The 57,026-nt window shown below is 69.9% G+C and carries 47 protein-coding genes and 2 pseudogenes (1 of these 49 running past the window's edge); 35 read left to right on the top strand and 14 right to left on the bottom strand.

From position 1 onward, the window contains the following. Positions 1 to 583: 583 nt before the first annotated feature. Positions 584 to 1,330, top strand: coding sequence for a LuxR C-terminal-related transcriptional regulator (locus tag ACLJK8_RS11740; RefSeq protein WP_413150454.1), 747 nt, complete (start codon positions 584 to 586; stop codon positions 1,328 to 1,330). 98 nt (positions 1,331 to 1,428) lie between these two features. Here ACLJK8_RS11740 and ACLJK8_RS11745 read toward each other — a convergent pair whose 3' ends face one another. Further along, positions 1,429 to 2,166 carry a GntR family transcriptional regulator gene (locus ACLJK8_RS11745; protein ID WP_413150455.1) on the bottom strand — a complete coding sequence of 246 codons (738 nt, stop codon included), beginning with the start codon at positions 2,164 to 2,166 and terminating at the stop codon, positions 1,429 to 1,431. Positions 2,167 to 2,293: 127 nt separating this feature from the next. On the opposite strand from ACLJK8_RS11745, the gene ACLJK8_RS11750 reads away from it, so the two are divergent. Together ACLJK8_RS11750 and ACLJK8_RS11755 are read left to right on the top strand one after the other, a co-directional pair. After that, positions 2,294 to 3,685, top strand: coding sequence for an adenylosuccinate lyase family protein (locus ACLJK8_RS11750; protein ID WP_413150456.1), 1,392 nt, complete (start codon positions 2,294 to 2,296; stop codon positions 3,683 to 3,685). After that, on the top strand, positions 3,685 to 5,244 hold the full coding sequence (locus ACLJK8_RS11755; RefSeq protein WP_413150457.1) for an SLC13 family permease: 1,560 nt from the start codon (positions 3,685 to 3,687) through the stop codon (positions 5,242 to 5,244). The genes ACLJK8_RS11750 and ACLJK8_RS11755 overlap by 1 nt, the downstream gene beginning before the upstream one ends. 174 nt (positions 5,245 to 5,418) lie before the next feature. Here ACLJK8_RS11755 and ACLJK8_RS11760 read toward each other — a convergent pair whose 3' ends face one another. After that, the gene (locus ACLJK8_RS11760) at positions 5,419 to 6,969 is read right to left on the bottom strand and encodes a PLP-dependent aminotransferase family protein (protein ID WP_413150458.1); all 1,551 of its coding nucleotides are present in this window, start codon (positions 6,967 to 6,969) and stop codon (positions 5,419 to 5,421) included. Positions 6,970 to 7,240: 271 nt separating this feature from the next. Here ACLJK8_RS11760 and ACLJK8_RS11765 point away from each other — a divergent pair, with 271 nt between their 5' ends. The 23 genes from ACLJK8_RS11765 (at position 7,241) to ACLJK8_RS11875 (ending at position 30,953) form a co-directional block, all read left to right on the top strand. After that, the gene (locus tag ACLJK8_RS11765) at positions 7,241 to 8,377 is read left to right on the top strand and encodes a sugar phosphate isomerase/epimerase family protein (protein ID WP_413150459.1); all 1,137 of its coding nucleotides are present in this window, start codon (positions 7,241 to 7,243) and stop codon (positions 8,375 to 8,377) included. A 26-nt stretch (positions 8,378 to 8,403) separates the two neighbouring features. Then, on the top strand, positions 8,404 to 9,687 hold the full coding sequence (locus ACLJK8_RS11770) for an MFS transporter (RefSeq protein WP_413150460.1): 1,284 nt from the start codon (positions 8,404 to 8,406) through the stop codon (positions 9,685 to 9,687). 201 nt (positions 9,688 to 9,888) lie between these two features. Further along, positions 9,889 to 12,675 carry a LuxR C-terminal-related transcriptional regulator gene (locus tag ACLJK8_RS11775; protein WP_413150461.1) on the top strand — a complete coding sequence of 929 codons (2,787 nt, stop codon included), beginning with the start codon at positions 9,889 to 9,891 and terminating at the stop codon, positions 12,673 to 12,675. A 140-nt stretch (positions 12,676 to 12,815) separates the two neighbouring features. Further along, a complete protein-coding gene (locus tag ACLJK8_RS11780) occupies positions 12,816 to 13,733 on the top strand; it encodes a TauD/TfdA dioxygenase family protein (RefSeq protein WP_413150462.1) in 918 nt (305 codons plus the stop codon). Positions 13,734 to 13,812: 79 nt separating this feature from the next. Next, complete coding sequence (locus ACLJK8_RS11785) at positions 13,813 to 14,874, top strand: 3-keto-5-aminohexanoate cleavage protein (RefSeq protein ID WP_413150463.1); 1,062 nt, start codon at positions 13,813 to 13,815, stop codon at positions 14,872 to 14,874. A 7-nt stretch (positions 14,875 to 14,881) separates the two neighbouring features. After that, positions 14,882 to 15,454, top strand: a complete 573-nt coding sequence (locus ACLJK8_RS11790; protein ID WP_413150464.1) for an RBBP9/YdeN family alpha/beta hydrolase — start codon at positions 14,882 to 14,884, stop codon at positions 15,452 to 15,454. Between the two features lie 26 nt (positions 15,455 to 15,480). Further along, positions 15,481 to 16,452, top strand: a complete 972-nt coding sequence (locus tag ACLJK8_RS11795) for a quinone oxidoreductase family protein (protein ID WP_413150465.1) — start codon at positions 15,481 to 15,483, stop codon at positions 16,450 to 16,452. Between the two features lie 17 nt (positions 16,453 to 16,469). Next, a complete protein-coding gene (locus tag ACLJK8_RS11800; RefSeq protein WP_413150467.1) occupies positions 16,470 to 17,402 on the top strand; it encodes an AMP-binding protein in 933 nt (310 codons plus the stop codon). A 94-nt stretch (positions 17,403 to 17,496) separates the two neighbouring features. After that, positions 17,497 to 17,628 (top strand): hypothetical protein, encoded by a 132-nt coding sequence (locus ACLJK8_RS11805; RefSeq protein WP_413150468.1) that lies wholly within the window; start codon positions 17,497 to 17,499, stop codon positions 17,626 to 17,628. Next, positions 17,625 to 17,876, top strand: a complete 252-nt coding sequence (locus ACLJK8_RS11810) for a bacterioferritin-associated ferredoxin (RefSeq protein ID WP_413150469.1) — start codon at positions 17,625 to 17,627, stop codon at positions 17,874 to 17,876. The genes ACLJK8_RS11805 and ACLJK8_RS11810 overlap by 4 nt, the downstream gene beginning before the upstream one ends. Positions 17,877 to 18,216: 340 nt before the next feature. Next, positions 18,217 to 18,408, top strand: coding sequence for a hypothetical protein (locus ACLJK8_RS11815; protein ID WP_413150470.1), 192 nt, complete (start codon positions 18,217 to 18,219; stop codon positions 18,406 to 18,408). 127 nt (positions 18,409 to 18,535) lie between these two features. Then, positions 18,536 to 19,942, top strand: a complete 1,407-nt coding sequence (locus ACLJK8_RS11820; RefSeq protein WP_413150471.1) for an MFS transporter — start codon at positions 18,536 to 18,538, stop codon at positions 19,940 to 19,942. A gap of 276 nt (positions 19,943 to 20,218) precedes the next feature. Next, positions 20,219 to 21,313: a YeiH family protein gene (locus ACLJK8_RS11825; protein WP_413150472.1), complete on the top strand. Its 1,095-nt coding sequence runs from the start codon at positions 20,219 to 20,221 to the stop codon at positions 21,311 to 21,313. A 30-nt stretch (positions 21,314 to 21,343) separates the two neighbouring features. Beyond that, entirely contained in the window at positions 21,344 to 22,504 is a 1,161-nt protein-coding gene (locus ACLJK8_RS11830; protein ID WP_413150473.1) for an OmpP1/FadL family transporter, read from the top strand. Between the two features lie 32 nt (positions 22,505 to 22,536). Continuing rightward, the gene (locus ACLJK8_RS11835; protein ID WP_413150474.1) at positions 22,537 to 22,758 is read left to right on the top strand and encodes a phasin family protein; all 222 of its coding nucleotides are present in this window, start codon (positions 22,537 to 22,539) and stop codon (positions 22,756 to 22,758) included. Positions 22,759 to 22,879: 121 nt separating this feature from the next. Beyond that, positions 22,880 to 24,538, top strand: coding sequence for an AMP-binding protein (locus ACLJK8_RS11840; RefSeq protein ID WP_413150475.1), 1,659 nt, complete (start codon positions 22,880 to 22,882; stop codon positions 24,536 to 24,538). Between the two features lie 121 nt (positions 24,539 to 24,659). Continuing rightward, entirely contained in the window at positions 24,660 to 25,046 is a 387-nt protein-coding gene (locus ACLJK8_RS11845) for an alpha/beta fold hydrolase (RefSeq protein ID WP_413150476.1), read from the top strand. Further along, positions 25,043 to 26,836, top strand: coding sequence for an acyl-CoA dehydrogenase (locus ACLJK8_RS11850; RefSeq protein WP_413150477.1), 1,794 nt, complete (start codon positions 25,043 to 25,045; stop codon positions 26,834 to 26,836). The genes ACLJK8_RS11845 and ACLJK8_RS11850 overlap by 4 nt, the downstream gene beginning before the upstream one ends. 12 nt (positions 26,837 to 26,848) lie before the next feature. Then, positions 26,849 to 27,193 (top strand): type II toxin-antitoxin system ParD family antitoxin, encoded by a 345-nt coding sequence (locus ACLJK8_RS11855; protein ID WP_413150478.1) that lies wholly within the window; start codon positions 26,849 to 26,851, stop codon positions 27,191 to 27,193. Beyond that, on the top strand, positions 27,193 to 27,318 hold the full coding sequence (locus ACLJK8_RS11860; RefSeq protein ID WP_413150479.1) for a type II toxin-antitoxin system RelE/ParE family toxin: 126 nt from the start codon (positions 27,193 to 27,195) through the stop codon (positions 27,316 to 27,318). Before ACLJK8_RS11855 ends, ACLJK8_RS11860 begins: the two co-directional genes overlap by 1 nt. Before the next feature lie 120 nt (positions 27,319 to 27,438). Continuing rightward, positions 27,439 to 28,641, top strand: coding sequence for an AAA family ATPase (locus ACLJK8_RS11865; RefSeq protein ID WP_413150480.1), 1,203 nt, complete (start codon positions 27,439 to 27,441; stop codon positions 28,639 to 28,641). Positions 28,642 to 28,665: 24 nt separating this feature from the next. After that, the gene (locus tag ACLJK8_RS11870) at positions 28,666 to 29,691 is read left to right on the top strand and encodes a ParB/RepB/Spo0J family partition protein (RefSeq protein ID WP_413150481.1); all 1,026 of its coding nucleotides are present in this window, start codon (positions 28,666 to 28,668) and stop codon (positions 29,689 to 29,691) included. 155 nt (positions 29,692 to 29,846) lie between these two features. Further along, entirely contained in the window at positions 29,847 to 30,953 is a 1,107-nt protein-coding gene (locus ACLJK8_RS11875; RefSeq protein WP_413150482.1) for a replication initiator protein A, read from the top strand. A 426-nt stretch (positions 30,954 to 31,379) separates the two neighbouring features. Here ACLJK8_RS11875 and ACLJK8_RS11880 read toward each other — a convergent pair whose 3' ends face one another. Both ACLJK8_RS11880 and ACLJK8_RS11885 read right to left on the bottom strand, forming a co-directional pair. Beyond that, positions 31,380 to 32,897: a hypothetical protein gene (locus ACLJK8_RS11880; RefSeq protein ID WP_413150483.1), complete on the bottom strand. Its 1,518-nt coding sequence runs from the start codon at positions 32,895 to 32,897 to the stop codon at positions 31,380 to 31,382. Positions 32,898 to 33,081: 184 nt separating this feature from the next. Beyond that, a complete protein-coding gene (locus ACLJK8_RS11885) occupies positions 33,082 to 34,164 on the bottom strand; it encodes a glycosyltransferase family 8 protein (protein WP_413150484.1) in 1,083 nt (360 codons plus the stop codon). A 267-nt stretch (positions 34,165 to 34,431) separates the two neighbouring features. Between ACLJK8_RS11885 and ACLJK8_RS11890 the strand changes: the two genes are divergently transcribed. Beyond that, the gene (locus ACLJK8_RS11890; protein ID WP_413150485.1) at positions 34,432 to 35,460 is read left to right on the top strand and encodes a hypothetical protein; all 1,029 of its coding nucleotides are present in this window, start codon (positions 34,432 to 34,434) and stop codon (positions 35,458 to 35,460) included. Here the strand turns inward: ACLJK8_RS11890 and ACLJK8_RS11895 are convergent. After that, positions 35,432 to 36,676, bottom strand: coding sequence for a glycosyltransferase family 4 protein (locus tag ACLJK8_RS11895; protein ID WP_413150486.1), 1,245 nt, complete (start codon positions 36,674 to 36,676; stop codon positions 35,432 to 35,434). The genes ACLJK8_RS11890 and ACLJK8_RS11895 overlap by 29 nt on opposite strands. 328 nt (positions 36,677 to 37,004) lie before the next feature. Here ACLJK8_RS11895 and ACLJK8_RS11900 point away from each other — a divergent pair, with 328 nt between their 5' ends. The 4 genes from ACLJK8_RS11900 to ACLJK8_RS11915 all read left to right on the top strand — a co-directional run bounded on the left by ACLJK8_RS11900 (position 37,005) and on the right by ACLJK8_RS11915 (position 42,553). Then, entirely contained in the window at positions 37,005 to 37,952 is a 948-nt protein-coding gene (locus tag ACLJK8_RS11900; protein WP_413150487.1) for a glycosyltransferase family 2 protein, read from the top strand. Continuing rightward, positions 37,936 to 39,351, top strand: coding sequence for a polysaccharide biosynthesis/export family protein (locus tag ACLJK8_RS11905; RefSeq protein WP_413150488.1), 1,416 nt, complete (start codon positions 37,936 to 37,938; stop codon positions 39,349 to 39,351). Before ACLJK8_RS11900 ends, ACLJK8_RS11905 begins: the two co-directional genes overlap by 17 nt. Before the next feature lie 352 nt (positions 39,352 to 39,703). After that, the gene (locus ACLJK8_RS11910) at positions 39,704 to 41,617 is read left to right on the top strand and encodes a GumC family protein (RefSeq protein WP_413150489.1); all 1,914 of its coding nucleotides are present in this window, start codon (positions 39,704 to 39,706) and stop codon (positions 41,615 to 41,617) included. A gap of 228 nt (positions 41,618 to 41,845) precedes the next feature. Beyond that, complete coding sequence (locus ACLJK8_RS11915; RefSeq protein ID WP_413150490.1) at positions 41,846 to 42,553, top strand: sugar transferase; 708 nt, start codon at positions 41,846 to 41,848, stop codon at positions 42,551 to 42,553. A gap of 98 nt (positions 42,554 to 42,651) precedes the next feature. Here the strand turns inward: ACLJK8_RS11915 and ACLJK8_RS11920 are convergent, their stop codons facing one another. From ACLJK8_RS11920 to ACLJK8_RS11950, 7 genes are all read right to left on the bottom strand, one after another. Beyond that, a complete protein-coding gene (locus ACLJK8_RS11920; protein ID WP_413150491.1) occupies positions 42,652 to 44,304 on the bottom strand; it encodes a hypothetical protein in 1,653 nt (550 codons plus the stop codon). 89 nt (positions 44,305 to 44,393) lie between these two features. Next, the gene (locus ACLJK8_RS11925) at positions 44,394 to 45,536 is read right to left on the bottom strand and encodes a glycosyltransferase family 2 protein (RefSeq protein WP_413150492.1); all 1,143 of its coding nucleotides are present in this window, start codon (positions 45,534 to 45,536) and stop codon (positions 44,394 to 44,396) included. After that, positions 45,533 to 46,795 (bottom strand): DegT/DnrJ/EryC1/StrS family aminotransferase, encoded by a 1,263-nt coding sequence (locus tag ACLJK8_RS11930; RefSeq protein ID WP_413150493.1) that lies wholly within the window; start codon positions 46,793 to 46,795, stop codon positions 45,533 to 45,535. The genes ACLJK8_RS11925 and ACLJK8_RS11930 overlap by 4 nt, the downstream gene beginning before the upstream one ends. Next, positions 46,795 to 47,808 carry an NAD-dependent epimerase/dehydratase family protein gene (locus tag ACLJK8_RS11935; RefSeq protein WP_413150494.1) on the bottom strand — a complete coding sequence of 338 codons (1,014 nt, stop codon included), beginning with the start codon at positions 47,806 to 47,808 and terminating at the stop codon, positions 46,795 to 46,797. Before ACLJK8_RS11935 ends, ACLJK8_RS11930 begins: the two co-directional genes overlap by 1 nt. After that, positions 47,805 to 48,968 (bottom strand): DegT/DnrJ/EryC1/StrS family aminotransferase, encoded by a 1,164-nt coding sequence (locus ACLJK8_RS11940; protein ID WP_413150495.1) that lies wholly within the window; start codon positions 48,966 to 48,968, stop codon positions 47,805 to 47,807. Before ACLJK8_RS11940 ends, ACLJK8_RS11935 begins: the two co-directional genes overlap by 4 nt. Further along, positions 48,965 to 49,999 carry a Gfo/Idh/MocA family protein gene (locus ACLJK8_RS11945; protein WP_413150496.1) on the bottom strand — a complete coding sequence of 345 codons (1,035 nt, stop codon included), beginning with the start codon at positions 49,997 to 49,999 and terminating at the stop codon, positions 48,965 to 48,967. Before ACLJK8_RS11945 ends, ACLJK8_RS11940 begins: the two co-directional genes overlap by 4 nt. After that, on the bottom strand, positions 49,996 to 50,550 hold the full coding sequence (locus ACLJK8_RS11950) for an acyltransferase (RefSeq protein ID WP_413150497.1): 555 nt from the start codon (positions 50,548 to 50,550) through the stop codon (positions 49,996 to 49,998). Before ACLJK8_RS11950 ends, ACLJK8_RS11945 begins: the two co-directional genes overlap by 4 nt. A 353-nt stretch (positions 50,551 to 50,903) precedes the next feature. On the opposite strand from ACLJK8_RS11950, the gene ACLJK8_RS11955 reads away from it, so the two are divergent. The 3 genes from ACLJK8_RS11955 (at position 50,904) to ACLJK8_RS11965 (ending at position 54,534) form a co-directional block, all read left to right on the top strand. Then, on the top strand, positions 50,904 to 52,346 hold the full coding sequence (locus ACLJK8_RS11955) for a lipopolysaccharide biosynthesis protein (RefSeq protein WP_413150498.1): 1,443 nt from the start codon (positions 50,904 to 50,906) through the stop codon (positions 52,344 to 52,346). 165 nt (positions 52,347 to 52,511) lie between these two features. Next, positions 52,512 to 53,285 carry a class I SAM-dependent methyltransferase gene (locus ACLJK8_RS11960; protein WP_413150499.1) on the top strand — a complete coding sequence of 258 codons (774 nt, stop codon included), beginning with the start codon at positions 52,512 to 52,514 and terminating at the stop codon, positions 53,283 to 53,285. Between the two features lie 52 nt (positions 53,286 to 53,337). Further along, on the top strand, positions 53,338 to 54,534 hold the full coding sequence (locus tag ACLJK8_RS11965; RefSeq protein ID WP_413150500.1) for an acyltransferase family protein: 1,197 nt from the start codon (positions 53,338 to 53,340) through the stop codon (positions 54,532 to 54,534). Between the two features lie 97 nt (positions 54,535 to 54,631). On the opposite strand, the pseudogene ACLJK8_RS11970 reads toward ACLJK8_RS11965, so the two are convergent. Then, positions 54,632 to 54,805 (bottom strand): annotated as a pseudogene (locus tag ACLJK8_RS11970) (IS630 family transposase); the annotation flags it as partial. 631 nt (positions 54,806 to 55,436) lie between these two features. Here ACLJK8_RS11970 and ACLJK8_RS11975 point away from each other — a divergent pair. Then, on the top strand, positions 55,437 to 55,931 hold the full coding sequence (locus ACLJK8_RS11975) for a DNA mobilization endonuclease VirD1/MobC family subunit (RefSeq protein ID WP_413150501.1): 495 nt from the start codon (positions 55,437 to 55,439) through the stop codon (positions 55,929 to 55,931). A gap of 224 nt (positions 55,932 to 56,155) precedes the next feature. Here the strand turns inward: ACLJK8_RS11975 and ACLJK8_RS11980 are convergent. Continuing rightward, positions 56,156 to 57,026, bottom strand: a pseudogene (locus ACLJK8_RS11980) (IS5 family transposase) (its annotated part continues 118 nt past the right edge of the window); the annotation flags it as partial.

The following is a 57,026-nucleotide window of genomic DNA, read 5'->3' on the forward strand; positions in this document are numbered from 1 at the left end:
CTGTCCCTCCTGCGTTCAATGCAGAAGGGAAATAGGTGGCCGGATTTTACTCCGCCCGCGGCCGGACTATCCCGCCGCTACCGTGGCCGGTTTTTGCACCGCCGCTCTCATCGCGGTCAAGCTCCGGCCGGAACATCTCGAAATCGATGACCCGGCCAAAGCCTCGAGGGGGTCGCCGATGTCGCTCAGCCGGTCATCCGCCGGCTCATACCAATCCCCCGCGCCCCGTGGGATCAGGGAATCACGAAGCGTCCGAACCGGCGAGGTACATCGCGGGGGCCCCAGACATCACGCTCCGCGACCCGGTACGGACCGTGGGCGAGGCCTGCTCGGTCGCCGATGATACGGCAGGCAAAGTACAACTGATACGATTACATGATCAGAACTGTCAATTCCGTACTATACATAAGAACAATCGTATTACGAATATAAGTCAACTCCAAATTGATAATTCAATATATTTACCGTACACTATCATATTATGGTTGAAAAGTTGGTACTCATGGTTATTCTCGCGTGCACACATGTAAATTGAAGGAGCGGGCGCATTTCTGGCCCGCTGGGGATGGGGTGGAGCATAGTCATGGGAGATTCGATGAAAATGCGCGGCGCGCATCCAATTCATATGATTAATGATCTTAAGAATGATGACATCTATACCAGTAGCGCGCTTTCATTTTCAATCATAGACAGCAGAAGGCTGGAAAGGGAATGCTTTATCCGGGCGATCAAGTCCGTGCATCAAGGCATAACGGTCGACGCCTACGGCTCGGCAAGTGAATGGCGCGACAACACGGATCGCGCACCTTCCCGCGGCATCCTGTTCAGCGTCGGCGGCTCCTGCGCCAACCAGCCCGCCGTCCAGACGGCCTTGCGCGAGCTCGTTGCGGAGGCGGGCACCACGCCGGTCATCGTTCTCTCCGAATCCGAGGATCTGCGCGACATGATCGCGGCGATCGACAACGGCGCGCGCGGCTATGTGCCGACCAGCGTCGGGATCGATGCCATCATCGATGCCGCGCATCTGACACTGGCGGGCGGGATCTTCCTCCCGGTGTCGAGCCTGTCGGCGCTGCGGAGCACGATCCCGGCGAGCGAGACGCGTCCCACCGGGATCGAGGATCATTTCACCTCGCGCCAGGCGGCGGTCGCGAACGCGTTGCGTCAGGGAAAGGCGAACAAGACCATCGCCTATGAACTGAACATGTGCGAGAGCACCGTGAAGGTTCATATCCGGACAATCATGAAGAAGCTGCGGGCGAGCAACCGGACCGAAGCCGCCTTCAAGCTGAATCCCCTGTTTCCAGAGGATCGGCCCACCGACCGTTAGCAGGCCGGCGAGGACCCCCCGCCCCCATCGGCATGCTCGACTGGCTTGCCGAAACATGATCCGCGCGTCGGACGGCGGGGGGTGCTCCAATTCGCGGATCAGTTCCGCCGGTTCAGCACCGTCGAATACGAGAACCGGTCACCGGGGTGCAGGCTCACCGAGACTTCCGCCAGTGAGCCGGCGCCGAGGTAGTACTGTCTCCGCAGTTCGAGCGCCGGGCCGCCCGCCTCGGCGCGCAGCGTCGCGGCCCGGGCGGGCGGCAGGGAGACCGCCTGGATCCGCTGGCGGATCTCCTGGATCCGGCGCCCGGACAGATCCTCGATCAGCTCGCTGAGGAGACCGGTCGCCTGTTCGAACCGGTCCCGGACCCCGGCTGCGAAACTCGCCTCGATATAGACATCGGTCCAGCAGACCGGCGGGTCCGCCGGGCGGTCCCGCCACAGGCGCAGGCTCGAGATCCTGAGCCAGCGGCTGCCGGGGCGCACGCCGAGCAGCCGCGCCATGGCGTCATCGGCCACCTCGTCGCGGATCTCCATCGTCTGGCGGATCGTCGCCTCGCCGAATTGCTGCACCTCCTCGATCCCGCCCACGGCCTGGAAGAACCCCGGCTGTTCGCGCGGCGGGACGGCCGATTCGACGCGGGTGCCCACGCTTTTCCGGCGCGAGACGAGGCCGGTGTTCCGCAGCTCCTGCATCGCGGCGCGGATCGTCGAGCGGCTGACCGAGAACTGTTCCGCGAGTTCCATCTCGGTGGGGAGCAGGCTGCCGACCGGGTAGCGGCCGCTGGAAATCGCTTCGGTCAGGTCCCGGGCGACCTGGGCGTAACGGGTGTGCATCGGCTCTCTCGCATGGGGCTTCTCGGCACGGACGCTAGCGCGACTTTGTCCGAACATAAAGGGCTTGATCGAATCGATAAGTTCGTACATTAACTATGTACGAACAAAACATCGAGGAGATGCCCCCATGGCCAGCACCGTTTTCGACTCCCTGCTCTTCCGCGACATGTTCGGCACCGCCGAGATGCGCGAGGTCTTTTCCGAAGCTGGCCTCGTCGGCCGCTACCTCGAAGCCGAGGCGGCGCTGGCGCGCGCGCAGGCCCGCATGGGCGTCATCCCCGAGGCCGCCGCGAAGGCCATCGACGACGCCGCGCGCGCGATCGAGATCGACTACGACCTGCTGCGCCACGAGACCGAGATCGTCGGCTACCCGATCCTGCCGCTGGTGCATCAGCTCTCGAAGGCGGCGGGTGACGCCGGGCGCTACGTGCACTGGGGCGCGACCACCCAGGACATCATGGACACGGCGAACGCGCTGCAGCTCCGCGCGGCGCTCGACATCGTCCGGCGCGAGCTGACCGAGCTGCGCGGCATCATGGCCGATCTCGCCATCCGCCACCGCGACACGCCGATGGCCGGGCGCACCCATCTGCAGCAGGCGCTGCCGGTCACCTTCGGCTACAAGGTCGCGGTCTGGCTCTCCTCCATCGACCGCCATATCGAGCGGCTCGATCAGGCGCTGCCCCGCGTGCTCGTCGGCGAGTTCTCCGGCGCGGCGGGAACCCTCGCCTCGGTCGGGCCGGACGGGCTCGGGATGCAGCGGCTCTTCTGCGAGGAGCTCGGCCTCGGCCAGCCCGCGATCACCTGGCACGTCGCCCGCGACGGCGTCGCCGAGGCGGTCACGCTGCTCGGCCTCGTCACCGGCACGCTCGGCAAGATCGCGACCGATGTGATGATGATGGCCGCGACGGAGTTCGGCGAGCTCTCCGAGCCCTTCGTGCCGGGCCGCGGCGCGTCCTCGACGATGCCGCAGAAGCGCAACCCGATCTCGTCGGAACTGATGCTCGCCGCCGCCAAATCGGTGCGCCAGCATGTCGCCGCCATGCTCGACGGCATGATCCACGACTTCGAGCGGGCGACCGGCCCGTGGCATCTCGAATGGATCTCGCTTCCCGAGAGCTTCCTCCTGACCGCCGCGTCGCTCGCCAATGCGAAGTTCATGCTCGCGGGCCTGGTGGTTCATGAGGACCGCATGCGCCGGAACCTCGATCTCACCGGCGGGCTGATCGTCGCCGAGGCGGTGATGATGGCGGCGGCACCGAAGCTCGGCCGCCAGCACGCGCATGACGTGGTCTATGGCGCCTGCCGGACGGCGATCGAGGGCGGCGGCCAGCTCGCCGACATTCTCGCCGGCATCCCGGAAGTGGTCGAGGCGCTCGGCGGCGTGGAGGAAATCCGCGCGAAATGCGATCCGGCGAATTATCTCGGCCTCTGCGGCGAGATGGTCGACCGGGTGGTCGGCACGTCCGGGCAGGCCGAAACCGGGCCCCGGCTGGTCCGCGCCGGAGGTGACCTCTGATGACCTGCGCCGTCACCCATACCGAACACGCGGGCGATCCCGCCGGCGGCGACCGTTTCGACCGGGCCCGGCAGACCGTCGGCATCGTTCTGGGGCCGCTCCTGCTCGTGGCACTTCTCCTGATCCCGATGGATCTCGACTGGCACCAGCAGTCGCTGCTGGCGCTGATGGTCTTCGTCTTCGTGATGTGGATCACCGAGGCGCTGCCGATCCCGGTCACCTCGCTGCTGGTGCTGGGGCTCGCGGTGGTCCTGCAGGTGCCGTCCCTCGAACCCGGCTCGGGGGAGAGCGCGTCCGGCTTCATCTACGGCGCCTTCTCCTCCTCGACGCTGTTCCTCGTGATCGGCGGCTTCATCCTCGCCCAGGCGATGATGGTGCACGGGCTGGACCGCCGCTTCGCCCTCGCGGTTCTGTCGATCCCGGGCGTGGCGCGCTCCACCGCGACCGTCGCCATCGCCTTCGGCCTCGTCGCGGCGCTGGTCTCGGCCTTCGTCTCGAACTCGGCCGCCGCGGCGATGCTGCTGCCGCTCGGCCTCGGCATCGTCGCCGCCATCGGCCCCGAGATCACCGCCGTGACCGGCGAACACGCCAGCCGCAGCCGCTTCGCCTGCGTCACCATGCTGATGATCGCCTATGGCGCCAGCGTCGGCGGCCTGCTGACCCCGATCGGCAGCACCGCCAACGTGATCGGCCTCGGCTTCCTGAAGGAACAGGTCGGCGTCGAGATGGGGTTCTTCGAATGGACCGCCCGTACCGCGCCGCTGTCGATCACGCTCTTCATCGCCATGTGCGTGGTGCTTCTGGTCATGAACCGTCCGGAAGTCGGCCGTCTCCGCGGCGCGACGGACTATGTCCGCGACGCCCGCGCCAGCCTCGGGCCGCTCAGCCGGGGCGAGATCAACACGCTCGCGGCCTTCCTGCTCGCGGTCGTGCTCTGGGTCGGACCGAGCCTCGCCGGCGACGGCGCGGCGCCCGGCACGGCGCTCCACGCCTTCCAGACGCTCGACATCGGCACGGCGGCGCTGATCGGCGCGTCGGTCCTCTTCTTCCTGCCCATCGACTGGCAGGAGCGCCGGTTCACGCTGAACTGGAAGGAGGGCTCGGACATCGACTGGGGCACGGTGCTCCTCGTCGGCGCGGGTCTCGTCCTCGGCACGCTGATGTCCAACACCGGCCTCGCCGAGATCATCGGGACCAATATCGTCGACCTGCTGGGCTTCACCAGCGTGGTGCCTGTCGTCATCGCCTCGGTCGCCATCGCGATCTTCATCTCGGAGGCGACCTCCAACACCGCCGCCGTCGGCGTGGTGGTGCCGGTGGTGATCCCGATCGCCGTCGCCGCGGGGATCGACCCCACCCTGCCCTCGGTCGCCGCCGTCTTCGGCGCCTCCTGCGGCTTCATGATGCCGGTCTCGACCCCGCCCAATGCCATCGTCTACGGCTCGGGCATGGTGCCGATCTTCCGGATGTTCCGCACCGGCATCGTCTTCGACGTCATCGCCGTCGCCGTGATCTCCGCCGGCGTGCTCGCCATCGCCGCGATCAACCCCCTGACCTGAGTGTCCTCGGCCCCCGGGTGCCTCGCCCGGGGGAGGTCGCTGGTCGGATGCGCCCCCACCGCCACGATCCGAACCCGAACCCTGGATCGCCCGGGGTTCGGGTTCGGATCATTCTGTCATACTGGCGGGCCGGGTGGAGTCGCGGAGCAAGCAGGCCTCGCCGCGCGGCGGGGTTCATGTCGCCGGCCGGCGGTCCTCGGGCGCCGCGGGCGTCTCGGAGATCGCGATGCCCAGCCGCCGCAGGCCCGGGGCGAGCTGGTGCTCCGCGACGCCGGTGAAGCCCATGAGCAGCCCCGGCCGGAACCGCGGGTTCACCGAATAGTCGCTCAGCGGATAGCAGTGGACACCGGCCGCGACGGCGCGGCGCGAGACCGCGCGGTCGTCGGTCCCATCGGGCAGCCAGGCCACGACATTCATGCCGCTGTCGGGTTTCTCGACATGGTAGAGCCCGGCGGACAGATCCCCCGCGACGGCGAGGAAGCGCTCCCGCCGCCCGGCATAGAGTTCGCGCATCCGGCGCAGGTGGGTGGCGAAGTGACCCTCCGCGATGAACTCGGCGAGCGCCATCTGCGGCGCGACCGGCATCCCGCGGAAGATGAGCGCCATGGCATTGCGGAACATCCCGACCAGGGCCGGAGGCAGGACGAGATAGCCGATGCGCAGCGCCGGGAACAGCGCCTTGCTGAAGGTGCCCACGTAGATCGTCCTGCCGGCGGCGTCGATGCCGCGCATCGAGGGCAGGGGCCGCCCCGTGTAGCGGAACTCGCTGTCGTAGTCGTCCTCGATGATCCAGGCGTCGCTGGCGCGCGCCCAGTCCAGCAGGCGCTGGCGGCGGGAGGCCGACAGGGCGCGGCCGAGCGGGTGCTGGCGCGATGGCATCACGAAGGCCAGGCGCGGGTCGCCGGACGCCGCCACCGCCGCCTCGAAATCCATCCCCTCCGCGTCGACGGGGACATGGATCAGCCGGCGACCCAGCGACTGGAACAGGTGGCGGGCGATGAACGGGCCCGGGTCCTCGAACAGCAGGCCGTCGCCCGGGTCGGTCAGCAGCTGCGCGGCGATCATGAAGGCGGCATGCGCCCCCGGGGTGATGACGATCTGCTCCGGGTCGCAGGCGTCGCTCCGATGCAGGGCGAGATAGCTGGCGATCGCCCGCCGCAGGGGCTCGTAGCCGGCGGGATCGGGATAGCCCATGTTGCCGCGATACGCGCGGCGCGTCTGCCGGTTCACGCAGTTCTGCCAGAGCGCGAAGGGGAAGTGATCATAGGCGGGCGTGTTCGGCAGGAAGACCCGGTCTTCGCGGACATCGATATCCGCGTCGAGCGTCAGGAGCCGCGCGCCGATGCCCGACGATCGCGGCGGCTGGCCGTCCCCGCCCGGATCGTCCCCGCCCTGGTCATTCCCGCCCTGGTCATTCCCGCCCTGCTCGGCCGGCATGGGTGGCAGGTGGGGCGGGGGCGTTTCCGTCACGAAGGTTCCCGCGCCGCGCCGCGCCTCGAGGAACCCGTCGGCACCGAGCCGTTCCAGCACCGCCACCACGGTCGGGCGCGACACGCCGAGCTCGGCGGCGAGCGCGCGGCTCGACGGCAGCCGCGTCCCGCCGGGCAGCTGGCCCGCGCGGATCACATCCCGCAACTGCTCCTCGAGCTGGTGCGAAACCGGGATCGGACTTTCGCGATCCAGCCGAAGTCGCGTCAGGAGCGCGCCCGACCGTCGCCTTGCCATGCCGCCGCCATCCCCGTCCTTGTCGCGCCCCCGTCCCTGTCGCGCCCCGTTCCCTGTCGCGCCACCATCCCTGCCACGCCATCGGCATCCTACACGCGGGGCGCAGCGATTGTCACACCGGACCCGATCAGGTGCCCGATCAGGTGCTGGTCGGCGGAGGCCCGCCCGGAAGTGGTCGCCGCGTTCCGCGATAGTGGCCAGATCGGCGAAGGCCGTCCTCGGGTAAACGTCTGGCACAAGGATCGCCCGCCCTTCTTCCAGGAGTGACAGGATGCATGCCGCCCAAGCCCGCTTCGCCGAACTGCTGCGCCGAAACGCCGAGCACGAAGCGCCGCCCCCGCCCCTGACCCCCGCGCTCGCCGCCCGCCTCATCGAGCGGATCGATGCCATGCGTCTCTTCGCCCATGGCTATCCGATGCTGACCAACCTGACCCATCTGCGGGTCAGACCGGCGGATCTGCTCGATTACGCCTACCGCCACGAGCTGCGCGGCCTTTGCCTGCACGTGCTCGACGGCGAGGAGAACAGCCTGTCGCGGATGACCGCGGCCGAGCTGCGCGCCTTCGGCGAGAAAGCCGCGGCGCTCGGGCTCGACCTTCACCTCGAGATCAGCAGCACGCGCCGCGACGATGTCGACCGGGCCGTCGAGATCGCCCGCGCCGTCGGCTGCCGCGATATCCGCGTCTATTCACGCTACGAGGGGATGCTGTCCACGGTCATGGCGGTGATCGAGGCCGATCTCCGCTACCTCGGCGAACTCGCCGACACCCACGACCTGAATTTCGATTTCGAGCAGCACGAGGAACTGAAGAGCTTCGAGATCGCCCAGCTGCTGCGCCGGGTCGGCAATCCGCGGCTGAACGCGCTGTTCGACTTCGGCAACATGATCAACGCGGGAGAGAAGCCGCTGCCGGCGCTGCGGGCCCTCGCCCCCTACATCCGCCAGGTGCATCTCAAGGGCGTTCGCATCGTCCCGGAGAAGAACGGCGACGGCCATTACGGGGTGCTCCAGGGCAGCCCCGAGGACGATCTGCCGGATGCGCGGATGCTCTTCGAACTGCTGATGCTCGGCCAGTCGGAGCCCCAGGTGATCGCCTTCGCGCTGGAGCAGGAGAACCACTATGTCGCGCCGGCCTTCCGGCGGTCGGACGAGCCCGAGGACCCGTTCATCCCCTATCGCGACATGAGCGAGACGCATCTGCCGCCGGGCTATTCGCTCAAACGGATGATCGCCGACGAGCACCGCTGGGCGGAGAACCAGCTCCGCCATGTTCGCGGCCTGATCGGAGAGATGCGCGCGCTCGCCGCCCTCGTGCTGAGCGCGGCCAATCTCGCAACCGGCGATCCCGCGACCGGCGATTTCGCAACGGGCGACCTCGGCCGCGCGCCCCGGCGCCTGACGGCCTGATACGCAAGATCCACGGAGGAAACGTCATGACAACCCAGGCCAAGGCCAAATGGCTCAGGTTTCTCGTCCTCGTCCTCGGCGGCGGGACCATCTACAAGCTCGCGAACCTGAAGGATGCGTTCTACGTGCCCATGCAGGAGAACATGGGGCTGAGCCATACCGAGATCGGCACGCTGCTCAGCGTCAATGCCATCGTGGCGACCGTCCTCTTCGTCGCGGGCGGCTTTCTCGCCGACCGCTACGAGCCGCGCCGGCTGATCCCGGTCGGGCTGATCGGCGCCGGCCTCCTCGGGCTCTACATGGCGACATTTCCCGGGTTCGGTGCGATGCTGATCGTGTTCGGTCTTCTCGCGATCTGCGCCGACTGCCTTTTCTTCCCCTCCCTGCTCAAGGCCATCCGGAACCTCGGCGACGATGACGAGCAGGGCCGGATGTTCGGTTTCCTCGAAGGCGGGCGCGGGGTCGTAGATACCCTGATCGCCTTCGCGGCGCTCGGCGTGTTTCTCGTCATGGGCTCGGGCGCCGACGGGCTGAAATCGGCGATCCTGTTCTACTCGGCGATCAACATCGGCGCCGGCCTGCTCACATGGTTCCTGCTGAGCGACGCGGAGCCCCGGGCCGATGGCGGCAAGGAGCCGGTCGGCCTGGCGGGCCTGATGGAAGCGGCGCGGGTCCCCGGCATCTGGCTGGTCAGCCTGAACGTCTTCATGGTCTATATCGTCTACTGCGGCCTGACCTATTTCATCCCCTATCTGAAGGACATGTACGAGCTTCCGGTCGCGCTCGTCGGCGCCTACGGGATCATCAACCAGTATTTCCTGAAGGTCCTGGGCGGCCCGGCCGGAGGCTACATGTCGGACAAGACCTTCCGGAGCCCGAGCCGCTACCTCAAATGGGCGTTCCTCGCGCTGTTGCCGGTGATGGGCGTGATCGTCGCGCTCCCCACGGGCCCGGGCTTCATCTACCCGGCGATGGCCGCCACCCTCTCCTTCGCCTTCATCGTCTTCACGATGCGCGGCGTCTTCTGGGCCCCGATGAGCGAGGTCGGGATTCCGTCGCGCATCACCGGGTCCGCCTTCGGGATCGGCTGCCTGATCGGCTATGCGCCGGGCATGTTCGCCTACATGATCTACGGCGCGATCCTCGATCGCTTCCCGGGCGAACAGGGCTACACCTATGTGTTCGGCCTGATGAGCGCGCTGGCGGTGATCGGCTTCGTGGTCGCGAGCCTGCTGCGTCGGACGATAAGCGGCGGGGCGGCCCTCGCCGGAGCGTCCGAAGCCGCGACCGAAGCCACGTCGGGGGCCTGATCACGCCGGGCGCTTCGGGCGCCCGAGGGGAGCTCCCTGCCGGCGGCGGCTACCCCGCCGCCGGCCCCCGTTCTCGAGCCCGTTTTCGAGCCTGTTTCCGAGCCCGTTTCCATCCCGGTGGACCGGGCTACCCGATTCCGCTACTCAAATCGCATGGGTGGCGCGATGCCCGGACGCAACTGCACAAGCGGTACCATGGAGATGCGAGAGCACGCCGCGATCAGGTCGGCTTCGGGCGAGGTGGCCTCGGGCGGAACAGCTTCGGGCGGGGCGGCCCCGGGCGACGTGACGGAGGCCGGGCTCGTTCTCAAGGCGACGCCGCCCCGGCTCCAGCGCGACCAGCTCTCCCGGCCGCGGCTCCTGCTCGGGGATATCCGGCTCCGCGACGTGCCGGCGGTCTTCGTCCAGGCTCCGGGGGGCTACGGCAAGACCTCGCTGCTTGCCCAGTGGCGCCGCGAATGCCTCGGCGCCGGCTCGGTCGTGCTCTGGCTGACGGCGGGGCGGGGCGACGATCCGCGCCGGCTGCTCCGGAGCCTGGTCGCCGGTTTCGCCACCGCCGCCTGCCGGCCGGGTTTCGGCGAATCCCTGTTCGCGGCGCCGCCGCCCGATCCGCTGGAGGGCCTGACCGAATGGCTGGCGGAGGTCGCCCGCTCGGCGCTCGACACGGTGCTCGTCCTCGACGAGGCGGAGCAGCTGCCGGCCGAGTCGTTCGAGGCGGTGACCTACCTGCTGCGCAACCTGCCGCCCAACCTGCGGGTGCTGATCGGCACCCGCGGCGAAATGCCGGACGGCCTCGACGATCTCGTCGCCTATGGCCAGTGCGCGATGATCGGCGCCACCGACCTGCGCTTCACCCTCGACGAGACCATCGCGCTCATCCGGCAGCGGTTCGGGGCGGAGTTCGACGCGGGGCTCGCCGTCCGGCTGCACGAGCACGCGGACGGCTGGCCGCTCGGACTTCAGCTCGTCCTCTCGGTGATGGCGGGCGACCGTGAGCCGCGGACGGCGGCCGAGGCGCTGCTCCGGGAAACCGGGCAGCTTCGGAACCGCCTCGTCGGCATGATGCTCGCCAATCTCGATCCGGCGGATCTGGCGTTCCTGACCCGGCTCTCGGTCGTCGACGACTTCACGCCGGCACTGGCGGCCGCGATCGCCGAGGCGCCGGACGCCGCCGAGCGGCTGGGTCGCCTCGCCGCCACCACGCCGGTGCTGGTCGCCGTCGAGCAGGGCGACTGGTCGCGGCTGCACGCGCTGGCGCGCGAGGCGCTGCGCGAGCGGTTCGGCCGGCTCGGGGAGGACGAGCGGGTCGCGGCGCATATCCGCGCCGCCGATTGGCTGGAGGCGAACGGCATGGGCGCGGCGGCGGCGCGGCAGGCGCTGGCCGCCGGCCGGCGCGACCGGGCCTTCGAACTGGCGGAGCGGAGCCTCTACGATTCACTGATGGCGAAGGGCCGGGTCGACGATGTGCGGGACTGGCTCCGGATCATTCCGGATGCCGAATCCGATGCCCGGCCGCGGCTCCTGCTCGCCGCCGCCTGGTCGCTTGCGATCGGCGAACATCACGAGGCGGCGGAGCGGCTGGTGGCGCGGGTGCTGGCGCGCGACAACACCGACGACGAGCTGCGCTGCGAATGCGCGCTGGTCCGCGCCGGCGCGGCGGTCTTCGCCGACGATCCCGACCGGTTCGCGGCGCTGCATGACCCCTGGGCCACCGACCCGCCGCTGACCGATCGCTGGCTCCGGAAGATCCATGCCAACCGCTCGGCCTTCCGCGCGCTCATCGATGGCGAGCCGGCGATGGCGCGGCTGCGGCTGCAGCGGGCGCCGGCGGGAGATGACGGCCCGGGTCATGACGGATCTGGTCATGACGAATCCGGCGAGGCGGGCGAGGAGGCGGCGGCGCTCTACCTGACGCGGTGGGGTGAGTTCATCAACGGGCTCAGCTATCTCTGGGAGGGCCAGGTGCTGCTCGCCGAACGCATCCTGCGGCCGGCGCTCCTGCGGGCGGATGCCGATCTCGGCCGGCGCAACCGGTTCTCCTGCATGCTCGCGGCGCTCCTCGCGGCGGCGCTCTGGGCGCGGGGCCAGCCGCGCGAGGCGGAACTCGCGCTTGCCAACCGGCTCGACGTGCTCGAGCGGAGCGGGCTGCCCGAGGCGGTACTGCTCGCCTTCCGGACGCTCGCCCGGATCGCGGCGGATGAGAGCGAGGCGCGGGCGCTCGACCTGCTCGAAGGGCTCCACGCCGTCGGCGAGCAGCGCGCCATGCCGCGCCTGAAGGTGGTAAGCCTCGCCGAGCAGGTCTGGCTTCATGCGCGGGCCTACCGGGCGGAAACCTGCCGCGACCTGCTCGCGCGCATCGACGCGCTGCTCGCCGCCGAGGGCGCGGGCCGCGGGCCGCTCTGGTGGAAGGGCATCTCGGTCTATCGCGACATGGCCGAGGGCCACGCGGCGGTCGCCGCGCGCGACTGGAAGGCGGCGCGGGCGCCGTTCGAACGTGCCAACGCGGCGGCGCGGCGGGGCAAGCGGCAGCGGCTCTACATCGAGACGCTCGGGTTCCGGGCGCTGGCGCTGCATCTCGGCGGCGAGGATGGCGGCGAACTGGCGCGCGAGGCGGTCGAGCTCGCCCGGGTCTACGGGCTGACGCGGGCGTTCGAGGCCGCGCATCCGCTGCTCGGCGAGCGGATCGAGCGGATCGCCGCGCGGGCCGGGGAAGCCGCTCCGCCGCCGGCCAGACCGGCGAAACCCGCGGCGCCGGCGCCGGCGGAGACGGACCTGGTCGCCCGCTCCTCGGCGCTGACGCCGAAGGAGCGCGAGGTGCTCGAACTTCTCGCGCGCAACCTGTCGAACAAGGAAATCGGCCTGACGATGAACATCCACGAGGATACCGTCAAATGGCATGTGAAGAACCTGTTCGCGAAGCTCAGCGCCGGCAACCGCAAGCAGGTCGTCTCGCGGGCGCGGCTCATGGGAATCCTCGCCCCGGCCTGACGCCGCCTCCGGGGAAGGGCCACCCCCCTCCACAGGTGGGGGGAATCGGCGGGCGGCCCGGGCTATCTATCCCGCATGAAGCCGGCCGATGGGGGCGACACGGAACGCCCCGGGACCGGATCCAGAGGAGGAACCAGAGAATGACCGCAGTGGTTGAAGCCGCCACCAGGCCGGGCGCCCCCGCCAGCATCTCGGCGCGGCTCACCGCGATCCGGGTCGAGCCGCTCACCGGCGCGATCGGCGCCGAGATCCTGAACATCGACCTCGGCGAGGCGGCTCGCGACGCCGACACGATCGCCGAGATCCGCGCCCTGCTCCTGAGGCACAAGGTGCTGTTCTTCCGCGACCAGGACATCAGCCGCGCCGATCATGTCGCCTTCGCGCGCAATTTCGGCGAGCTGGAAGATCATCCGGTGGCGGGCAGCGACCCGGAGCATCCGGGCCTCGTGCGGATCTACAAGTCGCCCGACTCGCCCAATGATCGCTACGAGAACGCCTGGCACACCGATGCGACCTGGCGCGAGCGCCCGCCCTTCGGCTGCGTGCTGCGCTGCGTCGAATGCCCCGAGGTCGGCGGCGACACGATGTGGGTCAACATGGCCGCCGCCTACGAGCGGCTGCCGGAGGAGATCAAGGCGCGGATCGCGGGGCTTCGGGCGCGTCACAGCATCGAGGCGAGCTTCGGGGCGGCGATGCCGGCCGAGAAGCGGCTCGCGCTCAAGGCGCAGTTCCCGGACGCCGAGCACCCGGTGGTGCGGACGCATCCCGAAACCGGTGAGAAGGTGCTCTTCGTCAATGCCTTCACCACCCATTTCACCAATTTCCACACCGCCGAGAACGTGCGTTTCGGCCAGGACTATTCCCCGGGCGCCAGCCAGCTCCTGAACTACCTGATCTCCCAGGCCTTCGTGCCGGAGTTTCAGGTCCGCTGGCGCTGGAAGCCGAACAGCGTGGCCTTCTGGGACAACCGCTCCACGCAGCACTACGCGGTGATGGATTACGCGCCCTGCCACCGGAAGATGGAACGCGCGGGCATCGTCGGCGACCTGCCCTACTGACCTGATGACCGGCCGGTAGCCCCGGCCGTCACCCCTCCCGAAATCCCGAATCGAAATCCCGAACCGAAAGGACTGAACCATGAACTTCATGGATGGATCGCTCTTTCCCGAAAACCAGGAAAAGCTCGTCATCACCGCCGCCCCCTACGGCCCCGAATGGATGCCGGCGGACTTCCCCGAGGATATTCCCGTCACCATGGACGAGCATGTCCAGAAGGCGGTCGACTGCTACAACGCCGGCGCGACGGTGCTGCACCTGCATGTCCGCGAGCTCGACGGCAAGGGCTCCAAGCGGCTCTCGATGTACAACGAGCTTCTCGCCCGGCTGCGCGTCGCGGTGCCCGACATGATCCTGCAGGTCGGCGGCTCGATCTCCTTCGCCCCCGAGGGCGAGGGCGCGGATGCGAAATGGCTCTCCGATGACACCCGCCACATGCTCGCCGAGCTGACGCCCGCGCCGGATCAGGTGACGATCGCGATCAACACCAACCAGATGAACATCGTCGAGCAGATGAACGACGCCGACATCGCCGGCACCTCGATCGCCGATCCGATGCTCTATGAAGCCTATCGCGAGATGACGGTTCCCGCCGGCCCGGAATGGGTCGAGGAGCACATCCGCCGGCTGTCGGAAAAGGGAATCCAGACGCATTTCCAGCTCGCCAACATCACCCAGCTCGAAACCGTCGAGCGGATGATGCGCCGGAATGCCTGCAACGTGCCCCTGATCCTGACCTGGGTCGCGATCGGCGGCGGTTTCGATGCCCCGAACATCTACAACCTCGCGAACTTCGTCCGGGCGGTGCCGGATGGCGCGGTGCTGACGCTTGAATCGTCGATGCTGAACGTGCTGCCGGTCAACATGATGGCGATCGCCATGGGCCTTCACGTCCGTGTCGGCATCGAGGACAACATCTGGAACCAGAGCCGCACGGCGAAATTCGGCACCGTCGAGCAGATCGAGCAGATCACGCGGATCTCCCGCGAATTCGGCCGCGAGATCGCGACCGGCAAGGAAGCCCGCCGCATCTACCGGATCGGCGAATTCTACGGCTCGGCCGACGAGACGCTCGCCCGCAACGGCTTCGCGCCGAACCGGCTTCCCGGCCAGCGCGGCGTCTGGCAGCACGCGGCGGAGTGAACCAGCGATGTCCGGGGCAACCGTCCTGATCGTCCCGGGCCTGCGCGACCATGTGGCCGAGCACTGGCAGACGGTGCTCGCCACGCGGCTCACCCGGGTCCGAACCGTGCCGCCGATGGGCCGGGAGGACCTCGACCGCGCGAAGCGCTGCGACGCGATCGAGCGCGCGGCCCGGGCGGTCGAAGGGCCGCTCGTCGTCGTCGCGCACAGCGGCGGGGTCGTGATGCTCGCACATTGGGCGCGCACGACCCGCCGGCCGGTGCTGGGCGCGCTGCTCGCGACCCCGCCGGATTTCGAGCGGCCGATGCCGGAAGGCTATCCGACCATGGCCGCGCTCGAGGCCGGCGGCTGGCTGCCGGTCCCACGCGAAAGCCTGCCGTTCCCGAGCATCGTCGCCGCCAGCCAGGACGATCCGCTCGGCGCCTTCGGCCGCGTCGCGGAACTCGCGCGCGGCTGGGGCTCCCGTCTCGTCGACCTCGGCGCGGTCGGCCATCTCAACCCGGCCTCGGGCTTCGGCGAATGGCCGATGGCCGAGCGCCTGATCTCGGAACTCGAAACCGGAGCCCGGGCGGTCGCCTGACCGTCCGGGCCGAAGGGGAGGAAACCATGTCCCACGCCATTCGCATCCAGGAGACCGGCGGCCCGGAAGTCCTCCGGCTCGTGCCGGTCGAGGTCGGCGAGCCCGGACCCGGGGAGGCGCGCGTGCGCCACACCTATGTCGCGGTCAACTTCATCGACGTCTATTTCCGGACCGGCCGCTATCCGATGCCGCTGCCGGGCGGGCTCGGCTCCGATGCCGTGGGCGTCGTCGAGGCGGTCGGCCCCGGGGTCACCGACATCCGCCCGGGCGACCGCGTCGGCTATCTGCTCGGGCCGCAGGGCGCCTATTCCGATGTCCGGGTGATGCCGGCCGACGTGCTGATCCCGATCCCGGATGGCGTCCGGGATTCGACCGCGGCGACGCTGATGATGAAGGGCATGACCGCGCAGTACCTGTTCCGGCAGGTCTATCCGCTCCAGGGCGGCGAGACGATCCTCTACCATGCCGCCGCCGGCGGCGTCGGGCTCATCGCCTGCCAGCTCGCGCGCGCGCTCGGCGTCACCATGATCGGCACGGTCTCGACCGACGAGAAGGCCGAGGTCGCGCGGGCGAACGGCTGCGCGCATGTCATCGTCACCTCGCGCGAGGATATCGCGGCCCGTGTCCGCGAGATCACCGATGGAAAGGGCGTGCCGGTCGTCTACGACTCGGTCGGCAAGGACACGCTGATGGCCTCGCTCGACAGCCTCCAGCCGCGCGGAGTCCTCGTCAGCAACGGCACCTCGTCGGGGCCGGTCGTCGTCGACACGACGCTTCTCGCGATGAAGGGGTCGATCTGGCTGACGCGGCCCGCGATGATCCACTACGCGACGCCGCGCGCGCATATGCTCGACATGGCGCGCGAGGTCTTCGGCTGGGTGCTCGCCGGCCAGATCGAGAGCGAGCCGAGCCAGAGCTTCGCGCTCGCCGACGCCGCCGAGGCGCATCGCGCCCTCGAATCGCGCCGCACGGTCGGGGCGACGGTCCTCAGGCCCTGAACCCCCGGGAGGGCACCATGAACGGTTCCGTCCTCCGCCGGTCTCCCGTCGCCAGGCTCGTCGAGACGGCGGCCCGCGCCGGCGGCGAGATCGTGTCGTACCGGGTCGAGGGCGATCTCCACCGCCTGACCCGGGCCGAACTGGCGGCGCGGGCGCGCCGGCTCGCGGGCGCGCTCGCGGGCGCCGGGCTCGTGGCCGGCGATCACATCGCGACCCTGGCCTGGACCGGCCACCGCCACCTCGAGATCGCCTTCGCCGCCGGCGGTTCCGGCGTGATCGCGCAGGCGCTCGATCCCGGGCTTCATCCCGATGCGATCGTCCGCGCGGCGCTCGGGTCCGGCGCCCGCATGGTGTTCTTCGACCTGACCTTCATGCCGCTGATCGAGGAGATCGCGCCCCGGCTGCCGGCGGCGACCAGCTTCGTCGCGCTGACAGACCGCGCGGGCATGCCGATCCCGCCGGCCGAGGCGAGGCTCGTCTGCTACGAGGATCTCCTCGCCGGCGCTCCGGACACCTTCGACTGGCCGATGCTCGATGACGGGACCCCCGGCGCCCTCTCCGCGGAGGGACGGGACGGCCGGCTTTCGCCGCCGCCCGACATCGGCACCACCGACGACGACGCCACCGAACGGCAACTCGAACTCGACGGGGCGGAGATCGTCCTGTCGGCGATGCCGATGGCGCGGGCCGGCGGGTGGGGTGTTCTCGTCGCCGCCTGGCAGGCCGGCGCCACGCTGGTCTTCGCCGGACCGTGGCTCGACGGCGGTTCGCTTCGCGCGCTCGCCGAGAGCGAAGGCGCCACGGTCGTCGCGGCCCCGCCGCGCCTCTGGCGGGGCCTGCGCGCCCGGATCGAGCGCGATGGGGCGGTCCTCCCGCGCCTCCGCCGCGCCATCCTCGGCACCGCGGAGATCATCGCGATCCACCCGGAGCGCGATCCGCGCGCCGCCTAGATCACCCCCCTCCGCGGGTGGGGGGCGGGGCGGCCCGGCCGCCGATAGCATCGGATCAAGGACTGCGAGAAGCCACCCGATGGGAGAGACCGCCATGAACCCGCGCCTGAATCCGGACCTGAATCCGGACCTGAATCCGCGCATGAACTTGGACCGCGCCCGCGCCGCCTTTCCCCCATCCGCCGGCACGCGGGCGGGAACCGCTGGCCGGGAGGCGCGGCCATGATCATCTGCTCCTGTACCGGCGTGACCGACCGCGACATCCATGAGACGATCGCCTGGATGCGCGCCTCCGACGCGCATACGCTGATCACCCCGGGCAAGGTCTACCGCGCGCTCGGCAAGGCGCCGCGCTGCGGCGGATGCATCCGGCTCTTCGTCGAGCGCATGCGGTCCGACGAAGGGCTGGGCGTACCGGGCGACCTCCGCGCGCCCGCGCCGCGATGCGCCACGGCTGAGTCCCGGGCCGGCTGAACCTCGGGCCGGCTGAGTCCCGAGTCTCGGACGCTGGCTGAGCCCCGCGCCAATCCAACCCGGGGCTCCGCGCCCTCCTCCCGCCCATGATCCCGCCCATTATCCGGCCGATGATCCCGGCCGATGATCTCTCTGGCGCTGATCCCTCTGGCGCTGCGTGCCCGCGGGGGACCACGCCCGCGGGGCGCGCGACCGGCGGTTCCGCAGCATCGCGAGCGAGCGCGCGCCCGTCCGCCGCGCGCCAGCCACGCCCCCCTCCACGGGTGGGGGGACCGGATCGGGAGGTGGCGGATACGCTCGGATCATCGACGCCAAGAAGCGCCAGGATGGAGGAAACACGATGAACCCGCGGCCCCAACCCGTCACGATCGCACCCATCGCGATCGCACCCGTCACGATGGCACCCGTTCCGCCCTGCGCCCGCCTCGCGGCGATCTGCGCGGCGATCGATGGCCGGGAGGTCACCTGCCCCGCCACGGCCCGGCGCACCTGCGCGACCCTCGCCGCGCTGCGGTCTGAAATCGCGGCCTGAAATCGCAGCCTGAACTGGGCGGCCTGAACTGGGCGGGCCTCCCGGACCCGCCAACGAGACGGACCATCGCCGGAGCCCCGGCGGACATGACGCCTGCCTTTCTCGAAATCCCGTAGGAACCCAACAGATGAAAAGAACGAACCCGGCCGTTTCGACGGCCGCGGGAGCCGGATGGGCGTGGTACGCCGTCGGCATCCTGCTGCTCGCCTATATCTTCTCGATCATGGACCGGCAGATCCTGACCCTGCTGGTCGGGCCGATCCAGGCGTCGCTCGGTGTCAACGACACCCAGATCGGCCTGTTGCACGGCTTCACCTTCGCCGCCTTCTACGCGGTCATGGGACTGCCGATCGCCCGGATGATCGACCGCGGCAATCGCCCGGCGATCATCGCGACCGGGATCGCGCTCTGGAGCCTCGCCACCGCCGCGAGCGGGCTCGCCACCGACTTCTGGCATCTTGTCGCCGCGCGGACCGGCGTCGCCGTCGGCGAGGCGGTGCTGATCCCCGGCGCGGTCTCGCTCCTCGCCGACCTGTTCGCGCCCGAGCGGCGCGGCCGCGCCATGGGCATTCTCGGGACCGGCGGCCCGGTCGGCGCGGGTCTCGGCCTGCTCGCCGGCGGCCTCCTGCTCGGCCTCTTCACGGTGGCGCCCCCGGTCGTGCCGCTCCTCGGCGCGCTCGAACCCTGGCAGGCCACCTTCATCGCGGTCGGGCTACCGGGCGTCGCGATCGGGCTTCTGATGCTCATCGTGCCAGAGCCGCGCCGGGCGGGGGCCGCGCGCGGCGCGCAGGCGCCGGGCGTGCCGCTCTCGGCCACCATCGACTTCCTGAAGGGCAATGCGCGCACCTTCACCGCCGTGATGCTCGGCACCGGATCGCTCTTTCTCGCGGTCTACGGCTGGACCGGCTGGGCGCCGACCTATTTCGTGCGCGAGCTCGGCTGGACCTATCCGCAAGTCGGCAAGCTTCTCGGCGTCATCCTGACCGTCGCGGGCCCGGTCGGCGCGCTCGGCGGCGCCTGGCTCGCGGACCGCGGGCGCAAGCGCGGGGTGGCGACCGCCAATCTGCGGGTCGGCATGCTGAGCTGCGTCGGCATGGCGGTCGCGAGCACCGGCATGGTTCACGGCGGCGGAGAGGCGGCCTCGGTGGTGTTCCTCGCCCTCGGCGCGGTCTTCTCCTTCACCGTGATCGGCGTCGGAACCGTGATCATCCAGGAGACCGCCCCCGCGCCGATGCGCGGCCAGATCGCCGCGCTCTACACGGCGGTGCTCAACATCGTCGGCGCCGGCCTCGGCCCGGTCGCGGTCGGGGTGCTGACCGACTACGTGATCGGCGACGCCTCCGCCATCGGGACCGCGATCGTCGCGACCTGCGTGACCGCGAGCCTCGCCGGGCTGCTCCTCTTCCGCCTCGGCTTCGCGAGCTACGCCGCGACGCGCGCCGCGGCGGAGAACTGGCGCGCGCCGGCGCCCGTGCCCGTGCCGAACGAACCGGCGGCCTCGGCCGTCCCGGGGGCCGTCGCCGCCGCCCACTGACCGGCCGCTCCGCGCGATACGCGCCAGGCCTGACCTCCGAGCCCGCCTCCTAGGTTCGCTCCCTGGCCCGCCCCCAAGTCCGGGGGCGGGCTTTCGCTTTGCCTGTCGTGACGCACCGCCCCCCCGGCCAGAGGATGCGGGCCACAGAGACGCGGGCCAGGGGGCGCGGAACCAGGAGACGCGGGCCATACCCCCTCCACGGGTGGGGGGACCGGGAGGCGCCGCCGCCGCTATCCCTCCGGCCAAGCGCGACAGGCGCACCTGGAGGAGATCGCAATGCCCCCGTCGACCATCTACCCCACCCCCGGACACACCACCCTGGCCCCCGCCGCGACCCGGCCCGAGACGATCCGGCCCGCGGCGATCGAACACGGCTCCCGCCTCCGCGCCGGCCTCGAGCGCGCGACGGCGATCTGCGCCAATTCCTACCGGGGGGTGCTGCTCGCGCTCGCAGTGGCGGCCGCCGCCCGCTTCGTCTCCGACCATTACGGCGCGCCGGTGATGCTCTTCGCGCTGCTCTTCGGCATCGCCTTCAACTTCCTTGCCACCGACGACCGCTGCGCGCCCGGGATCGACTTCGCCTCGAAGACGCTGCTCAGGACCGGGGTGGCGCTGCTCGGCTTCCGGCTCAGCCTGACCGAGATCACCTCGCTCGGCGGCGACACGGTGCTCGCGACCGCGGGCCTTCTCGTCGCCACGATCGGCTTCGGCGTCGTCGCGGCGCCGATCCTCGGCCGGCGCTGGCGCTTCGGGCTCCTGACCGGGGGCGCGGTCGCGATCTGCGGCGCCTCGGCGGCGCTGGCGATCGCGGCGGTGCTGCCGAGGCGGGGCGATCTCGAGAAGGACACGCTCTTCACCGTCATGGCGGTCACCGCGCTCTCGACCGTGGCGATGATCACCTATCCGATCGTGACCCGGCTGCTCGGCTTCGACGACACCGAGACCGGCTTCCTGATCGGGGCGACCATCCACGACGTCGCCCAGGTCGTCGGCGTCGGCTATTCGGTGAGCGAGACCGCCGGCGGCGTCGCCACGCTCGTCAAGCTCGAACGCGTCGCCATGCTGCCGCTCGTGCTTCTCGCGATCACGCTCCTCGGCGGCGGCGCGGGCAAGGGCGCGGGCCTGCCGACCTTCCTGATCGGTTTCGTCGCCTGCGTGATCCTGAACAGCACCGGCGCCGTCCCCGAAGCCGCGCGGATCGCCGCCACCAACGCGTCGCAGTGGCTCCTGACCGTCGCCATCGCCGCCCTCGGCGTCCGCACCTCGATCAAGTCGATGCTCGACCTCGGCCCGCGCCATTTCGCCCTCGTCGTGGCGGAGACCCTGTTCCTGCTCGGCGCCGCGATCCTCGTGGTCCGCTTCGTTCTCTGACCCTCACCCATGCCTCAGGAAGCGAACCCCGTGAAATTCCCCCTCCTCGCCCTGCCCCCGGCCGCTCTGGCTCTGACCGCCCTGCCTCTGGCTGTTCTGGCCCCGGCTGTTCTGGCCCTGGCCGCCCCCTCGGCCGCCCTGGCCGGCGGTCTCGAAAAATCCGGCCAGCCGGTGACGCTGCTCTTCGAGAAGGGCGATGTCGTCAATCTCGAACTCGCCTACGGCATGCCGACCGTCACCGGCACCGACTCCCTCGGCAACGGGAGCGACGATTCCGCCGAGGATTTCCTGCGCTACGGCGGCGGCGTGAAGATGGATTTCAACGAGAAATGGTCCGCCGCGCTGATCATCGACGAGCCCTATGGCGCCGATCTCGCCTATGCGCCGAGCGATTTCGCCTTCGGCGGCGCCTTCGCCGATTTCCATTCGATCGCGGCGACCGGCCTCCTGCGCTACCGGATCAACGGGAATTTCAGCCTGCACGGCGGCCTGCGCCTCGCCCGTTTCGGCGGCGACGCGGCGACCGAGGGCGCCGCCTACGGGCCGCTGTCGGGCTATTCCTTCGAGGGGGACGACGACTGGGGCCTGGGCCTCGTGGTCGGGGCCGCCTACGAGATCCCGGAGAAGGCGCTGCGGATCGCCCTGACCTTCTCCTCGGCGATCGACTTCGAGCTCGACTCGCGCGAGACCTTCCCCGACGCCGCCGGCGGCCGGACCGTCGCGGGCACGACGCCGATCTCCATGCCCCGGTCGATCAATCTCGACTTCCAGACCGGGATCGCCCCGAGGACGCTCCTCTTCGGTTCGATGCGCTGGACGAACTACGAGGGCTGGGAGGTGCGCGCCCCCGGGCTTGCCGAGAACTTCGACGCGATCCTCGCCTCGAAGGACTACAACATCTGGAATTACAAGCTCGGCATCGGCCATCAGTTCAACGCGCACTGGGCCGGCGCCGCGCATGTGGTCTACGAGCCCGCCATCGGCAAGACGCTTGGCCCCCTCAACCCGACCGACGGCGCCTTCGGCCTCGGCGCGGGCGCGAGCTACACCACCGATTCCGGCGTCAGGATCAGCGGCGGTGTCGAGTACCGCCGGCTCGGCAGCTCGGACATCCAGGGCCCTCTGGCAAGCGCCGATTTCCGGGACAACGACGCGCTCGGCATCGGCCTCTCGATCACCGCGCCGTTCTGAGCGCCCCTCCCCCCCGAAACGATGAGACCGACATGACCACGCAAGACGAGACGAAATCGACCATGCCCGGCGCGACCAGGGCCGCCGCCCGCGCGAAGAACCTGCGCGCGCTCGCGGAGCTTCAGGCGGGTTTCGCACAGCACCGCGTCGAGATGTCGGCGACCTACGCCAGGGAACTCGCCGATCTCGCCCGCGCGGGGTCGGAGCGGACGATCGCCCCGATCGCCGACCTCCTGAGGAAGCCGGCCTCCTGAGAAACACGACCGCCGGCTGATCGCGCCGGCCCGGAAAACAAATGCGAACAAACAAATCGGAACAAACACATGCGAACGGCGGCGAGGGCCGCGTGAACCGCGAAAGGGTGGAAAAGTGAACATGTCCCCGACCAGTCCCCAGGGCAGGCCCGTGCCGCGGGAGATCGACGCCGATGCCTGTCCCTCGGTCGTCGCGCTCTTCGACGCGGCCGTCGCCCGCTTCGGCGACAAGCCCGCCTTCGAGTGTTTCGGCCAGACGATGAGCTACCGCGAGATCGACGCCGCCGCGACCGCGGTCGCCGCCTGGCTGCGGACCCGGCTCGGGGTGAGGACCGGCGACCGCGTGGCGCTGATGTGCCCGAACATCCTCGCCTTTCCGATCGCCATGCTCGGCATCATCCGGGCCGGGGCGGCGCAGGTGAACGTCAACCCGCTCTACACGCCGCGCGAACTGGCGCACCAGCTGAACGACGCCGGCGTCGAGACGATCCTCATCTTCGGAGGCTCCACCCCGACGCTCGCCGAGATTATCGGCGAGACGCCGGTCCGGACGGTGATCACCATCGATCCCGGCGACGGGATGCCCGGTGGCGCGCTCGACGGTGGGGCGCTTCCCACGCCGCCGGTCGATCCCCGGCTCGAAGGCGCGGTCCGCTTCGCCGATGTGCTCGCGGAAGGCGCCGGGCTCGCCTTCGAGCCGGTCGCGCTCACCGGCGACGACATCCTGTTCTTCCAGTACACCGGCGGCACCACCGGCCTCTCGAAGGGCGCGCTGCTCAGCCACCGGAACCTCGTCGCCAATACCGCGCAGTTCAAGGCCTTCCTGCCCGAGGCGACCGAGCCCGGCGCCGAGGTGCTCGTGCTCGCCCTGCCGCTCTACCACATCTTCGGGCTGATGATGATGCTCGCCTATGCCTCCATCGGCGCCCGGGCGGTTCTGATCCCGAACCCGCGCGACATGGACGCCTTCATCGACGCGATCCGGGACGCGCGGATCTCGGTGCTGCCGGCGGTCAACACGCTCTTCCAGGGGCTCACCATGCACCCGCGGTTCGAGGAGATCGACCTCTCGAACTACAAGATCGCCATCGGCGGCGGGGCGGCGGTGATCCCGGCGACCTCGGAACGGTGGAAGGCGCTGACCGGCCACCACATCAAGGAAGGCTACGGCCTGTCCGAGACCTCGCCGATCCTCTGCCTGAACCCGATCGCCCCGCACCCTTCATCGGGGGAGGCCTTCTCCGGCACCTGCGGCCTGCCGCTGCCATCGACCGAGATCCGGCTGCTCGACGACGAGGGCCGCGAGGTGCCCGAGGGCGAGGCCGGCGAGATCTGCGCCCGCGGGCCGCAGGTGATGTGGGGCTACTGGAACAACGAGCCCGCCAACGCCGCCGCCTTCACCGACGACGGTTTCTTCCGCACGGGCGACGTCGGCGTCTTCACGCCCGAGGGCTACGTCAGGATCGTCGACCGCAAGAAGGACATCATCCTCGTCTCGGGCTTCAACGTCTATCCGAACGAGGTCGAGGCCGCCGTCTCTGCCTGCGCCGGCGTCGCCGAATGCGCCTGCGTCGGCGTCCCCGACGAAAGGAGCGGCGAGGCGGTCCGCGTCTACGCCGTCAAGGCTCCGGGCGCGAGCGTCGGCGAGGCGGAGGTCATCGCGCACTGCCGGGGCGCGCTCGCCGGCTACAAGGTGCCGAGGCGGATCGTCTTCCTCGACGCGCTGCCGAAGTCGAATGTCGGCAAGATCCTGCGGCGCGAACTGCGCGCGCCGGCCTGAGGAGGAGGGAGAGATGCCCGTGCCCGCGGGCTACAGCGCCGCGACGCGCCGAGGGCGCCGGCAAGCCGGCGGTTGTGGGCGAATTGCTCGCTCTCGTCGTCGCATGACCGGGGAGAAGACCATGTCCACGCAACGCATGGAGACCGCGGCGGATCTGGCCGGTTCGGCGGTCGGGCTCACCGCCGCCGCCCTGGCGCGGCCGGTCGAGACCTGGGCGGCGTCGGTCACGATCGGCCGCGAGGTGCTCGCGAGCCTGACCGACGGCGCGGCCAGCGCCGCGGTCAAGGGCGACAAGCGGTTCCGCGGCCCGGTCTGGAGCTCGAACCCGGCAGGCCGGGTCATCGCGAGCCGCCTGCCGCGGGCCCGGCTCGAACTGGTCCCCCGCGGCCATCTCTTCGTCCTGACCGATCCCGCCGGCACGGCCGCGCGGATCGAGGAGTTCATCCACGACCGCGCGCGCCCGGCGCCGCGCGCCCCTTCCCCCCATTCCCCGAGGCACAGCCAATGACCAGCTACACCGCCCCCATCGACGACATCGCCTTCCTGCTCGGCCGGGTCTTCGACTTCGACGCCCAGATGGCCGGGCTCCCCGGCTGCGAGGAGGTGAATACCGAACTCGCGGTCAGCGTTCTCGAAGAGGCCGGCAAGTTCGCGAGCGAGGTGCTCGAACCCCTGAACCGCCCCGGCGACGAGGAGGGCTGCCGCCTCGTCGACGGCGCGGTCGTCACGCCGAAGGGCATGGCGGGGGCCTACCGCGCCTTCGCCGAAGCGGGCTGGACAACCCTCTCCGGCGACCCCGAACACGGCGGTCAGGGCCTGCCGCGCGTCCTCCAGCTGCTGCTCGACGAATTCCTCTGCTCGGCGAATCTCTCCTTCAGCCTGTTCCCGGGCCTCAGCCGCGGCGCCGTCGAGGCGATCGAGCGCCACGCCAGCCCCGAACTGAAGGCGATCTACCTGCCGAGGATGATCTCGGGCGAATGGACCGGCGCCATGGCGCTGACCGAGGCATCCGCCGGCACCGACCTCGGCCTTCTCACGACCCGCGCGGTCCCGAACGGCGACGGCGGCTATGCCATCACCGGCACCAAGATCTTCATCTCCTCCGGCGACCACGATTTCGGCGGCAATGTCGTCCACCTCGTTCTCGCCCGGCTGCCCGACGCGCCGAAGGGGGTGAAGGGCATCAGCCTGTTTCTCTGCCCGAAGTTCCTGCCCGATGCCGACGCCGATGCCGACGCCGGTGCCAGCGGTGGCCTCGGCGCGCGCAACGCCCTCTCGGTCGGCGCCCTCGAACACAAGATGGGAATCCACGCCCAGCCGACCTGCGTGATGAACTACGACGGCGCCACCGGCTGGCTCGTCGGCGAGCCCGGGCGCGGCCTCGCCGCGATGTTCACCATGATGAACGCCGAGCGGCTGATGGTCGGCATCCAGGGCCTCGGCGTCGCCGAGATGGCGAACCAGAAGGCGGCCGATTACGCGCGCGAGCGCCTGCAGGGCGCCGGGCCGAACGGTGCCCCCGATGGCACCCCCGGGCCGGTCGCGATCATCGCCCACGCGGACGTCCGCAAGATGCTCCTGACCGGCCGCGCCTTCATCGACGCCGCGCGCGCGCTTGGCGTCTGGACGGCGCTGCGGATGGAGACGGCCGCCCGCCACCCCGACCCGGAGATTCGCCGCGAGGCCGACGCGCTCGTCGCGCTCGTGACCCCGGTCATCAAGGCCGCCTTCACCGATTTCGGCTTCGAGACCGCCGTCGCCGCGCAGCAGGTCTTCGGCGGTCACGGCTACATCCGCGAATGGGGCATGGAGCAACTGGTCCGCGACGCCCGCATCGCCCAGATCTACGAAGGCACCAACGGCGTCCAGGCGATGGATCTCGTCACCCGCAAGATCGGCCTCGACGGCGGCCGCGTCGCGCGGCGTCTCTTCGCCACCATCGCCGCCGATATCGACGCCGCCGAACCCGCGCTCGGCGAGGCCCTGACGGGTCCGGTCCGCGTGGCACTCGGCCGTCTCGAAGCCGCGACCGCCCGCCTCTCCGGCGCCAGGCCCGATGAGGCCGGCGCCGGAGCGACCGACTATCTGCACCTCTTCGCCCTGGTCGCCTTCGGCTGGATGTGGCTGCGCATGGCCGCCGCCGCGACGCGGAACCCGGCCGCTTCCCGCGCCGAAGGCCGCAAGCGCGCGCTCGCCCGCTTCTTCGTGGAACGCATGCTGCCTCGGACCGCGGCGCTCGACGCCGCGCTCCGCGCCGGCCCGGATGCGACGATGGCGCTCCACCCGGAGGAGTTCTGACCAGCCGCGGCGATGAGAACCCGGCGCGGTCGGATCGGCGGGCATCCGCGCTCGCGCCTGTACCAGATATTGGTACAGGCTGCCGGACAGGAGGCCCGCATGGCACGGAATACATCCATTTCGCTGGGCGATCATTTCGCCGGTTTCATCGACGCGCAGGTTCGGACCGGCCGGTATGGCTCCGCCAGCGATGTCGTGCGGGCGGGTCTGCGACTCCTGGAAGAACACGAGGCCAGGGTCAGGGCGCTGGAAGCGGCGTTGATCGCGGGTGAGGCGTCCGGGGAACCGATCCCCTTCGATTTCGATGATTTCATTGCCCGGAAGTCCATTGCCCCAAAGCGCGCCGCGGAACCGTGATGAGAGGCTTCGTCCTCTCCCCCGCCGCGCAGGCCGATCTCGACGAAATCTGGGACTACACGGCCGAACGCTGGGGCCAGGAACAGGCCGCGCGCTCCCCCTGCCCTCCCGAGCCGCGCCATTGAAGCGGACCCCTCGCGCCGAGGTGCCCCCGCTTCGACGACCCACCCATATTCCTTGCGCAATTGAATGACCTATGGGACTGTCTTCGAAAATAACATTCAAATCATCGGTCGAGGCAGGAAATGGATGAAGTCATCAACCGGATCGGCGATCTCGCCGCGTCCGGGGAGCGCATGATCGAGAGACTCCGGCGCAAGGCCTTCCTTCCGGAAAGCCGCAAGGGGCTCGAGGTGCGGATCGGGATCGCCGAGGCGGCGCAGCTGCTCGGCTGTTCGACGAACCGGATCCGGATGGCCGAGGAGGATGGCCGCCTCCCCTCCCCTCCCCCGTCGGAGAACGGCCGCCGTCCCGGCTACGACATCGAGCAGCTGCTCCACATGCGCGATGTCCTCGGCGCGAGCCCGCGGCGGCGCGACGAGGATACCGCCGCCATCATCGCGGTGCAGAACTTCAAGGGCGGGGTCGGAAAATCGACCGTCACGACGCATCTCGCGCATTACTTCGCCGTCCAGGGCTACCGCGTGCTGGTCGTCGATTGCGACAGCCAGGCGACGACCACCACCCTCTTCGGCTTCAACCCGCATTTCAACGTCGCGCGCGAGGAGACGCTCTACCCCTACCTCTCGATCGACCCGACCGAGCCGGATCTGCTCTACGCGGTCAGGCGCACGCCCTGGCCCAATGTCGATCTCATCCCCTCCAATCTCGAACTTTTCGATGTCGAATACGAGCTCGCGGCGGCGGGATCGGACGGGCAATCCGTCCTGTCAACTCGTTTTAGATATTTGAAACAAGGACTTAATGATCTCGCGCGGAATTACGACGTGGTCATCCTCGACCCGCCGCCGGCGCTCGGGACGATCTCGCTCACGGTGATGCAGGCGGCGAACGCGCTTCTGGTGCCGCTCGCGGCGACGACGCCGGATTTCTGCTCGACCGTGCAGTTCCTGTCGATGATGGACCAGGTGCTGCGCCAGCTCGCCGACGCGGGCATCGAGGTCGAATACGGTTTCGTCCGGCTCATCTGCTCCAAGCTCGACAGCAACGATCCCTCCCATGCGATGGTCCGCGCGATCATGGATCAGACCTTCGGCTCCGCCCTGCTCCCGGTTCCGATCCTCGAATCGGCCGAGATCAGCCATGCCGCGCTCAGGATGATGACCGTCTATGAACTCGGGCGCCCGATCGGGACCGCGCGCACGCACAAGCGCTGCCGCGCCAATCTCGACGAGGCGCTCGGGCAGGTCGAGCAGCTCGTCCGGGCCTCCTGGGGACTGGCCTCCCCCGCACCCGCCGAGAAGGTTGTCCAGTATGCGGCCGGTTGATCCCGCTGCCCGGAGGGTCCGGTGATGGCCGGCAAGCAGAGCGACTATCTCGCCGACATTCTCGGCACGGAGGCGGACCCCCCCTCCCCCGCGCAGCCCCGGACGCGGCCGACGACGCTGCTCAACCGCGAATCCGCGCTCGACCGCGTGCGCTCCGGCGAAGTGCGCCAGGTCACCCAGCTGCTTCTCGACCCGGCCCGGGTGCGCGTCTGGCCCGGCAATGCCCGGATCCATGCGCGGCTCACCGAGGAGAACTGCCGCGACCTGATCGACTCGCTGATCGCCGAGGGCGGGCAGCGGGTACCGGCGGTCGTGCGCCGCGTCGAGGGCGACCCGGATCATGACTACGAGGTCATCGCCGGGACGCGCCGGCACTGGAGCATCGTCTGGTTGCGCGCGCATGCCTATCCCGAGATGCGCTTTCTCGCCCAGGTCGCCGCCCTCGACGACGAGGCGGCGTTCCGTCTCGCCGATATCGAGAACCGCGCGCGGCGGGATGTCTCCGACATCGAACGCGCGCGCAACTACGCCGCCGCGCTGGCGACCCATTACGGCGGGCGCCAGAAGCGGATGGCGGAACGGCTGCGCGTCTCGGAGGGGTGGCTCTCCAAGATGCTGCGGGTCGCGACGATCCCCGACCAGGTCCTCGCGGCCTTCGCCTCCCTCGACGATCTCGGGCTGAAGCCGGCCTATGGTCTCGCGCAGGCGCTCGGCGACAAGGCGGCGGCGAAACGCATCCAGGCCCGCGCCCGGGAGTTGGCGGCGTGCCGGGCGGCGCGGGCCGCGGCGGGCGAGACGCCGCCCGGCACGGCCGAGGTGCTCCGCGCGCTCCTCGCCGTCGCCCGTCCGGAGCCGGAGGCGCCGCCGCCGGAAGACCTCGACTACGTCTCCCGCCACGGCCGGCCGGCGCTCTCGGTCCAGTCGATCAATCGCCAGGGCATGACGCTGCGCCTGCACGCGGGATCGGGCGCCGGGACGGACGAGCTGGTCGAGGCGCTGCGGAGCATGCTCGAACGCCTGGAGGCGCGGGGCAGGGGTTTGCGGCGCTGATCTTTCCCCGGGGAAAGACCGGCCGATCCGGCGAGACCGGGCGGCGGTTTCCCCGGGGAAACTTTTCGCGGGCGCTTTTCCGGAAGCGCTTCCGGCATGATCCCGACCAGCGGCGCGCGCGCATTTTCCAGAAGTTTCCCCGGGGAAAGATTTCCATGGCCCGATCCACCGAGCAGGACCCGCCCAGACAGACCCCGCCCGAACAATTCGATCTCTTCCTGCCCTATCTCTCCGATCTGCCGCTGCGCGATCAGCGCGAGATGATGGAGCGCCCGTTCTTCAGCCTCGCCAAATCGAAACGCACCAGGCCGATCGAATACCAGAGCCCCGACGGCAAGGCCTGGGTCCATGTTTCCGCCAATCCCGACTACGGCATGGCGACGATCTGGGACGCGGACATCCTGATCTATTGCGCCAGCATCCTCGCCGACATGGCCCGGCGCGGGGTGAACGACATCCCCCGGACGCTTCGGATCATGCCCTACGATCTGCTCCGGTCGATCCACCGGCCGACCACGGGACGCGCCTACGACCTGCTCGGCCAGTCGCTCGACCGGCTGGTCGCGACCACGGTCAAGACCAACATCCGCTCCGACACGAGGCGCGAGGCGACCTTCTCCTGGCTCGACGGCTGGTCCCAGCTCGTCGATCCGAAGACCAACCGGAGCAAGGGCATGACGCTGCAGCTTTCGGGCTGGTTCTACGAGGGCGTGCTGATGACCGGCGGGGTCCTGTCGATCGACCGCGCCTATTTCGACCTCACCGGCGGGCGGGAGCGCTGGCTCTACAGGGTCGCACGCAAACATGCCGGCGGGGCGGGGGAAGGGGGGTTCGCGATCTCGCTCCCGACGCTCTTCGAGAAATCGGGCGCGGAAGGCCAGTACCGCCGCTTCAAGTTCGAACTCACCCGCATCGTCGAACGCAATGAATTGCCGGGCTTCGATCTCGCGCTCGAATTCGCCTCCGACAAGGCGGAGCCGGCGATCCGGATGACGCGGACCGGCGGGGAGGGCAGGGGGCTTGAGCCGGCGCTGATCCTTCGTCCCGCCACCCGCGCCGAAACCGCCATCACCGCCATCCCCGAACAGACGCTTGACCGCCTCCGGGCACGCTACCCCGGCTGGGACCTCGAGCGGCTCCGCGACGATTTCCTCGACTGGATCGCCGGCGATCCATCCCGGGTTCCGGACAACATCGACGCGGCCTTTTCCGGCTTCGTCCGGGCCCACGACCAACGCAACCGCCACCTGCACGGGAAGTAGCCACGTTCCCGAAATGTCGTGGCATGACATCACCGCGCATGACCGGACCCCCTGAACCGTCAGGGCTCAGCCCGCATTGAACATGCGGCTCCCGGGAAGCGGGGCGGGAGATTCAATTCGAAGCCTTGTGTTCCGGAGCGACGACACATCGGGAACGGGCATCGATCCTTCGGGAACGATTCACCGACACATCAGGAACACTACCGCCGACACATCGGGAACGCATGGCCGACACATCAGGAACAGGGGGAAGGATATTCAGAATAAAAAACAATGCCTTGCGCGTAGGGAACCGCCCTTTAACCTTTTAACCAATCTTATAACTATCTAAGCGTCCAGGGGACTTGGATCGACGCGGGAATAATGCTCCCGTTCACCGGGCATGCCTCCCGGCGCTCCGGTGGGATCAACAGCCATCGAACAGGATTACCTCGGAGAAATCCACGATGCCTCCGACCACTCCCGCGCGGATGCTTCACTCCATGTTGGGAAAGACGGGCGCTCAAGCGCCCGTTCGCGGAGCAGCCGGGCCCGGACGGCGGTGATCGTGACGAGGGCGATGATGAAGGGCAGTCCCGGGTCCGGGGTCCCGTTGATCATCGACGCGGCGACGATGCTCGCCAGGGCGGCGGCGCGGACACTGGCGACGATCGCCACGGTACGGGGCGAAGCCAGCCATTCCAGCGAGCCGAGCCCCCGGGCCGTCACCACGAGAAGCAGCGCCATCAGGAGGGTGCCCGCCAGCCCGAGCTGGGAGAGGACGGCCACGGGCCAGCTCGAGGCGCGCGAGCTTCCCATGCCGACACCAAGCATCGAGGTGTCGAAGAAGGCCTGGATGCTCTTGATGTTCCAGTAGGCCCGGCCCTGCCCGGATTCGGAACCGGCCTTGTCGAGAATGGAAGCGTGGACGAGATCGATCACCGGGTCGAAGGCCGCCTCCCTGTAGAGGGCGAGGGCGACGAGAGCGACCGCGCCGGCGGCGAGCAGCGCCAGCATGCGCAGGTCATCGCCGCGCAGGCGATTGGTCAGCAGGGCCCGGAAGATCCCCCAGGCGGCGCCGGCTCCGAGCACGAAGAGCCCGCCATAGGCGGTGGTCGAGGTCGAGACCAGGAGAAGGATCAGCAGCAGGGCGCTCAGCCATTTTGTCAGGCGATCGCCCGTATGGCGCCAGTAGGTGTAGCAGAAGGCGAGACAGGTCAGCGAGGCGGCGCTGAAGGAAGAGGGTTCCGGAAAGGCGCCGTTGACGCGCGCGAAACCGGCGCTCACCTGTTCGCTCAGCATGACATAGCTCGCGGTCCGGAGCGGCGCGAGGACATCGCTCACGCCCGCGTTCTTGCCGGCGAAGTCGAGGAGGCCCATGCCGGTGTGCAGCAGGCAGAGGAGCAGGAAGCCGCGGCGCACCTGTTCCAGCCGGTCCTCGCGCAGCAGCAGCGTCCAGAGGGCGATCGCGGTCAGGGTTCCCACGGCGAGGTAGCCGGGCTGGGTGATGTTGCCGGAGACGGGCGCGAGCATCGCCTCGACGACGCCGCCCTCGGGTGCCACGACGAAGACGGTGGTCTCGCCCAGGAAGAGACGCGGGAAGAGGATGGCGCCGATCAGGGCATAGGCGGTCAGGACGCAGAGTACCCAGGCCGGACGCACCTCGCCGAAGACCACGCCGAGATCGTGCCAGAGGCTCCGGCGCGCCGCGGCGGCGAGAACGAGCGCGCCCGCGAAGAAGGTATAGATGAGCGGCGTGGACCCGCCGATCGCCGACAGGGTCGCGATCGCGGTCGAGCCGAAGGCGAGGGAGGCGATGAGACCGATGATCAGCGTGCCCCCGAGGGAACGGTCAGCGGGGGAACGGGGAACAGGGGGGCGGTCGGCGGGCGAACGGGCGGCGAGGACGTAGCCGGCGAGCATGAGCGCGCCGCAGACCAGAAAACCCATGAGCGAGGGTTGCACCGACAGTTCCCGTTTCCGACCGCGCCGGGCCCGATGATGGCCTTGCCGGGCCCGCGAGGGGTCCCGGGCCATGCGGCGGGGGAGGGCTCCCTCCTTCGGGGGAGGGCCTGGCCCGGGAGTCCGGACCCCTACGCCGATCGGCGTAGGTCCTGACCGTTCGGCCGGGGTGGCGCGCGGCCTCTTCTCAGAATCGCCGCAATATCCGGCTTCGCCGGGCCAGCTTGCGCCAGGGATAAAGCCAGGCGAGACGGAAGCGGGTCCGGCGTCGGTGGCCCAGGCCCGCCTGGGCCTGGGCGGGTGGCGTCTCCGGCGCCGGAACCGCTCCGTGGGCCAGCAGCGCCGCCGCCTCCCGGTAATACCGGTCGAACCCGCCCTCCCAGGGCCATCCCGCCGCGTCCCAGGGCTTCGGGGCGCTGGAGAAATGCCAGATCCTCGGATGCAGCCCGCGCGGGCGCGGATCGAGGGCCATCATGTGCTCGCTCTGATAGTTGTAGCGCAGCGGCAGCGGTTGGACCCGCTCGCGCGCGGCGAAATTGAGCGCGCTCTGGTCGGACGAGCGGCAGCGGTCGGGATGTTCCAGCAGGAAGGCTTTCGCGACCGGAACGATCTCGGCCCAGGTCGCGCGCGAGACATAGAGCACGCCGGAATTGAAGTACTGCTCCGGCGCGCAGCCGAGCCCCTCGAGATAGGCGAGATCGCCGGCGCGGCCCCGGCCGCGGTCACCGAAGTAGATCGACAGGGCATCGGGGACCGCCATGATCCGGCCCTCCGGGGGGGGCGCCGCGAGCAGGCTGTCGAGCTCGCCATCGACCATGGTGTCGCCGTCGAGATAGAGGAAGCGGTCGATTTCGGGATCGAGCAGTTCGTCGAGCCAGAACCGGGCCAGGGCGATCGGCGGCAGGTAGCGGTCGCGATGCCCGCCGGCATATTCCCCGAAGCGGTCCAGCTCGGCCGGCCGGACCTCGATCATGGTGTCGCGGACGGCGTTCCCGATCTCGCCGATCGTCTCCGGATCGCCGCCGACCACGAAGAGGCAGACGCGGACATTCCGCGTATGGCGCGCGACCGACAGCGCGGTCGCGAGCGTCGGGATCACGTAGTTCAGGTCGCAGATCAGCACCACGGCCGGCTGGCCGGCTGGCGCCGCGGGCACCAGTCGCGGCGCGGGACCTGTCCCCGCCGCTTCTCCCCGCCGCCCCCTCTCAGGCTCCCTCCGCGGCTCGTCGTGACCGATCCGGTCGGGCGCCCATGCTCGGGACGATGACATGTTCCTTCCTCCTGCGATCTGGCCCGGGCGGCATCGCGCGCCCCGCGCGCGTCCGCGCGCCCCGGATCCGCGCCCCGGAGCAGTCCACGGCGAAACCTCGCCCGGCCGAACCGGATGATCGGTCAGGATCTCCGCCGAAAGAGGTAGCCCCGGGCTCGGCAAATGGATGCGTTCCGCCCCCGGGTTCCGCCCTAGGCTTGCGTGCGCGGCGGAGGAGTTCCGGCGGAGAAGTTCTGGCGGGGGAGTTCCGGAGGAGGAGTTCCAGGAATGATGCGACAATGCGCCGGCGCCCTCGGGCTCGCTCTCGGCATGCTGATGGCGGACCCCGCCGCCGCGCTGCGATGGGGCGTCAACGGGCATCCCCTGACCGCCTATCCCGGCATCGGCTTCGAGGAGCAGATCGACCTCGTGGCGGGGATGGGGGCGGATTCCTACCGCGTGAACATCTCCGACGCCGGCCAGGCGCCGGTGCTCGCGCGGGTCGTGGCTGCGGGCAAGGCGCGCGGCGTCACGATCCTGCCGGTGCTCACGCCGGGGGTCGATATCGCGGGTGCGAGCGCGGAGGATCTCTACCGGGCGGCGCGGAGCTTCGCGACCACCCTCGCCACGCAGTTCGGGCGGGACATCCCGGTCTGGGAACTCGGCAACGAGCTCGAGAACTTCGCCATCGTCCAACCCTGCGAGACGCTCGACGACGGAACCACCTATCCCTGCGAATGGGGTCCGGCGGGGGGTGTCGGCCAGCTCGATTACTACGGTCCGAGGTGGGAAAAGGTCAGCGCGCTGCTCCGCGGCATGTCCGAGGGGATCGCGGCCGTCGACCCGGAGCTGCGCCGGGCGATCGGTTCGGCCGGCTGGGGCCATGTCGGCATGTTCGAACGCCTGAGCGCGGACGGCGTCGCGTGGGACATCTCCGTCTGGCACATCTATGGCGAGGACCCGGAATGGGCCTTCGAGCATCTCGCGAAATACGGGCGCCCGATCTGGGTGACCGAGGTCAATCACCCCCTCGGCAGCCGCGACGGAGAGGCCGCCCAGGCCGAGGGGCTGCGAGGGATCATGACGCGGCTCGGGGACCTTTCGGAGCAGTTCGACGTGGAGGCCGCGCATATCTACCAGCTTCTCGACGAACCCTACTGGGCGCCGAGCTTCGAGGCCGTCATGGGACTTGTCCCGCTCGGTCCCACCGCCGAGGGTGGCTGGCGGGTTCTGGCACCGAAACCGGCCTATTCCGTGGCGCGCGACATCATCGTAGGCGACCGGGCGGCTATCCCGAAGCGTCCACCCGCGCCATGAGCTCGAGATACTGTTCCGCGATGCGCCGCCATTCGTAGCGTCTGAGCCGCGCGGCGCCCGCCGCCACGAGCGCGCGCCGCAACGCGGGATCGTCGCTGAGCCGGCCGATCTCCCGGTCCCAGGCGCCGGGATCGTCGGGATCGGCGTAGAGCGCCGCGTCGCCGCAGATCTCCGGCAGGCAGGGCGCGGTCGAGGCGATCACCGGGCAGCCATGCGTCATCGCCTCGACCGCCGGCAGCCCGAAACCCTCGATGCGCGAGGGGAACAGGAAGGCCACCGCCCCGGCCAGCGCCTGAGCGAAGTCGTCGTCCGGGACGCGGCCGAGCAGGACGAGATTGTCCGGTGGAGCGGTCGGGGCGGGCAGGGTGGGCGTCCCTCGGGTGGACGTCCCTCTGGCGGGCATCCCTGGGGTGGATGTCCGCGGGGTGGAGTTTCGCAGGGCGGAGCTTCGTAGGGCGGAGGTCCGGGCCGCGATCAGCGCCGCGTCGACCTCGCCCACCATCCAGAGGTCGAGGCCGCGGGCGTCGAGCAGCGGCGCCAGCCGCAGCAGGAGGTCGAGGTTCTTGTAGCCCTGGCCCCGGCCGAGGCAGAGCACATAGGGGCGCCGGGGCGCGGCGAGCCCGCCCCGGGCGGGGTCCCATCGCCGGGCGTGATCGCCGCCATTGTAGGTGACGGTGATCTTCCCGGCCGGGGCCACCCCGAAGGCGACGAGGCAGTCGCGCGAGAATTCCGAGACGGTGGTGATCGCCGCCGCGCGCCGCCCGACCGCCGGGAGGATCACGCGGTGCGCGAGCGCGAAGAGCTTTCCGTAGCTCTCCGGCGCCAGCCGGGTGTGCAGGTCGTGGATGCAGGCGATCTGCCGGCGGACCGCGACCGGTGCGAGATTGCAGAAGCTGACCAGCCCGCCCGGGACATGCCGCGGCAGCACCGTCTGCGCCCAGACGAGCGGCAGGCGCGGCCGGATCGGCTCCGGCACGACCCGCGCCGGAATCGCCCCGAGATCGAGCGGCGCGCGCCCCGCGCCCGGAACCACGATGTCGATCTCCAGATCCCGGGCGAGCGGGTGGCCCTCGGCGATCAGCGCGTCGAGCGCCAGCGTGACCTCGCGCGCGTAACGCGCCACCCCGGCGGGCGCGAGCGTGACGAAGTCACCGTTCAGCGTCCAGCGCCTTCGGGTTCTCACGCCGATGGCCACCGGATCGATCGGCGGGATCATTGGTGGGCCCATCGGCGAGACCGCCGGAACCGTCTCGGGACTCATCCCGGGGGAGCGCCCGCCGCGGGCCGTGCTGTCCAGGGGTGCCACCATACCCTCCGTCTGCTGCCCGGGCAGGCTAGACCCGCCTCACCCGAGGGCTGGCTCATCCAATCAGATGAGGCGCATATGCCTTCGCATGAGCCCGGCCGCGCTCGGGGCAAGGGCGGGGGCGCATCTCTGGCCGAATGGCGAGGCTGACGCCCGCGGCGTTTCGGCCAAGCTTCTCCGGTGACGCGGATCGGTGACGCGGGAGAGGCCCTTGCATGCGACATACGGAGCGGAGGCCGTGAGGGAGGCCATGCGGCTGGCGGTCGTGATCCCGACGCTGGGGCGCCCCGAGCAGATCGCGCGCCTCGTGGATTACCTCGCGCTCCAGTCCCGCTTACCGGAGATGGTGCTGGTTTCCGCGCCGGACGAGACGCATGTCGTCGGGCTCGGGTCCGGGTCGGGGGCCAACTCCGGGCCCAGTTCCGCGACCGGCCCCTTTCCGGTGCGGGTGGTCTTCGGTCCGACCGGGTCCTCCGCGCAACGCAACACGGCGCTCGACGCGCTCGGATGCGACTACGACGTGATCACCTTCCTCGATGACGATTTCATCCCGGCGCGGGACTATCTCGCGGGCGTGGTCGAGGCTTTCGCGGCCAATCCGGATTTCGCCGTGGTGATGGGGCGGGTGCTCCGCGATGGCGCCACCACCGCCGGGCTCGACTGGCCCGAGGCGCTCGCGGCGCTGGCGGAGCCCGAGCCCAATTCCGGGCCCAATTCCGGGCCCAGTTCCGGGCGGTCGCCGCGCCCGGTGGTCGATCATGTCGGCGCCTATGGCTGCAACATGTCGATCCGCGCCGACCGGATCGAGGGCCGGCGCTTCGACGAGCGGCTGGTGCTCTACGGCTGGCAGGAGGACATCGATTTCACCAGCCGGCTCCGCGCGCGGGGCCGCGTGGTCTGCGTCGCGGGCCTGCGTGGCGTCCATCTCGGGCTCAAGACGGGGCGGGTGAGCGGCACGCGGTTCGGCTATTCGCAGATGGTCAACCCGGTCTATCTGATCCGCAAGCGCACCGTTCCCGCCGGTTTCGCCCTGCGGCTGATGGGTCGCAACCTCGCGGCCAATCTGGTCCGGAGCCTCCGCCCGGAGCCCTATGTGGACCGCCGGGGGCGTCTCCGCGGCAACCTTCTCGGCCTCGCGCATATGCTGCGCGGGCGGATCGATCCCGAACATGTCCTGCGTCTCTAGCGCCCCGCGCGGGCGGGGCAGGGTCCCCGCGGCCGCGTTCCCGCGCGCGCACCCGTCCGCGTTCCGGACCGGGCTCGCACGCCTGTTCACGCTCCTGCTCAGGCTCGGGCTTCTTCTCGGGCTTCTGCTCGCACCGGGGCGGGCCGGGGCGGGCGAGAGCTATCCGCTCGGGCCCGAGGACCAGCTGCGGCTGAAGATCTACGAATGGCGCGCCTCGCGCGACACGATCTTCGAATGGACGGCCCTGAACGACGTCTTCACCATCGGCGCCGACGGAATCCTCTCGCTGCCCTTCGCCGGGCGGATTCCGGCGGAAGGGCTCGAGACCGGCGCGCTCGCCGATGCGATCGCCGAGAGCCTCGCGCGCAACATGGGGCTGGGCCAGTGGCCCGATGTCGCGGTGGAGGTGGTCCGCTTCCGCCCCTTCTACATCCTGGGCGATGTCGCGCGCCCGGGCGAATACCCCTATCGTCCGGGGCTGAGCGTTCTGAACGCCGTCGGCGTCGCCGGCGGCCTGCCCGTACGGGCCGACGGGCTCGACCGCATGGACCGTGAGCTTCTCGCCGGTCAGGGCGATATCGAGCAGCTCGCGCTGACCCGGATCAGCCTGCTGGCGCGCCGCGCTCGGCTGCGCGCCGAGGCCGCGGACGCCGAGGCGATCGCCTTCCCGGCGGAACTGACCGGACCCGAGGTGAACGTGGCGGCGGGCGCGGCGGCCGGCGTCCTGATGGAGCAGGAACGCGCGCTCTTCCAGGCCCGCCGGAACGGCCTCGCCACGCGGCTGCGCGCGCTCGAGGAGCTCAGTGGTTTCCTCGAGCGCGAGATCGACTCGCTCGGCCGGCAGCTCGGCTTCCTCGACCAGCGGATCGCCAGCATGCGGAAGGAATTCGAGACGGTGAGCACGCTCGTCGAGAAGGGCATCGCCGCCGCGCCCCGGCAGATGGAACTCGAACGCGCGCTGCTCCAGGTCCAGAGCGACCGGCTCGCCGCCGAGACGGGGCTCCTGCGCGCGCGCCAGGAGGCGAGCCGGACCGAACTCAGCATCCTCGAACTGCGCGACGAGCGCGCGAGCGAGATCGCGGGCGACCTGCGCGCGACGGAGCTGGAGCTTGGCGAGGTCCGGGGCAGGGCCGGGACCGCCGCCGCGCTCCTCGATGAATCGGTGACCGCGGCGCTGCGCCTCGGTCGTGCCAGCCGCGCCCGGCCCGTCTACACGATCACGAGGCCGGCGGGGGCGGGCGCGGCGGTCGAGATCCGGGCCGACGAGGCGACCGAGGTTCGGCCGGGCGATACGCTGCGGGTCGAACTGCCGCTGCCGGTTCGGCCGGCGGCGGAGACGTTCGGCTCCCTCGCCGACCCCGCGCCGCCCGCCGAAGGCGCGGAACCGCTTGTCCGCTAGCGCGCGGAGCGACCGAGGAAGCTGGGGGCGAGACGGCCCTTGGCCCACGCGGGCGGCATCCGCGGGATGAGAGATGTGATGACGCGGGGGAGGGGGCCGCTCGGGGTCGGGCTACGCCTTCCGGCCTGGCCGGCTACGCCGATCGGATCGATTGCCCGGGCTCCTTCTCACCGTAGCCTGCGGGGAAGTCTGGCTTGTGAGGTGCGCGCCATAGAGACGAACTTCCGACGCGGGCGGCCAAGCGGCGCCTTTCTGACCGGCTCCCTGATTGGCCCTCTGATCGGTCCTCCGATGGGGCCTGGGCCTCTGCCCGGACAGTTCCGTCCGGCGCGGGCCGGGGCGGTGTGACGCGATGCAGGTACGTCCCTGGCAGCCGGGCGAGGCGCGGCCCGCGGAGCCGCTGCGGGGGACCGAATTCATCGGCCTCGCCGACATCACCGCCTTCCTGCGGCGCTATCTCGTCTCGATCCTCGCCTGCGCGGCGGCGGGCATCATCCTCGCGCTCTTCTCGGTTCTCACGACCGATCCGACCTATACCAGCACGGCGCAGATCCTGATCGAGCCGAAGCTGCCGCAGTATCTGCAGACGACGAGCACGGTCTCGACCTCGCTCGACACCGCCCAGATCGAAAGCCAGATCACGGTGATGAAGTCGGAGAAGATCACCCAGATGGTGATCGACCAGCTGGGGCTGATGGACAATCCCGATTTCTTCATCCTGCGGGAGGCGACCCTGGCCGAACGGCTGAGGCGATTCGCCGGCGCGATCCTCGGCAAGCTCGGCCTCGCTCCGGAGCCCCCTCCCTTCGACCCCCTCGGGCCAACCGCCGCGGCGGGGAGCGGCGTGGCGGGGAGCGCCGGGACGGATCCCGCCGTGCCCGTCCTCTCCGATTTCGAGCGGGGCAGGATCGCGATCGATCTCTTCGCCGCGAACAGCGATATCCGCCGGGTCGGCGTCTCCTACGCGGTCGCGATCGCGTTCAGGTCGCGCAATCCGCAACTCGCGGCCGATGTCGCGAATGCGACCGCGGACAGTTTCGTGCGCGAGCAGATCGAGACCAAGGCGGCGCAGGCGCGGCAGGGCGGCGAATGGCTCGAGCGCCGCATGGGCGAGATGCGCGACAAGATGAACACGGCCACCCAGATCGCGCAGGAATTCCGCGCCCGGCACGACTACCGCGTCCAGCCGCCGGGCGCGCGGCTGAGGAACGGACAGCTGATCTACGACGATCCCGCGGGCGAGACCTCCGACCAGCCGACGCTCGAGGAACTCGAGGTTACCGCCGACACCTACCGGCAGATGTACGAGAGCTTCCTGCGCGCCTATACCGACAACCTGAGCCAGCAATCCTATCCGGTGGCCGACGCCCGCGTGATCACCGCCGCCACGCAGCCGCTGGCGCCGAGCTATCCCCGGAAGAAGCTGGTGCTCGCCTTCGGCCTGCTGGCGGGGTTGATGGCCGGGGTCGGCCAGGCCTTCCTGCGCCACACGCTCGACGGCGCCCTGCGTTCGCCGCGCCAGGTCGAGGAGCGGCTCCGGCTGAGATGCCTCGCGGCGCTGCCCGCCAGCCGCTCCTGGCGCTCGCGGCCGCGGCGCCCGGAGGAGATCGCGGAGGCGCCGCGGTCGGTCCTCGGCGAGAGCCTCAGGCGGGTCCGGTTCGCCATCCAGCGCGCCGCCGGCGAGCCGATCCGCGCCCTTGGCGTCGTCTCGGCGGCCCCCGCGGAGAACCGGAGCATGATCGCGAGCAATCTCGCCGTGCTCCATGCGATGTCGGGGCTCCGCACGCTTCTGGTCGACGCCGACACCGACCACGCGCTCCTGACACGCCGGCTTCTGGGGGAGCACGGCGGGGAGCACGGCGACGGCGGGGAGCACGGCGGGGAGCGCCGTGACGAGTCCGACGGGGAGCGCGACGGCGATCGCGGCGGCGCGCCCGCGACGGCCGGGATCGTCCCGGGGCCGCGCGGGGTCGATCTGCTGACCCTCGCCCCGGACGGGGACGCGGCGAGGAATACGGCGAGGAATACGGCGGGGACCATGGCGGGGAACATGCTGGGCCGCCCCTGGCCGTCCGACGCCTATGACATGGTCGTGGTGGACCTGCCGCCGCTGACGGCCGGGTTCGAGGCGCTGGCCCTCGGCGGGCGACTCGACGCCGTGATCATCGTCGCCGAAAGGGGCGGCACGCCGATCGAAGCGGTGGAGGAACTCGCCGCGATGCTCCGCGCGCATGGCGCGACGGTATCGGGTGTCATCCTCGACTGAGGCCGCGCCCTTTCGGCCGGATTTTCCTCTCCGATCCCGCCCGCGTGGCCAGGCGAGCCTGCCCCGGCACCCTCCCTTTTTCACCTTTCGGGACGTGGGATGCGCTCGCGCTACCGCCTTGGGTGGAGCCCCGGCGTGCCGGCCGGCGCGGGGGTACCACCTATTCCGATCTGGTCGCGATCGGGTTCCCGCCGAGGATCGGGCAGCGGACAATCAGGCGCGGCGGCGATGATAAGCGATCTTCTCGGCGGATATTCCCGGTACAGGTTCGGCGCGCTTCCCCTCTCCCCTCCATCCGGCGGGGACGAGGCAGAGGGGACACCCCTGGGTGGTTGGCCGAAACGGCTGGTCGACATCACCTTCGCCCTCATCGGCCTGATGCTCGCGGCGCCCCTGATGCTCGTGGTCGCGCTCCTCATCAAGCGTTTCGACCCGGGGCCGGTCTTCTACGGCCACGAGCGCGTGGGCTTCGGCGGCCGGGCGTTCCGCTGCTACAAGTTCCGCACCATGGCGACCGACGGCGCGGCGCTGCTCGCGGCGCATCTGGCGGGCGATCCGGAGGCGGCCCGGGAGTGGCGCGAGACGCAGAAACTCCGCCACGATCCCAGGGTCAGCCTCCTCGGCCGGGCCTTGCGCAAATCGAGCCTCGACGAGCTGCCGCAGCTTCTCAACATCCTGCGCGGCGAGATGAGCTGCGTCGGGCCCCGCCCGATCGTGCGCGACGAGCTCGAACGCTATGGCGCGAACGGCGGCGACTATCTCCGCGCCCGGCCGGGGCTCACCGGAATCTGGCAGGTGACGGGACGCTCGAGCGCGGAATATGCGACACGGGTGCTGCTCGACTCGAACTATGTGCGCGGCTGGTCGTTGTGGAGCGATTTCGTCATCCTCTGCCGCACGCCGAGGGCGCTCCTGCGCGTGAGCGAGGCCTGCTGAGGGCGCGTGGCCTTGGACCGGGGATATCGAGGCGCGGTGGCCGGGCAACGGGCCCCATGCTCCACTCGGAGCCCTGAAAGGGCAGGTTCCGACCCGGCTCAGGTTCGCAGACGCGCGATGAGAAACTCCGGCAGCATGTAGCGCCAGGCCGCTCCGCGTGGGCGGAAGGCGATCCGCCCCTTCGCGGCGAGATCCGCCAGGATCATCGCGCGCCTGACCGGTGGCATGACACGAAGCGCCAGCTCGGTCGCATGCGCGATCCGCCTCTCACGCGACAGGGCGCCAGCCGCGGGAACGAAGACGAAGGGCCAGAACAGGTCGATATCGCTGAATGACGGGCCCTCCGCGATATCGATTCCTCCCGAGGATCGGGCCGAATATCGTGGAAGCCCGAGGATCCGCCCGTAGAGTTCCGAAAGGGTGCGGGTCCAGTTCGCGCCCGTGTGGGTCGCCTCGATCGCATCGCGCGTTCTGGCGCCAAGCGCGCCGCGAAGGCCGGGATCGTCCAGGAGCGCCCGCAGCTGGCGATGCAACTCGCTTATCGACGAGGCGCGCATGAGCACATCGTCCATGCCGAGCGAATCCGCCCCCATCACCTCGCAGCCCGGACCGAAGGGGCTGTACGTGACGAGTGGCAGGCCGGAAAGACCGGCCTCGAGCAGACAGGTAATGGAAGCGAAAATGAAGGTATCGAGGTAGATGTCGGCGCTTTCCAGGAACAGCCGGTTGTCCGGCCGCTCCGGAAGCATGATGATCTGGCCCGGAACGGCGCGCATCGCGGCGGACCAGTCGGCACGGCCGCCCGGCCCGATCGCCACCAGCAGGGCGCGGGGATCGGCCCGCAGCAGCGGAACGAGGGCGTCGGCGAAACCAGTCTCGCCGATCGGCCGGTACTTTTCGCCCCGCGCGATGGTCAGGATGATCCGCGCGTCCTCCGGAAGCCCGAGCGTCCGCCGCGCCTCGGCGCGCGACCCGCGGCGTTCGACTTCGTCGAGGCAGAGCGGGAGCGACAGGCCGCGGTCGGGAGAAATGCCGCGCCGGTTCGCGCGATGCATCTGGCCCGATCGCCGGGAACTCACCACCGCGTCGACGAACTCCGCGCCGAGCCAGAACTGGTGATCCGCATGATCGAGAAGTACGACCGGCGGCCGCCGCCGCATTCCGGCGAGGGCCAGGAACGGGACGATATCGTAATTGGCGACGTGGAGGACGACGATGTCCGAACGCCCGATCGCGACCTGAAGCTCCCTGGCCCAGGTGACGATTCCCCCGGGTCGCCGATTGATCGAGCGGACCGCGCCTCCGGTCGCGCTGGCCGCGGCGATCAGGGCCTCGGAAGGCCGCTGGCTCTGTCGGGTCAGCGCGACCGAATGCGTGTTGCCGAGATCCCGCCCGATCCAGCGCTGGAGCATGCGGGCATGTCCGCCGATCACGCCGACGTCGCTGGCGATATGGAGGATGCGTAGCCGATCCGAGCGGGCTGGCCGGGCACCCTCCGTCGGGAGCAGAGCCTCCCCGATCTGTCGGATCCGTCGTTCCAGGGAGGCGCAGGCGAACATGCCGCAGTGCCAGATTCCCGCGTAATTCGCCGCGATCTGGGCAGCCGGGATCGCCTCTTTGTAGCGTCTGGCGGTGACGAGCCGATCCAGTTCGGCGGAAAGGGTCTGGTACTCGCTCCACTGCTCCGCGATCAGCCGCCGCCCCAGGGTCCGCCAGGTTCCGAGTTCGTTCCGGATACGGACATCAAGCATACTGGCATCCAGCATACTGGCATCCGGTGTACAGGCATCCAGGGCTTCCGGGGCAACCTGGCCCCGGGGCACAGCCATCTTCCGTGGAGTCATCTCCGCCCACTCCGACTGTCGTGAAGGGCATCGGGGCCGCGATACGATCCGGCACGCCTTCGGCGCGACGCCGCGTGTCGCGCGGGCATGAGGGGCTGTATCGCCTCTCCTCGATTGCTTTCCGATACCCGCCCGGCGGGAGACTCGACGTGAAGATGCCGGAACCACCTCTGGCTCTGGGCGATCAACGCGCCGAGAACCATGTTGTAACGGATGAGATAATCCGGGTTCGACGAAATCTCGCGGAGCGCCCATAGAACCGGCAGGGACAGGACGAGCTTCGGGCGTGACAACCGCCAGGGCACCGGACGGCGGAGGGCTTCCGCGACGGCGATCTGGGAGGCCCCTTCCCAATAGGCCCGTCTGGCGACCCATGCGCGATCGAGCCGCGCCTCGGGAATGCGATGCCACACCGAAATGGAACCGTGGTAAATGGAAATCATGCCAAGTTCGAACAGTCTTTCGAACAGGAATGACTCCTCTCCTGACAAGAGGGCGGTTCCCGTCCGGCCCGTCGCCGTGGGGAATCCGCCGGCCGCCGCGACCGCGGCGCGCCGGACGGCCATATTGGCCCCGACGATGTTGAAGCCATCCGAAACGGCTCCGTCACCGTCGATCTGCACGCAGGACAGCAACAGCATCCATCGCCCGGTGACGTGGTGCGCGGGGACCCCGGCCGGCCAGAGGGGAACGGTTCTTCCGCCAACCACGGCGACCTCCGGTGGCGCCGATTCGAGCCTTGCCAGCAGGGTCTTCGCCCAGTCGGGATAGGGGATCGCATCATCGTCGAGGAACGCGACCCATTCGGCGCGAGCGGCCTCGCAGGCCAGGTTTCGGGCCAGCGCCAACCCAGGTTCGTTCGAGCGCACGTATCTGGCGCCGAACTGGCGGGAGAGCCACCTGAGTTCCCGTGCTTCCTCCTCGCCCGAGCCGCTGTCGACGATGATGAGTTCGAAGCCGGCGTCTTCGACCTGCGGAGCGAGGCCCTCGCAACAGCGCCTCACGTCGGAGGCCCGGTCGTGGGTGCAGATGGCGACCGTGACGGAGGGAGCGGTTGGCATCCTGGCGGGGGAGGCCGGGGCCGAGGGCAACTCGTCCGGCAAGACGTCTGGCAAGCCGTCTGGTTCGGGCGATCTCATGGCATCTCGGCGACGCCGCCTCTCGGAAGGGTCTCGCCGCGAAAGACGATCTCCGCCGTCTTCGGCCCTTCGTATCGCAGCCGGACGATCGGCTCCGGGGGCTCGCTCGGATGTTCCCCCAGCGCCTGCCCGAGCGCCTCGACCACCCGCGCCTGCGTCTCGGCGGTCATGCCGGGGAAGAGCGGCAGGATGATCCCCTGGTCGCGCGCGGCCTCGGAGCGCGGCAGCGGCCAGCGCCTCGGCTGATCGGCATAGGCCGCTTCGAGATGGACGCACATGATGCCGCGCCGGGTCGCCACGCCGAGGTCGAGCATCCGCTGCATGACCGCGCGCTGATCGAGGCTCGGATCGAGGGTCTGATCAAGCCGGACGCAGTAGCTCTGCCAGTTCGAGCGCGCCCAGTCGGGCTCGGCCGGCGGCGCGACGCCGAGCGGGGCCAGGGCCTCGGCATAGGTCGCTGCCAGCGCGCGGCGCGCCGCGACGATCCCCGGCAGGCGGCGGAGCTGCGCGCGCCCCACGGCGGCCTGGATGTCGGTCATCCGGTAATTGAAACCCGCGACCGGATAGTCCTCGAAGATCACGCGCCGCGCCGCGTGGCGGAGACGGTCGGGGACCGACATGCCGTGCTGGCGCCAAAGGCGGAAGCGGGCGTCGAGCCCCGGGTCGCGCGTGGTCAGCATGCCGCCGTCGCCGGTGGTGAGCACCTTGCGCGGATGGAAGGAGAAACAGGCGATATCGCCCGCCGGCGCGCCGATCCGGCGCCAGGTCCCATCGAGGCGGATCTCGGAGCCGATGGCGCAGGCCGCGTCCTCGATCACCGGCAGGCCATGGGCGCGCGCGACCGCGAGGATGGCCGCGAGGTCGCAGGGCATCCCCATCTGATGCACGCAGAGGATCGCGCGGCTTCGCGGCGTGATCGCGCCCTCGATGGCGGCGGGGTCGATGTTGTAGCCTTCCGCCTCGATATCGACGAAGACCGGGACCGCGCCGCATTGCCGGACCGCGTTGGCCGTGGCGATGAAGGTATGGCTGACGGTGATGACCTCGTCGCCCGGGCCGACGCCGAGTGCTAGGAGCGCGAGATGCAGCGCCGTGGTGCAGTTCGAGACGGCGCAAGCATGCGGCGCGCCGACGGCCTCGGCGAATTCGCGCTCGAAGGCTTCGACCTCGGGGCCTTGCGTCAGCCAGCCGGAGCGGATGACGGCGCTCGCGGCCTCCGCCTCCTCGGGGCCGAGGACGGGTTGCGCGATCGGGATCATCACGCCGCCGGCGCGATCGGCGCCGCCCGCTCGGCACGCCACCAGCTCACGAGATCGCGGATGCCGTCCTCGCGCGCGATCCCGGTCCGGAAGCCGAGCGCCGCCGCCGCCGCCGCGCCCGAGGCGAGCCGGCGGGGCACCGGATTGACGGCGCGTTCGGCCTCGTGGATCGGCACGAGATCCGGGCGTCCCATCGCGGCGGCGAGCGCGCGGGCGAGGTCCAGGAGCGAGGTCTCGGTCTCGTCGCCGACATTGAAGACGGCGTCGCTCGCCCCGGCGCGCGCCGCGAGGATGTTCGCGCGGGCGACGTCGCGCACATGCACCATGTCCATGGTCTGCGACCCGTCGCCGAAGATGATCGGCGGCAGGCCCGCCTCGATCCGCTCCATCCAGCGCACCATCACCTCGGTATAGCGGCCGTGGATGTCCATGCGGGGGCCGTAGACGTTGAAATAGCGCAGTGCGATGTAATCCAGCCCATACATGTCGTTGAAGGAGCGCAGCAGGCCCTCGCCGAAGGATTTCGCCGCGCCGTAGAGCGTGCGGTTGGCATAGGGATGATGCGCCTCGGTGGTCGGGAAGTCCCCTGCCATGCCGTAGATCGAGGCCGACGAGGCCATGATCACCTTCCGCGTGCCCGCATCGACGCAGGATCGCAGCAGATCGTAGGTGGCCTTGACCATCACCTCCATCGCCAGATCCGGATCGGCCGCGCAATGGGTGATACGCAGCGCCGCCTGATGGAAGACGATCTCGCTCTCCGCGATCAGCCGCGCGATCAGCTCCCGGTCGCGAATGTCGCCCTCGATCAGCTCGACCCGCCCGCTCGCGAGCGCGGTGGCCAGATTGGCGGGCCGACCCCGGACCATGTTGTCAATGACCACGACGCGCGCGCAGCCTTCGTCGAGCAGCAGATCGACGATATGCGACCCGACGAAGCCCGCGCCGCCGGTGACGAGCACCCGGGCTCCATCCAGCGGGTTCCTCTCCGTGCCTTCCATGGCGTTCCTCATGCTGTTTCCTCGCCGACGCGCTCGGGCATGCGTTCATCCGACCGTTCATCCGGCCGCTCGCCCAGCCGCTCACCCAGCCGGTTGACCGCCTGGACCACGCGCGCCGCCCTGTCCTCGCCGAGCTCGGGGTAGAGCGGCAGCGACAGCGTCTCCGCCGCCAGCGCCTCGGAGGCCGGAAACGCGCCGCGCCGATGCCCGAGATGCGCGTAGGCCGGCTGCAGATGCACCGGCGTTGGATAATGGATGCCGGTGGCGATGCCGGCGCGGGCGAGCTCGTCCCGGGCGGCGTCCCGGTTCGGCAGCCGGACCGCATAGACATGGCAGGCATGATCCGCGGCGATCGGGCCGGCGGGCCGGCCGATCTCCGGGCCGAGCCCGGTCTGGTAGACATTCGCCGCCCGTCGGCGCCCGGCGTTCCAGGCGTCGAGCCGGGGTAGCTTCACCCGGAGCGCCGCGCCCTGCACCGCGTCCATGCGGAAATTGAAGCCGTGGCGCACGTGGTTGTACTTGCCCTCCTGCCCCCAGTCCCGAAGCGACCGGATCCGCTCGGCGACCTCGGCGCTGTTCGTCGTCACCGCGCCACCCTCGCCGCAGGCTCCGAGATTCTTGCCCGGATAGAAGCTGAAGCAGCCGATGTCGCCGATGGCGCCGGCCCGGCGCCCGCCGCGCTCGGCGCCATGCGCCTGGGCCGCGTCCTCGATCACCGGCAGGCCGTGCCGGTTGGCCACCACCCGGATCGCCGTCATGTCGGCGAGCCGCCCGTGCAGATGCACCGGCAGGATCGCCCGGGTGCGCGGCGTGACCGCCGCCTCGATCAGCGCGGGGTCCATGGTCCAGGTCCGCGGATCGATGTCGACGAAGACCGGCGTCGCGCCGGCGTAGACGATCGCCGCGGCGGTGGCGACGAAGGTCATGGGGACGGTGATGACCTCGTCGCCCGGGCCGACGCCGGCCGCGAGCAGCGCCAGATGCAGCGCGGAGGTGCCGCTGTTGAGCGCGACCGCGTGGTCGGCGCCGCAGTAATCGGCGAATTCCGCCTCGAACCGCTCGACGGTCTCGCCGAGAACATAATCGCAGCCGTTGAGGACCGCGACGACCGCCTGCTCGATCTCGGGCCCGATCTCGCGGTACTGCGCCCGCAGGTCCAGAAACGGGATCATGAGGCCTTCTCCAGCAACCGCAGATCGACGGGCTGGCCGCGCCGCCGGGTCGAGGCGGTCGCGGCGGCCAGCATTTCGACCACCCGGAGCCCGCTCTCGCCGTCGTTCACCGGCGCCGCGCCGGTCTCGACGCAGGCGGCGAAGGTCTCGACCTCGCTCAGCAGCGCCTCCTTGGCCGAGAGCGCGGGCGCCCACATGTCGCCGATCCGGTAGGAGATCATCCGCAGGTAGGCCGCCTCGGGATCGGCCGCGTCGCTGACCGAGATGCCCCGGTCGTAGACCTTGACCTTCTCGCTGGTCTGCATGTCGTCATAGACCACCATGCGGCGGCTGCCGCCGATCAGGGTCTGGCGGATCTTCACCGGGGAGAGCCAGTTGACGTTCAGATGCGCCATCGCCCCGTCCTCGAAATAGACCGAGAGATGCGCCATGTTCTCCGGGCTGCCCGGCAGGAAGCCCGCCGCGCTCGCCGAGATCGCGACCGGCCGCGCTGCCATCAGGAAGTCCATGATCGCGAAATCATGCGCCGCGAGATCCCAGATCACGTTCACGTCGCGCTGGAAGAGGCCGAGGTTCACCCGCGTGGAATCGTAGTAGTAGACCTCGCCGAGGCTGGCGTCGTCGATCATGCCGCGGATCGCCTGGACAGCCCCGGTATAGACGAAGGTGTGGTCGACCATGAGGACCAGGCGGCGCCGGGCGGCCTCCTCGACCAGCCGCGCGGCCCGTTCCGGCGTATCGGTCATGGGCTTCTCGACCAGGACATGCTTGCCGGCCATGAGCGCCGCGAGCGCGATCTCGAAATGCGTGCTGACCGGCGTCGCGATCATCACCGCGTCGATCATCGGATCGCGCACCAGATCCTGCCAGTCCGCGACCAGCCGGGCGGAGGGGTGGCGGCGGCCGGCGCGCTCCCGCGCCGCCGCCGAGAAATCCGCGATCGCCGCGATGGCGAGAGCATCCGCCTCCGCGGTCGTCCGGGCCAGATTGGGGCCCCAGTAGCCGTATCCGACGATGCCGACCCGGATCATCGTGCGACCCCCCCGGCCAGTTCGAGCGCATCCGGCGACGCGATGTCGCGCAGGCGGTTCGGATGCCGTGCCGGCTTTCCGCGGTCGCGCACATCGCCTACCACCCGGGCGGGATTGCCGGCGATGACGGCGAAGTCGGGAACGTCCCGGGTGACGACGGCCCCGGCGCCGACCAGAGCGCGCTCGCCGATCGTGACACCGCAAACGATCGTGGCGTTCGAGCCGATCGCCGCCCCGCGCCGCACCCTTGTCGGCGTGCATTCCCAGTCGTCCGCGCCGAGCATCGCACCGTCTTCCCCGGCTGCCCGCGGAAAGAGATCGTTTGTGAACATCACCCCGTGCCCGACGAAGACCTCGTCCTCGATCGTCACACCCTCGCAGACGAAGGAATGCGACGAGATCTTGCAGCGCGCGCCGATCACGCTCCCCTTCTGGATTTCCACGAAGGGTCCGATCAGCGTGTCCCTTCCCACGGCGCAGCCGTAGAGATTGACGAGATCGGGATAGCGGATCGTCACACCCCCGGACAGATCACAGGATTCCACAGGCATTCGATACGACCTCGCCGCCATGTTCCCCGGCGAGCCAAACGGCCCGCTCAGGTATGAGGCGCGCGATCGCCCGCGCGGGAAACCTCCCCATTGAGTTGAAGCCACCGCCCGCGACCGGCTTCTCCCGCGAAGGGCGATCGTCCTTTTGGTCGGGTCTCGTCCGATCCTGTCCCGGCTTGTACCCGACTTGTCCCGGGTCGCGGCGTCGCGGCGTCGCTTCATCCAAACGGCCAGGGGGACCTACCCCTTTGATGGATCCGAGCGCGCGTTCCACCTCGCGATAGGCTGGCGCGGGCTTCCGGCATCGGGCCGACCCCGGGGGAGCCCCGTGACATCCAGGATGCATGAGCCAGTTGCGCAAGCCATTTCTCTATTCCGCCTGCGACAGATACATGATCCTCGTTCTCGGCCTCGTCATGACGGCGATCGTGGCGCGGCTCCTGACGCCGGACGAGCTTGGCCTCTTCGCGCTCACCTCCGGCGTCATCCTCGTGAGCGAAGGGCTGCGGGATTTCGGGGCGGGCACCTATATCGTCCAGGAACGTGAGCCCAGCCGAACGGGCGTCCGGGCCGCCTTCACGATGTCCGTCATGATCTCGCTCCTGCTCGTCCTGGCCCTGGTCGCGGCCGCGCCCGGGATCGCCGCCTTCTATGGCGAGCCGCGGCTCGTGGGCGGGCTGCGCCTGGCCTCGCTCATCCTGATCCTGAACGCCTTCGCGGCGCCGCCCATGGCGGTCCTGCGCCGGGATCTGGATTTCCTGCCGGTCGCCGTGATCAACGTCTCGGGTGCCCTGGTCATGGTGGCGGTGACCCTCGGCATGGTCCTGCTCGGCCAGGGCTATCTCAGCCTCATCATCGGACAGATCGTGGCCATCGCATACGGCCTCGTCGCGACGCAGATCTACCGGCCGATGCTTTGGGTCTTCCTGCCTCATCTCGGCGGGGCGCGCGAAGTGGCGGCCTTCGGCGGCTGGATCAGCGCGACCTCCGTCCTGAACAGCCTCTATATGTCGCTGCCGAACTTTGTCCTCCCCCGCGTCGCGGGGTTCGAGGCCGCCGCCCTGCTCAGTCGCGCCTCGCAGCTGTCGCAGCTGTCGGATCGTGTCATCGTCGGCGCCATCGTTCCGGTGATCCTGCCCGCCTTCGCCACGTTGGCGCGGCGTGGCGAGGATCTGCGCCAGGGGTATCTTCATGGCGTCCGCCTCATCACGGCGGTGCAATGGCCGGCGCTGCTCGGCCTCGCGATCCTCGCCGAACCGGCGGTGCGCATCGTCCTCGGCGACCAGTGGAACGCCGCGGCCGATCTCCTGCGCATCCTCGCGCTGGCCTGGCTCTTCATGGCGCCGGCGGCCCTCACCTTACCCATCCTGGTCGCGTCGGGTCACACCCGCGACACCCTGACCGAGAGCCTCATCGCGCTCTCTCTCGGCGCCGCCATCTTCGCGGGTTTCGCCCCCTTCGGGCTTCGCCCACTCGCGCTGAGCTTCTTCCTGTCCCTGCCGATCCAGATGTTCGTCGCGCTGGCGTTCATCCGGAACCGGCTGGGCTTCACCTGGAAGGAATTCGCCGCCGCCTGCGCTCCGAGCGCGGTCTGCGCGGTCCTCTCGGCGATACCGCCGCTTCTCGCCGCGGCCCATGCCGGTTTCGCCTTCGCCATGCCGGCGGCTGAACTGGTCCTGGCGGTCGGCGGCGGCGGCGGCGCATGGCTGATCGGCCTCGCGCTCACGCGCCATCCGCTGCTGAACGAGCTGCGCAAGGGCCTCGCGGTGGCCCGTCGCGTCCCGGCGCCCACATGACGGCGCCCACATGACGGTGCTCCGGGGATCCTTGCCCCGCCGCGCGAAAGAGGGGGCGAAAGGGCGGGGCGGGAGGTCCCGCGCCCAACGGAAAGACAAAGGGAGGGATCCCGTTCGAAGCGGCCTGAAATCATCCTGCCATGACCAGCACGCGAGGTCTCGTCCATGAGCCGGCAGAGCGGAAGACGGATATTCGACTATCGGGAATTTTCCGGTTGGGCGCGATTTCCCCGCGTCCTCGCCCCGCTGGTCGAGCCGGAGCGCGACTTCCGGGTCCTCGACATGGGCGGCGGCGCGAATCCGATGCTCGCGCCCGAGGTCGCGGCCAGGATCACCTACGCGCTGCTCGACATCGACGCGGCCGAGCTCGCCAAGGCGCCGCCCGTCTACGGCCAGCGCTTCCACGCCGATGCCACCATCGGGGTGGAGGATTTCGTCGCGATCGTCGGGCGCGACGCCTATGACCTCGTCTATTCGCATATGTTCATCGAGCATGTGCGCGATCCGGGCGCGATCCACCGCAACATCTTCGCGGCGCTCAGGCCCGGCGGGCGCTGCGCGCACGCCTATCCGATCGCCCACAACATCCCGCTCGCGCTCAACGCCCTGCTGCCGGACGCGCTCAGCCGGCGGATCGTCCAGATCGCCCAGCCCGAGCGCGACCTCGACGGCAATCTCGGCAAGTTTCCCGCGTTCTACCGCGCCTGCTACCCGCCGTCGCGGCGCGCGACACGCTTCTTCGAGAGCTTCGGTTACGAAGTCGAGACGCATCACGGCTACGCGGGACACGCCTATTACCGGCGCATCCCGCCGCTCGACGCGCTGGAGCGGGTGGCGCGCCGGATCGCGGTCGTGGCCCAGCTGCCCTGGGTCACCTTCGGGCTCGTCATCCTGCGCAAGCCGGCCGGCCCCGGGCCCGGGCGGCGGAAGGTCCGGTAGGCAAGGCGCGCGCCGGCCTCGGCCGGGCAGCGCGCGCGGGAAGGAGGAGAGCATGGTCTGCGGAGCGGGATTGTCGGAGGCGAGGGCCAGTCATGCCGGATCCCAAGCCCGGCCCCATGCCCGGCTGGCCAATGTCGATGCGCTGCGCTGTTTCGCGATGACCGCGGTGGTCGCGCAGCATTCCGGCCTGCTCCCCTTCGGCTGGATGGGTGTCTGGCTGTTCTTCGTCATCTCGGGCTTCGTGGTGAACCTCGCCCTGCTCGGGCCGGACATGGCGCCGCGGGGCGACCTCGCCGGGTTCTTCCGGCGGCGCTCCGCCCGGATCGCGCCGATCTATTACGGCTATGTGCTCCTCGCCGTCGCGGCGGCGATCGCCACGGGACAGGTTCTCGATCCGCTCGCCGTGGCCTCGCTCGCCGGATTCTTCAACAACGCCGCGATGATCCTTGGCCGGGGCGAGATCCCGGGATCGCCGATGGCGCATCTCTGGACCATCTCGACCGAGATGCAGTTCTACCTGGTCTATGGCGTGGCATTCTTCCTGCTGCCGCGTCGGGGCGTGGTGGTGTTGCTCGTCACGCTGCTGCTGGCCGGGCCGCTCATGCGCGCCCTCGTCGCCGCGCGGCTCGCGGCGCTCGGCTGGGGCGCGGAACCAGCCGGCTATGCCGTCTATGCCGGACCTTTCCTGCATGTGGACGCCTTCGCCATCGGCGCTCTCCTGGCCTTCGCCTGCCGGGCCGGGAAACTCGCGGCCCTGGCGCGCGGGCTCGCGCTCTCGGGGTTCGTGGCGCTCGCCGCCTACGCGGCCTGCTACGTCTGGGTGAACTGGGCCATTCGCGGCGCGACGGGCGTCGATCTCTTCCGGGGCGTCATCTCGGGCATCCTCTTCGGCGAGTATCGCGAGATTCTGGTCTACTGCGCGGTCAACCTGGCCAGCGCGGGCCTGGTGGCCCTCGCGGCCACCGACGATCCCCTGATCCGCCTTCCGCTGCGCTCCCGCCTGGCGCGGCGGATCGGCGAGATCTCCTACGGCGCCTATGTCTATCACGCCGCCGCGCTCTATCTGGTGTCGATCGCGCTGCGTCATTCCCTGAGTATCGGAGAAGACCTGAGCTTCGCCGAGCGATCGCTCCTCTTCGGCGGCGGCTACATCGCGACGCTTCTCCTCGCCGAATTCTCCTATCGCCACATCGAAACACGCTTCTTCCGCCGCCGCCCACTCCCTCCCGTGACGCGCGCATCGGCCTAGCTACTCACCTGAATCTAAAGTGCGGTGCATGTGCTCGGTTGGGCCTCTGGCGGAAGCGCTTGACGGCGGCGAGGATTTCGTCGGCGGATTTGACCTAGCGGTAGGGTTTGGGGTTCGCGTTGTGGGCCTTGATGAAGGCCAAGATGTCGGCTTCCAGATCGGCGGTGGAGCGGTGGGCGCCACGGCGGAGCTGCTTCCGGATCAGTTCCGCGAACCAGCGTTCGACCTGGTTGATCCAGCTCGCCGAAGTCGGCGTGAAGTGGACATGCCAGCGCCGGTTGCTCCCGGTCCAGCGCCTGGATCTGGGATTTTCATCCACGCACAACACGATGGCCCAGTTCGGCGGCATCGGGCACTCCGGTCACCCGCTCGCGGGACGACAAGACCACGTGGCTACAAACCGACGCGGCGACAGCGAGACAATGCCACAACGAGGCGTCGCGACGAACCCGCGCCACCCCGATACGCCTCCACGCCGAGACGGCATCACCGCGCGGCTCCGGCGCTCCCACGCCTCGGGACGGCGCCACCCCGGCCACGTATCGGCGACAGGGCCCGAGCGCTTCGGAGCCCGTCGGCGACGAGGCTTGTCCGCTTCGAAGACGCGTCGCCGCATGACTTTGCACACGCAATGCGATAGTGAGACGCTGCGGCGCGAACGCGGAGATTTGTGACCCTCGCGCCGCGAAGTCACAAGGCTAAATGACTGATTCATCGCGTGACTCCGACGCTCCATCGCCGCCGCGCCACGGCGCTCGCGCGACTTCGGCTGGAGCGAAAACTATCGCTTTAGGAGTAGGATTCGATAGGGGTAGGGTCCGAGGCAGGATATATGAATACGTAGAACATCGCCGCCGTGCCCACCGACGTGCCCCCCAACCGACCACCCCGCCGCCGCGCCTGTGCCAGATGACACGGCACCCACCTGGCGGAACCGCCGCCTGATCCGGAGGCGATGGCGTAATCCCGAGCAGGCGCGCAAGGCGCCGCGCGCCGACAAGCTCATTTCTGTCCGCGTGACCGAGGCCGAGCTCGCGGAACTCGACGTCCAGATCGCCGTGCTCGGGATCAAGCGCAACCGCGCGCTCCGCATCGCAGCGCGCCGGATCGGCGGCTTTCTCGAGATCGACGCGGCGCTGGTCGCCGAGTTGCGCGCGCTCAATCGCCAGATCGCCGGCATCGCCACCAACGTGAACCAGATCGCCCACGCCGCGAACCGGACCCACGATCCGGACTACCGCGCCTTCCTGGAAGAGCGCGCCGAGCTCGGCCGCGTGCTCCTCGAGGTGCGCGGATTACTCCAGCGCATGCTCGATCTCGGCGCGCGGCGCGAGGATGGCCTCGCCCGTCTGCGCGCCGCCGCCGCGATAGACACCGCCGGAGGCGAGCCGAAGTGACCGCCGTCGTCTCGGTCCCCGAGCTGCAGTGCCGGGGCGCGGCGGCGCCACCCCACCTCTCGTCGGTCGACGCGGTGATGGGCGAGGACTGAGCGCGGCTGCGCCTTGGACGCGGCGCGGCCGCGCGCGAGGGGCAGGTGGCGCTGCGCTCGTCCGAGAGCAGCTTCGGCGTCGAGATCACGGCCGGGGAGGCGGGTCGGATCGCCGCCGACCGGGGCATGCCGGAGGCCGACCGCGGCGGCCCGGGTCGCACCCCGTGCTATGCCGATGGTCCGGATCGTCAGTGCCATGGCCTGCTTCTGGACGGCGAAGACGTGCTCGATCGGGGCTCGGAGTTTCGAGCGGGTGGCGTTGCCGCGGCGGATGTGGGGCGGCATCGGCTTTCCTGGCCGGCGGCGCCGGTGGATGTGGCTCACGAGACCGCTACGAAGGCCTCGTTCTTCTTCGAGCGGTAGGCGTTGTCGGCCCAGACGCCCGAACCGGTGTTCGTGGTGTCCAGAAACCCCCGCCGCAGCATCCGTCCGTCGTGCCCCGCCACATCGGTGACACCCATCGCCGGATCAGCCGGTGTCGGGGTCATGCTGGCGTGCGCCTTGTAGCCGAACGACGGGATCGTGATGTCGGGCAGCACGCCGCCGTCCTCGCGCGTGCGCGTCTTGCCGAACTGTACTGTCCGCCGGGCGTTCGTGTCCTTCCGCCGCGCCTTCGCCGGCGCGTCGGGCCAGATCTCGGCCGCGCTCTCGCCGGCCTTGATCCGGCGATTCTCAGCCTCGGTATTTCGCTGCTTGAGCGCGGCGACGAGTGTGCTGTCGACGATCTGCCGCGTCGAATCGGCTGAACAGGCCCTCGATCGCGCCGGCCTTCGTGAGGCGTTCCCTGAAGGACCAAATCGTCTTCGCGTCGGGCACCCGGTCGTGCAGCCTGAGACCCAGGGACTGCATGAAGGGCAGACGGTCGGAGATTAGGAACGCGGCGCGGTCGTCGCTGAGACTGTGCCGCGCCTGGATGATCAAGAATCTTCAGCATCATGACCGGATCGAAGGGTGGGCGGCCGCCCTTGGTTCCAACTGAATGGTTCAGCGCCGCCCGCCTCGA

This window comes from Amaricoccus sp. W119 (assembly GCF_047275745.1).
Taxonomy (GTDB): Bacteria; Pseudomonadota; Alphaproteobacteria; order Rhodobacterales; family Rhodobacteraceae; genus Amaricoccus.

Excerpts from the sequence above, each read along its gene's own strand:
- ACLJK8_RS11740 (WP_413150454.1), top strand. The coding sequence starts at position 584 with ATGGGAGATTCGATGAAAATGCGCGGCGCGCATCCAATTCATATGATT.
- ACLJK8_RS11745 (WP_413150455.1), bottom strand. The coding sequence starts at position 2,166 with ATGCACACCCGTTACGCCCAGGTCGCCCGGGACCTGACCGAAGCGATT.
- ACLJK8_RS11750 (WP_413150456.1), top strand. The coding sequence starts at position 2,294 with ATGGCCAGCACCGTTTTCGACTCCCTGCTCTTCCGCGACATGTTCGGC.
- ACLJK8_RS11755 (WP_413150457.1), top strand. The coding sequence starts at position 3,685 with ATGACCTGCGCCGTCACCCATACCGAACACGCGGGCGATCCCGCCGGC.
- ACLJK8_RS11760 (WP_413150458.1), bottom strand. The coding sequence starts at position 6,969 with ATGGCAAGGCGACGGTCGGGCGCGCTCCTGACGCGACTTCGGCTGGAT.
- ACLJK8_RS11765 (WP_413150459.1), top strand. The coding sequence starts at position 7,241 with ATGCATGCCGCCCAAGCCCGCTTCGCCGAACTGCTGCGCCGAAACGCC.
- ACLJK8_RS11770 (WP_413150460.1), top strand. The coding sequence starts at position 8,404 with ATGACAACCCAGGCCAAGGCCAAATGGCTCAGGTTTCTCGTCCTCGTC.
- ACLJK8_RS11775 (WP_413150461.1), top strand. The coding sequence starts at position 9,889 with ATGCGAGAGCACGCCGCGATCAGGTCGGCTTCGGGCGAGGTGGCCTCG.
- ACLJK8_RS11780 (WP_413150462.1), top strand. The coding sequence starts at position 12,816 with ATGACCGCAGTGGTTGAAGCCGCCACCAGGCCGGGCGCCCCCGCCAGC.
- ACLJK8_RS11785 (WP_413150463.1), top strand. The coding sequence starts at position 13,813 with ATGAACTTCATGGATGGATCGCTCTTTCCCGAAAACCAGGAAAAGCTC.
- ACLJK8_RS11790 (WP_413150464.1), top strand. The coding sequence starts at position 14,882 with ATGTCCGGGGCAACCGTCCTGATCGTCCCGGGCCTGCGCGACCATGTG.
- ACLJK8_RS11795 (WP_413150465.1), top strand. The coding sequence starts at position 15,481 with ATGTCCCACGCCATTCGCATCCAGGAGACCGGCGGCCCGGAAGTCCTC.
- ACLJK8_RS11800 (WP_413150467.1), top strand. The coding sequence starts at position 16,470 with ATGAACGGTTCCGTCCTCCGCCGGTCTCCCGTCGCCAGGCTCGTCGAG.
- ACLJK8_RS11805 (WP_413150468.1), top strand. The coding sequence starts at position 17,497 with ATGAACCCGCGCCTGAATCCGGACCTGAATCCGGACCTGAATCCGCGC.
- ACLJK8_RS11810 (WP_413150469.1), top strand. The coding sequence starts at position 17,625 with ATGATCATCTGCTCCTGTACCGGCGTGACCGACCGCGACATCCATGAG.
- ACLJK8_RS11815 (WP_413150470.1), top strand. The coding sequence starts at position 18,217 with ATGAACCCGCGGCCCCAACCCGTCACGATCGCACCCATCGCGATCGCA.
- ACLJK8_RS11820 (WP_413150471.1), top strand. The coding sequence starts at position 18,536 with ATGAAAAGAACGAACCCGGCCGTTTCGACGGCCGCGGGAGCCGGATGG.
- ACLJK8_RS11825 (WP_413150472.1), top strand. The coding sequence starts at position 20,219 with ATGCCCCCGTCGACCATCTACCCCACCCCCGGACACACCACCCTGGCC.
- ACLJK8_RS11835 (WP_413150474.1), top strand. The coding sequence starts at position 22,537 with ATGACCACGCAAGACGAGACGAAATCGACCATGCCCGGCGCGACCAGG.
- ACLJK8_RS11840 (WP_413150475.1), top strand. The coding sequence starts at position 22,880 with ATGTCCCCGACCAGTCCCCAGGGCAGGCCCGTGCCGCGGGAGATCGAC.
- ACLJK8_RS11845 (WP_413150476.1), top strand. The coding sequence starts at position 24,660 with ATGTCCACGCAACGCATGGAGACCGCGGCGGATCTGGCCGGTTCGGCG.
- ACLJK8_RS11850 (WP_413150477.1), top strand. The coding sequence starts at position 25,043 with ATGACCAGCTACACCGCCCCCATCGACGACATCGCCTTCCTGCTCGGC.
- ACLJK8_RS11855 (WP_413150478.1), top strand. The coding sequence starts at position 26,849 with ATGAGAACCCGGCGCGGTCGGATCGGCGGGCATCCGCGCTCGCGCCTG.
- ACLJK8_RS11860 (WP_413150479.1), top strand. The coding sequence starts at position 27,193 with ATGAGAGGCTTCGTCCTCTCCCCCGCCGCGCAGGCCGATCTCGACGAA.
- ACLJK8_RS11865 (WP_413150480.1), top strand. The coding sequence starts at position 27,439 with ATGGATGAAGTCATCAACCGGATCGGCGATCTCGCCGCGTCCGGGGAG.
- ACLJK8_RS11870 (WP_413150481.1), top strand. The coding sequence starts at position 28,666 with ATGGCCGGCAAGCAGAGCGACTATCTCGCCGACATTCTCGGCACGGAG.
- ACLJK8_RS11875 (WP_413150482.1), top strand. The coding sequence starts at position 29,847 with ATGGCCCGATCCACCGAGCAGGACCCGCCCAGACAGACCCCGCCCGAA.
- ACLJK8_RS11885 (WP_413150484.1), bottom strand. The coding sequence starts at position 34,164 with ATGTCATCGTCCCGAGCATGGGCGCCCGACCGGATCGGTCACGACGAG.
- ACLJK8_RS11890 (WP_413150485.1), top strand. The coding sequence starts at position 34,432 with ATGATGCGACAATGCGCCGGCGCCCTCGGGCTCGCTCTCGGCATGCTG.
- ACLJK8_RS11895 (WP_413150486.1), bottom strand. The coding sequence starts at position 36,676 with ATGATCCCGCCGATCGATCCGGTGGCCATCGGCGTGAGAACCCGAAGG.
- ACLJK8_RS11905 (WP_413150488.1), top strand. The coding sequence starts at position 37,936 with ATGTCCTGCGTCTCTAGCGCCCCGCGCGGGCGGGGCAGGGTCCCCGCG.
- ACLJK8_RS11910 (WP_413150489.1), top strand. The coding sequence starts at position 39,704 with ATGCAGGTACGTCCCTGGCAGCCGGGCGAGGCGCGGCCCGCGGAGCCG.
- ACLJK8_RS11915 (WP_413150490.1), top strand. The coding sequence starts at position 41,846 with ATGATAAGCGATCTTCTCGGCGGATATTCCCGGTACAGGTTCGGCGCG.
- ACLJK8_RS11920 (WP_413150491.1), bottom strand. The coding sequence starts at position 44,304 with ATGCTTGATGTCCGTATCCGGAACGAACTCGGAACCTGGCGGACCCTG.
- ACLJK8_RS11925 (WP_413150492.1), bottom strand. The coding sequence starts at position 45,536 with ATGAGATCGCCCGAACCAGACGGCTTGCCAGACGTCTTGCCGGACGAG.
- ACLJK8_RS11930 (WP_413150493.1), bottom strand. The coding sequence starts at position 46,795 with ATGATCCCGATCGCGCAACCCGTCCTCGGCCCCGAGGAGGCGGAGGCC.
- ACLJK8_RS11935 (WP_413150494.1), bottom strand. The coding sequence starts at position 47,808 with ATGAGGAACGCCATGGAAGGCACGGAGAGGAACCCGCTGGATGGAGCC.
- ACLJK8_RS11940 (WP_413150495.1), bottom strand. The coding sequence starts at position 48,968 with ATGATCCCGTTTCTGGACCTGCGGGCGCAGTACCGCGAGATCGGGCCC.
- ACLJK8_RS11945 (WP_413150496.1), bottom strand. The coding sequence starts at position 49,999 with ATGATCCGGGTCGGCATCGTCGGATACGGCTACTGGGGCCCCAATCTG.
- ACLJK8_RS11950 (WP_413150497.1), bottom strand. The coding sequence starts at position 50,550 with ATGCCTGTGGAATCCTGTGATCTGTCCGGGGGTGTGACGATCCGCTAT.
- ACLJK8_RS11960 (WP_413150499.1), top strand. The coding sequence starts at position 52,512 with ATGAGCCGGCAGAGCGGAAGACGGATATTCGACTATCGGGAATTTTCC.
- ACLJK8_RS11965 (WP_413150500.1), top strand. The coding sequence starts at position 53,338 with ATGGTCTGCGGAGCGGGATTGTCGGAGGCGAGGGCCAGTCATGCCGGA.